60 protein-coding genes and 1 pseudogene (1 of these 61 cut by a window edge) are annotated in these 56101 nt (G+C 51.0%); 11 read left to right on the top strand and 50 right to left on the bottom strand.

Annotation, left to right across the window (positions count from 1 at the left end; translation table 11 throughout):
* The 3 genes in view from ACO4XG_RS05480 to ACO4XG_RS05470 are tightly spaced (at most 30 nt apart) and all read right to left on the bottom strand, a layout consistent with a single transcriptional unit that may run on beyond the window.
* Window positions 1-435: the 5' portion of an amino acid ABC transporter ATP-binding protein gene (locus tag ACO4XG_RS05480; RefSeq protein ID WP_308509485.1), read on the bottom strand. It extends 351 nt beyond the left edge of the window; 435 of the gene's 786 nt are visible here — the first part of the coding sequence; its start codon is at window positions 433-435; the stop codon falls past the left edge of the window.
* A 30-nt stretch (window positions 436-465) separates the two neighbouring features.
* Complete coding sequence (locus tag ACO4XG_RS05475; RefSeq protein ID WP_308509484.1) at window positions 466-1167, bottom strand: amino acid ABC transporter permease; 702 nt, start codon at window positions 1165-1167, stop codon at window positions 466-468.
* Window positions 1148-1807 carry an amino acid ABC transporter permease gene (locus ACO4XG_RS05470; protein ID WP_308509483.1) on the bottom strand — a complete coding sequence of 220 codons (660 nt, stop codon included), beginning with the start codon at window positions 1805-1807 and terminating at the stop codon, window positions 1148-1150. The genes ACO4XG_RS05475 and ACO4XG_RS05470 overlap by 20 nt, the downstream gene beginning before the upstream one ends.
* Window positions 1808-1994: 187 nt before the next feature.
* On the opposite strand from ACO4XG_RS05470, the gene ACO4XG_RS05465 reads away from it, so the two are divergent.
* Genes ACO4XG_RS05465 through ACO4XG_RS05455 form a run of 3 tightly spaced genes read left to right on the top strand, consistent with a single transcriptional unit; the run spans window position 1995 to window position 3856 of the window.
* On the top strand, window positions 1995-2333 hold the full coding sequence (locus ACO4XG_RS05465) for a GntR family transcriptional regulator (RefSeq protein WP_308509482.1): 339 nt from the start codon (window positions 1995-1997) through the stop codon (window positions 2331-2333).
* Between the two features lie 17 nt (window positions 2334-2350).
* The gene (locus tag ACO4XG_RS05460) at window positions 2351-3037 is read left to right on the top strand and encodes an ABC transporter ATP-binding protein (RefSeq protein ID WP_009532292.1); all 687 of its coding nucleotides are present in this window, start codon (window positions 2351-2353) and stop codon (window positions 3035-3037) included.
* Window positions 3038-3082: 45 nt separating this feature from the next.
* Window positions 3083-3856 (top strand): hypothetical protein, encoded by a 774-nt coding sequence (locus ACO4XG_RS05455; protein WP_308509481.1) that lies wholly within the window; start codon window positions 3083-3085, stop codon window positions 3854-3856.
* Between the two features lie 177 nt (window positions 3857-4033).
* On the opposite strand, the gene ACO4XG_RS05450 is transcribed toward ACO4XG_RS05455, so the two are convergent.
* The 4 genes from ACO4XG_RS05450 to ACO4XG_RS05435 all read right to left on the bottom strand — a co-directional run bounded on the left by ACO4XG_RS05450 (window position 4034) and on the right by ACO4XG_RS05435 (window position 7110).
* Window positions 4034-4627: a carbonic anhydrase gene (locus ACO4XG_RS05450; RefSeq protein WP_308509480.1), complete on the bottom strand. Its 594-nt coding sequence runs from the start codon at window positions 4625-4627 to the stop codon at window positions 4034-4036.
* A gap of 22 nt (window positions 4628-4649) precedes the next feature.
* On the bottom strand, window positions 4650-5579 hold the full coding sequence (locus tag ACO4XG_RS05445) for a M15 family metallopeptidase (protein ID WP_308509479.1): 930 nt from the start codon (window positions 5577-5579) through the stop codon (window positions 4650-4652).
* A gap of 3 nt (window positions 5580-5582) precedes the next feature.
* Entirely contained in the window at window positions 5583-6503 is a 921-nt protein-coding gene (locus ACO4XG_RS05440; protein WP_308509478.1) for a ketopantoate reductase family protein, read from the bottom strand.
* Window positions 6504-6654: 151 nt separating this feature from the next.
* A complete protein-coding gene (locus tag ACO4XG_RS05435; protein ID WP_308509477.1) occupies window positions 6655-7110 on the bottom strand; it encodes an Rrf2 family transcriptional regulator in 456 nt (151 codons plus the stop codon).
* A gap of 252 nt (window positions 7111-7362) precedes the next feature.
* Between ACO4XG_RS05435 and ACO4XG_RS05430 the strand changes: the two genes are divergently transcribed.
* Window positions 7363-7731 carry a hypothetical protein gene (locus tag ACO4XG_RS05430; RefSeq protein ID WP_308509476.1) on the top strand — a complete coding sequence of 123 codons (369 nt, stop codon included), beginning with the start codon at window positions 7363-7365 and terminating at the stop codon, window positions 7729-7731.
* A gap of 83 nt (window positions 7732-7814) precedes the next feature.
* Here ACO4XG_RS05430 and ACO4XG_RS05425 read toward each other — a convergent pair whose 3' ends face one another.
* The 25 genes and pseudogenes from ACO4XG_RS05425 to ACO4XG_RS05305 all read right to left on the bottom strand — a co-directional run bounded on the left by ACO4XG_RS05425 (window position 7815) and on the right by ACO4XG_RS05305 (window position 34676).
* On the bottom strand, window positions 7815-8060 hold the full coding sequence (locus ACO4XG_RS05425; RefSeq protein ID WP_308509475.1) for an NUDIX hydrolase: 246 nt from the start codon (window positions 8058-8060) through the stop codon (window positions 7815-7817).
* A gap of 32 nt (window positions 8061-8092) precedes the next feature.
* Window positions 8093-9205 (bottom strand): annotated as a pseudogene (locus ACO4XG_RS05420) (IS256 family transposase); the annotation flags it as partial.
* A gap of 250 nt (window positions 9206-9455) precedes the next feature.
* The gene (locus tag ACO4XG_RS05415) at window positions 9456-10361 is read right to left on the bottom strand and encodes a hypothetical protein (RefSeq protein WP_308507967.1); all 906 of its coding nucleotides are present in this window, start codon (window positions 10359-10361) and stop codon (window positions 9456-9458) included.
* Between the two features lie 22 nt (window positions 10362-10383).
* Window positions 10384-11052, bottom strand: a complete 669-nt coding sequence (locus ACO4XG_RS05410; protein ID WP_308507966.1) for a hypothetical protein — start codon at window positions 11050-11052, stop codon at window positions 10384-10386.
* Window positions 11006-11368 carry a hypothetical protein gene (locus ACO4XG_RS05405; protein ID WP_308507965.1) on the bottom strand — a complete coding sequence of 121 codons (363 nt, stop codon included), beginning with the start codon at window positions 11366-11368 and terminating at the stop codon, window positions 11006-11008. The genes ACO4XG_RS05410 and ACO4XG_RS05405 overlap by 47 nt, the downstream gene beginning before the upstream one ends.
* Before the next feature lie 3 nt (window positions 11369-11371).
* On the bottom strand, window positions 11372-12154 hold the full coding sequence (locus tag ACO4XG_RS05400) for a hypothetical protein (protein ID WP_308507964.1): 783 nt from the start codon (window positions 12152-12154) through the stop codon (window positions 11372-11374).
* 35 nt (window positions 12155-12189) lie between these two features.
* Complete coding sequence (locus ACO4XG_RS05395) at window positions 12190-12738, bottom strand: hypothetical protein (protein ID WP_308507963.1); 549 nt, start codon at window positions 12736-12738, stop codon at window positions 12190-12192.
* 45 nt (window positions 12739-12783) lie between these two features.
* Window positions 12784-12975, bottom strand: a complete 192-nt coding sequence (locus ACO4XG_RS05390) for a hypothetical protein (protein WP_308507962.1) — start codon at window positions 12973-12975, stop codon at window positions 12784-12786.
* Window positions 12976-13601: 626 nt separating this feature from the next.
* Window positions 13602-15251 carry a hypothetical protein gene (locus ACO4XG_RS05385; protein ID WP_308507961.1) on the bottom strand — a complete coding sequence of 550 codons (1650 nt, stop codon included), beginning with the start codon at window positions 15249-15251 and terminating at the stop codon, window positions 13602-13604.
* A gap of 30 nt (window positions 15252-15281) precedes the next feature.
* On the bottom strand, window positions 15282-15614 hold the full coding sequence (locus ACO4XG_RS05380; protein WP_308507960.1) for a GH-E family nuclease: 333 nt from the start codon (window positions 15612-15614) through the stop codon (window positions 15282-15284).
* Window positions 15615-15616: 2 nt separating this feature from the next.
* Window positions 15617-15928, bottom strand: coding sequence for a DUF2185 domain-containing protein (locus ACO4XG_RS05375; RefSeq protein WP_308507959.1), 312 nt, complete (start codon window positions 15926-15928; stop codon window positions 15617-15619).
* Window positions 15929-15941: 13 nt separating this feature from the next.
* The gene (locus ACO4XG_RS05370) at window positions 15942-17501 is read right to left on the bottom strand and encodes a TRAFAC clade GTPase domain-containing protein (RefSeq protein ID WP_308507958.1); all 1560 of its coding nucleotides are present in this window, start codon (window positions 17499-17501) and stop codon (window positions 15942-15944) included.
* Between the two features lie 15 nt (window positions 17502-17516).
* Complete coding sequence (locus ACO4XG_RS05365) at window positions 17517-20087, bottom strand: hypothetical protein (RefSeq protein ID WP_308507957.1); 2571 nt, start codon at window positions 20085-20087, stop codon at window positions 17517-17519.
* Window positions 20088-20144: 57 nt separating this feature from the next.
* Window positions 20145-21245 carry a hypothetical protein gene (locus ACO4XG_RS05360; protein ID WP_308507956.1) on the bottom strand — a complete coding sequence of 367 codons (1101 nt, stop codon included), beginning with the start codon at window positions 21243-21245 and terminating at the stop codon, window positions 20145-20147.
* 8 nt (window positions 21246-21253) lie between these two features.
* On the bottom strand, window positions 21254-24337 hold the full coding sequence (locus ACO4XG_RS05355) for a hypothetical protein (protein WP_308507955.1): 3084 nt from the start codon (window positions 24335-24337) through the stop codon (window positions 21254-21256).
* Window positions 24338-24380: 43 nt separating this feature from the next.
* Window positions 24381-26636: an Hsp70 family protein gene (locus ACO4XG_RS05350; RefSeq protein ID WP_308507954.1), complete on the bottom strand. Its 2256-nt coding sequence runs from the start codon at window positions 26634-26636 to the stop codon at window positions 24381-24383.
* A gap of 369 nt (window positions 26637-27005) precedes the next feature.
* Window positions 27006-27305 (bottom strand): hypothetical protein, encoded by a 300-nt coding sequence (locus ACO4XG_RS05345; protein WP_308507953.1) that lies wholly within the window; start codon window positions 27303-27305, stop codon window positions 27006-27008.
* Window positions 27306-27404: 99 nt separating this feature from the next.
* Entirely contained in the window at window positions 27405-29114 is a 1710-nt protein-coding gene (locus ACO4XG_RS05340; RefSeq protein ID WP_308507952.1) for an Hsp70 family protein, read from the bottom strand.
* A 14-nt stretch (window positions 29115-29128) separates the two neighbouring features.
* On the bottom strand, window positions 29129-29920 hold the full coding sequence (gene grpE, locus ACO4XG_RS05335; protein WP_308507951.1) for a nucleotide exchange factor GrpE: 792 nt from the start codon (window positions 29918-29920) through the stop codon (window positions 29129-29131).
* A gap of 20 nt (window positions 29921-29940) precedes the next feature.
* Entirely contained in the window at window positions 29941-31335 is a 1395-nt protein-coding gene (locus ACO4XG_RS05330) for a hypothetical protein (RefSeq protein ID WP_308507950.1), read from the bottom strand.
* A gap of 15 nt (window positions 31336-31350) precedes the next feature.
* Entirely contained in the window at window positions 31351-32649 is a 1299-nt protein-coding gene (locus tag ACO4XG_RS05325; RefSeq protein ID WP_308507949.1) for a type IV secretory system conjugative DNA transfer family protein, read from the bottom strand.
* 134 nt (window positions 32650-32783) lie between these two features.
* Window positions 32784-32921: a hypothetical protein gene (locus ACO4XG_RS05320; RefSeq protein WP_308507948.1), complete on the bottom strand. Its 138-nt coding sequence runs from the start codon at window positions 32919-32921 to the stop codon at window positions 32784-32786.
* Window positions 32922-33005: 84 nt separating this feature from the next.
* Window positions 33006-33575, bottom strand: a complete 570-nt coding sequence (locus tag ACO4XG_RS05315; RefSeq protein WP_308507947.1) for a histidine phosphatase family protein — start codon at window positions 33573-33575, stop codon at window positions 33006-33008.
* 202 nt (window positions 33576-33777) lie between these two features.
* Window positions 33778-34062 (bottom strand): TIGR04076 family protein, encoded by a 285-nt coding sequence (locus ACO4XG_RS05310; RefSeq protein ID WP_308507946.1) that lies wholly within the window; start codon window positions 34060-34062, stop codon window positions 33778-33780.
* A 41-nt stretch (window positions 34063-34103) separates the two neighbouring features.
* A complete protein-coding gene (locus tag ACO4XG_RS05305) occupies window positions 34104-34676 on the bottom strand; it encodes a hypothetical protein (protein WP_308507945.1) in 573 nt (190 codons plus the stop codon).
* Between the two features lie 197 nt (window positions 34677-34873).
* Between ACO4XG_RS05305 and ACO4XG_RS05300 the strand changes: the two genes are divergently transcribed.
* Together ACO4XG_RS05300 and ACO4XG_RS05295 are read left to right on the top strand one after the other, a co-directional pair.
* Window positions 34874-36172, top strand: coding sequence for an AAA family ATPase (locus ACO4XG_RS05300; protein ID WP_308507944.1), 1299 nt, complete (start codon window positions 34874-34876; stop codon window positions 36170-36172).
* On the top strand, window positions 36096-36881 hold the full coding sequence (locus ACO4XG_RS05295; protein WP_308507943.1) for an RloB family protein: 786 nt from the start codon (window positions 36096-36098) through the stop codon (window positions 36879-36881). Before ACO4XG_RS05300 ends, ACO4XG_RS05295 begins: the two co-directional genes overlap by 77 nt.
* Here the strand turns inward: ACO4XG_RS05295 and ACO4XG_RS05290 are convergent.
* The 6 genes from ACO4XG_RS05290 to ACO4XG_RS05265 all read right to left on the bottom strand — a co-directional run bounded on the left by ACO4XG_RS05290 (window position 36806) and on the right by ACO4XG_RS05265 (window position 41536).
* Entirely contained in the window at window positions 36806-37705 is a 900-nt protein-coding gene (locus ACO4XG_RS05290) for an ATP-grasp domain-containing protein (RefSeq protein WP_308507942.1), read from the bottom strand. The two genes, ACO4XG_RS05295 and ACO4XG_RS05290, sit on opposite strands and share 76 nt — an antisense overlap.
* A gap of 7 nt (window positions 37706-37712) precedes the next feature.
* Entirely contained in the window at window positions 37713-38045 is a 333-nt protein-coding gene (locus ACO4XG_RS05285; protein ID WP_308507941.1) for an HIRAN domain-containing protein, read from the bottom strand.
* 229 nt (window positions 38046-38274) lie between these two features.
* The gene (locus tag ACO4XG_RS05280) at window positions 38275-39732 is read right to left on the bottom strand and encodes an ABC transporter ATP-binding protein (protein WP_308507940.1); all 1458 of its coding nucleotides are present in this window, start codon (window positions 39730-39732) and stop codon (window positions 38275-38277) included.
* A 10-nt stretch (window positions 39733-39742) separates the two neighbouring features.
* A complete protein-coding gene (locus ACO4XG_RS05275) occupies window positions 39743-40453 on the bottom strand; it encodes an energy-coupling factor transporter transmembrane component T (RefSeq protein WP_308507939.1) in 711 nt (236 codons plus the stop codon).
* The gene (locus ACO4XG_RS05270; RefSeq protein ID WP_308507938.1) at window positions 40453-41043 is read right to left on the bottom strand and encodes an MptD family putative ECF transporter S component; all 591 of its coding nucleotides are present in this window, start codon (window positions 41041-41043) and stop codon (window positions 40453-40455) included. The genes ACO4XG_RS05275 and ACO4XG_RS05270 overlap by 1 nt, the downstream gene beginning before the upstream one ends.
* 97 nt (window positions 41044-41140) lie before the next feature.
* Entirely contained in the window at window positions 41141-41536 is a 396-nt protein-coding gene (locus tag ACO4XG_RS05265) for a hypothetical protein (protein WP_308507937.1), read from the bottom strand.
* A 397-nt stretch (window positions 41537-41933) separates the two neighbouring features.
* Here ACO4XG_RS05265 and ACO4XG_RS05260 point away from each other — a divergent pair, with 397 nt between their 5' ends.
* Window positions 41934-42947 carry a helix-turn-helix transcriptional regulator gene (locus tag ACO4XG_RS05260; protein WP_308507936.1) on the top strand — a complete coding sequence of 338 codons (1014 nt, stop codon included), beginning with the start codon at window positions 41934-41936 and terminating at the stop codon, window positions 42945-42947.
* 52 nt (window positions 42948-42999) lie between these two features.
* Here the strand turns inward: ACO4XG_RS05260 and ACO4XG_RS05255 are convergent, their stop codons facing one another.
* The 10 genes from ACO4XG_RS05255 to ACO4XG_RS05210 all read right to left on the bottom strand — a co-directional run bounded on the left by ACO4XG_RS05255 (window position 43000) and on the right by ACO4XG_RS05210 (window position 50191).
* Window positions 43000-43572, bottom strand: a complete 573-nt coding sequence (locus tag ACO4XG_RS05255) for a nitroreductase family protein (protein WP_308507935.1) — start codon at window positions 43570-43572, stop codon at window positions 43000-43002.
* A gap of 51 nt (window positions 43573-43623) precedes the next feature.
* Complete coding sequence (locus tag ACO4XG_RS05250; protein ID WP_308507934.1) at window positions 43624-43851, bottom strand: hypothetical protein; 228 nt, start codon at window positions 43849-43851, stop codon at window positions 43624-43626.
* A gap of 40 nt (window positions 43852-43891) precedes the next feature.
* Window positions 43892-44335, bottom strand: coding sequence for a DUF3990 domain-containing protein (locus ACO4XG_RS05245; RefSeq protein WP_308507933.1), 444 nt, complete (start codon window positions 44333-44335; stop codon window positions 43892-43894).
* A complete protein-coding gene (locus ACO4XG_RS05240; RefSeq protein ID WP_308507932.1) occupies window positions 44332-44547 on the bottom strand; it encodes a DUF3791 domain-containing protein in 216 nt (71 codons plus the stop codon). Before ACO4XG_RS05240 ends, ACO4XG_RS05245 begins: the two co-directional genes overlap by 4 nt.
* A 108-nt stretch (window positions 44548-44655) precedes the next feature.
* A complete protein-coding gene (gene asrC / locus ACO4XG_RS05235) occupies window positions 44656-45642 on the bottom strand; it encodes a sulfite reductase subunit C (RefSeq protein ID WP_308507931.1) in 987 nt (328 codons plus the stop codon).
* 19 nt (window positions 45643-45661) lie between these two features.
* On the bottom strand, window positions 45662-46456 hold the full coding sequence (asrB, locus tag ACO4XG_RS05230; protein WP_308507930.1) for an anaerobic sulfite reductase subunit AsrB: 795 nt from the start codon (window positions 46454-46456) through the stop codon (window positions 45662-45664).
* Window positions 46449-47483 carry an anaerobic sulfite reductase subunit AsrA gene (asrA, locus tag ACO4XG_RS05225; RefSeq protein ID WP_308507929.1) on the bottom strand — a complete coding sequence of 345 codons (1035 nt, stop codon included), beginning with the start codon at window positions 47481-47483 and terminating at the stop codon, window positions 46449-46451. Before asrA ends, asrB begins: the two co-directional genes overlap by 8 nt.
* A gap of 25 nt (window positions 47484-47508) precedes the next feature.
* Window positions 47509-48288: an ABC transporter ATP-binding protein gene (locus ACO4XG_RS05220; protein ID WP_308507928.1), complete on the bottom strand. Its 780-nt coding sequence runs from the start codon at window positions 48286-48288 to the stop codon at window positions 47509-47511.
* Window positions 48285-49238 (bottom strand): FecCD family ABC transporter permease, encoded by a 954-nt coding sequence (locus tag ACO4XG_RS05215; protein ID WP_308507927.1) that lies wholly within the window; start codon window positions 49236-49238, stop codon window positions 48285-48287. The genes ACO4XG_RS05220 and ACO4XG_RS05215 overlap by 4 nt, the downstream gene beginning before the upstream one ends.
* The gene (locus ACO4XG_RS05210) at window positions 49235-50191 is read right to left on the bottom strand and encodes an ABC transporter substrate-binding protein (protein WP_308507926.1); all 957 of its coding nucleotides are present in this window, start codon (window positions 50189-50191) and stop codon (window positions 49235-49237) included. The genes ACO4XG_RS05215 and ACO4XG_RS05210 overlap by 4 nt, the downstream gene beginning before the upstream one ends.
* A gap of 162 nt (window positions 50192-50353) precedes the next feature.
* On the opposite strand from ACO4XG_RS05210, the gene ACO4XG_RS05205 reads away from it, so the two are divergent.
* Window positions 50354-51064 carry a Crp/Fnr family transcriptional regulator gene (locus tag ACO4XG_RS05205; protein ID WP_308507925.1) on the top strand — a complete coding sequence of 237 codons (711 nt, stop codon included), beginning with the start codon at window positions 50354-50356 and terminating at the stop codon, window positions 51062-51064.
* A 375-nt stretch (window positions 51065-51439) separates the two neighbouring features.
* Here the strand turns inward: ACO4XG_RS05205 and ACO4XG_RS05200 are convergent, their stop codons facing one another.
* Both ACO4XG_RS05200 and ACO4XG_RS05195 read right to left on the bottom strand, forming a co-directional pair.
* Complete coding sequence (locus tag ACO4XG_RS05200; protein WP_308507924.1) at window positions 51440-51907, bottom strand: hypothetical protein; 468 nt, start codon at window positions 51905-51907, stop codon at window positions 51440-51442.
* Between the two features lie 201 nt (window positions 51908-52108).
* Window positions 52109-52393, bottom strand: a complete 285-nt coding sequence (locus ACO4XG_RS05195) for a transposase (RefSeq protein ID WP_485129664.1) — start codon at window positions 52391-52393, stop codon at window positions 52109-52111.
* Window positions 52394-52637: 244 nt separating this feature from the next.
* Between ACO4XG_RS05195 and ACO4XG_RS05190 the strand changes: the two genes are divergently transcribed.
* From ACO4XG_RS05190 to ACO4XG_RS05180, 3 genes are all read left to right on the top strand, one after another.
* Window positions 52638-53273 (top strand): GntR family transcriptional regulator, encoded by a 636-nt coding sequence (locus ACO4XG_RS05190; protein ID WP_308507923.1) that lies wholly within the window; start codon window positions 52638-52640, stop codon window positions 53271-53273.
* A 171-nt stretch (window positions 53274-53444) separates the two neighbouring features.
* Window positions 53445-54758, top strand: a complete 1314-nt coding sequence (locus tag ACO4XG_RS05185; RefSeq protein ID WP_308507922.1) for an L-cysteine desulfidase family protein — start codon at window positions 53445-53447, stop codon at window positions 54756-54758.
* Window positions 54759-54784: 26 nt separating this feature from the next.
* Entirely contained in the window at window positions 54785-56008 is a 1224-nt protein-coding gene (locus tag ACO4XG_RS05180; protein WP_308507921.1) for a dicarboxylate/amino acid:cation symporter, read from the top strand.
* Window positions 56009-56101: the final 93 nt, after the last annotated feature.

Raw genomic sequence — 56101 nt, 5'->3', positions numbered from 1 at the left:
CATGCGCGGATAGGCTTTTTCCTTGTCCGCGAGATTCACGCGCGAGAGGAGCTCTCTCGCTTCGGCCTCTGCCTCTTTCCGGCTTCTCTTCTGCACCTTTGTGGGCGCGAGCGTAATGTTATCGAGGATATTCATATGCGGGAACAGGTCATAGCTCTGAAACACCATGCCGAGCTTTTGCCGCACCGCCGGCAGCGCACTGTTTTTGAGTCCGCTGATGGTTTCGCCGTCCAGCCGGACTTCGCCGCCCTGAATCTCTTCGAGGCCGTTGATGCAGCGGAGAAAGGTTGATTTGCCGCTGCCGGACGGCCCGAGAATCACAACCACCTCTCCCTGCCGCACATCCAGATTCACGCCTTTCAAGATCTCCGCATCGCCGTAACTTTTCTTCAGCCCGCGTATGCTGAGCTGTACGTCCTGCTTGAATTCCTTCATTTGTCTACCTTCCCTTCTCACTCGAACCACTCAGACTGCCCAGCGTTTTTCCAGGTAGCGCGCCAGCATCGAGACGGGCCAGCACACCAGGAAATAGAGGAGAAATATGACACCGTAAATCGGCAGTGCCGCCGTCGGATACTGAAAGCGGTTCGCGTCAATAATTTGCTGTCCCGTTTTCAGGACTTCTACGACGCCGATCAGAACAACCAGCGAGGTGGTCTTAATCATGCGCGTCACAAGATTAATCGCGAGCGGCAAGAGACAGCGCAAGGTCTGCGGAATGATGACATAGCGGCTGCACTGTCCCGGCGTTAAGCCGAGTGCCGCAGCGCTCTCGTACTGATGTCTCGGGATACTCTCGAGCGCGCCGCGCACCAAATCTCCCATCTCCGCCGTGCCCCAGAGCACAAAGACAAAAATCGAACTGAACTCTCCGCTTAAGCTTAGCCCGAAGATGCGCGCACTTCCGAAAAAGACGAGAAAGAGCAGCACGAGCTGCGGCATGATGCGGATAAAGTCGAGGTAAATGCGGCTTAAGAGTTTCGTGACCGGATTTTTTCTTGTCATGAAAAGTCCGAAGAGAATGCCGAGCGGAATCGAGAGTACCACGGCAATCAGACTGATCTTGATGGTGACGCCGAGTCCACCGAGCAGACGCTGCATATTGTTGCCTGCGAGCAAAATGGAGAGCGGCGATGCACTCGCTGTATTAATTGCCAAAGCCTGCATAGCGAAGCCTCCTTTCTACCCAGCTGCCAAAGAGCGAAATCGGCAAGAGTAACACGAGGTAGGCCATGACCAGCATGAAAAGTGCCTCCGGGGTCTGATAGTAAATGCCGATCAGGTCTTTGGTGACATACATGAGATCTGCGAGGGCGATGCCGCTGAAAACCGAGGTCTCTTTGATTAAGAAGATCATATTTGCGACGAGAGACGGCACCGAGACCGCCATTGCCTGCGGCAAGATGACATAGCGCATGGTCGCTGCCTGACTCATGCCGAGCGAGAGCGCCGACTCGGACTGAATCCGCTCGACCGTCTCAAGCCCCGCGCGAAAGGTCTCCGTCATATAGGCGCCGCCGAGAAAGCTTAAGCCTATGATGCCGCAGATCTCCGGGCTCAGGCGTATGCCGATCTTCGGAAGTCCGAAGTAAAGGAAAAATAACTGCACAAGGAGCGGCGTGTTGCGCGAAAGCTCCACATAGACCGCGACCAGCTGCCTAAGCCCCGGAATCCGGTAATAGAGCGCAAGGCTCGCAGCAATACCGATTACAACGGAAATTGCAATGCCGATCACAGCGATTGTGAGGGTCAGCTGTGCCGCCGTCACATACATCGGCAAAAACCGCTCCATAAACGAAACATCCATCTGCGCTCTCCTCTCTTTTTTATCAAACCCTATTTCCTACTCATTTGGAAGGTTTTTCGTATGATAGCATTGCCCACCGACCCTGTCAAGTATCACACAAATATTTTTCCGATTTTCTTGACACTCAGGAATTTCTAGTGTACTATCTATGTAGTTCGCAAGTGCAGTCTTGCAGAAAGGAGCTTCGATGCAATTCGACGAATCGCAACCGATTTATCTGCAGGTCGTTCTGCAGATCAAAAAAGAGATTGTCACCGGCCGGAAGAAAAACGGCGAGAAACTGAAGTCGGGACGGGAACTCGCGCTCGAGTATCACATCAACCCCAACACGGCGGCGCGCGTCTACCAGACTCTCGAGGCCGAAGGTGTCGCGTTCACGAAGCGCGGACTCGGCACTTTCGTGACAGAAGATGCCGCGGTCAATGTGAGCCTGCGGAAGGAACTCGCGGCGGACTTCATTGCCCGCTTTAAAAAAGACATGTCCGAAATCGGCTTTACCGAGGAAGAAATGCGGACACTCATTTGAACCAAGGAGGTTATTCCATGCTGGAAGTAAACCATGTCAACAAGAGCTACGGCGGCAAGAAAGCGCTGCAGGATTTCAGCTGTGTGCTGGAGCCGGGTGAAATTTACGGTTTGCTCGGCGCAAACGGCAGCGGTAAGACCACGCTGATGAAACTGATTGCCAATCTGATTCTGCCGGACAGCGGCGAGATACTCCTGAACGGAACACCGGTCTCCGCCGCAAGCCGGGCGCACATCGCCTATATGTCGACCGAGCCCTATTTCTATCCCTATATGAAGATTAAAGATGTCGGCGAATACTACCGCGACTTCTTCGCGGACTTTTCGCAGGAGACCTACCGCGAGATTCTGGACGCCTTTCAGCTGAATCCGAATCTCCGCACCAAGAGTCTCTCCTCGGGCATGATGGCAAAGGTGAAGGTCGCCGTCACCATGTCCCGGAAGGCGGATGTCATCCTGCTCGACGAGCCGTTGAACGGCATTGACTTGATTGCGCGCGACCAGGTCATGGATCTCATCATCTCCCGCGCGGGACATGAGTCGGCACTGCTGCTCTCGAGCCACCTCGTCGAAGAGATGGAGCGCTTTATCTCAAAGGCTATTTTCGTAAAAGACGGCAACATGATTGCGGATCTCGATGTCGAAGAGCTCCGCGTCAAAGAAGGACTCTCGCTCGCCGAGAAGTACCGGCAGCTGCTCGCCTGAGCCCGTAATGCTTTGCCTTGTAGGCAGGAAAGGAACCGATCTACTATGATGCATCTCATCAAATACGAGTGGAAAAAAACACTCTTTCTGAAACTGTTTCTGCTTGCCGTCGTGCTGATCGGCGAGGCTATCTTTTTATACTGTGCCTTCACCAGAGACTTTGATTCGCTCGCTATGAACGTGAGCATTCTCATTCTGTCCCTCGGACTGATGCTCTCCCCCATTATCAGCATTCTGCAAAACCTCTCTCTCTTGCAGCGCGAGCTGAACTGCAAGGAAGCCTACATGCTCTACCTGACGCCGCACAACAGTTTCACCATTCTCGGCGCGAAGTGGATTCTCAGTCTGATGGAGACCGTCATCTGGACTGCGCTCGCTGTTGCTTTCGCAACGATAGACACCCTGCTCCTTATTCATGTGACATTCGGTTTCACTCCCGATGTCATGGCCAGACTCAACGAACTCGTACAGGTTGCGCTCACGCCGAAGACGCTCCAGATCGTCCTGCAGATTTGCTTCCTTTTCTTCGCCGGTCTCCTGCAGTTTGAGAGCATCGCGGTGATTGCGATTGTGCTGCAGGCCACCTTCCTCCACTGGAAGCGCGGCTCGGGCTTTGTGATTCTCGTTCTCTATCTCCTGCTCATGTATCTCAGCACGACGATTCTCATGCACCTGCCGTTTTCTTCCTACATGCTGTTCCCCTTTGCGGGTTCCTATATCAGCATGCGCGCCCTCGGCCAGGTTCTTGTGAGCCTTCTGCTCTCCGCCGCTTACTTTGTGATTTCGGCCCTGCTGCTCGAAAAGAAGCGGAACATCTGAGTCAATGCATCACGATGGCGAGTATATCGCCATCAAAAAAGAGTCGACGACCTCCCCCTTTGTCGTCGATTCTTTTTTGTTGCGTCATTGGCACGAGAAAACAGAAAAACCCCGCAGCGCCTGCTCTGACTCGCGCTGCGGGGTTTTTTATAACTTCTATTTTCTGTCCTATACCGCTCAATCTTCCAGAAAGCGCACGCTGCCGGTCTCGATGTCATAGACTGCCGGAACTACAACGAGCTTCTGCTCGGGACAGTATTCGAGAAGCCGCGCCGCAAGATCGGCCGCCTCGGCTCTCGCATTCAGCTCGACGGCGCGCAGGTAGTCGGTCTCCCGCCCGATACCGGCGCGAATCCGCTGTCCCATGTGCGCGAGTGCGCCCGAGAGCTCTTCGCCGGAGAGCGTCGCCTTCACACCGCCGCACTGACTGTGCCCGAGCACCACAAAGAGCTTCGCGCCGAGATCCTGCGCCGCGTACTGCGCCGAGGCGAGTATCGAAGTGCCAAGCACATTGCCCGCCGCGCGCGTCACAAAGAGCTCGCCGAGTCCCGCCGAGAAAATAAATTCCGGCACGACGCGCGAATCCGAACAGGTCAGCAAAAACGCGTAGGGATACTGTCCCTCGCGCGCAAGGCTCTCCCGGCGCGCGCTGTCGCACGGCAGCTCCTGTGTTTTTCCCGCCACAAAACGCGCATTGCCCGCCTTCAATTTTTCAAGTGCCGCGGCAGCCTCCGGGCAACGTTTCAAAGCTTCTGTCAAATTCTGATTCATGTATGTTCCCTCAAAGCAAAATTCAAGTTTCCCAAGTCTTTTCAAAGCGATCCGGCGAGACATAGAGCTCTTTTAACTTTGCCGTCCCGCTGCCCCAGTCGGGCAACTGAAAATGCGGTTTATCCACAATCGATTTCCAGTCGCCGCCCCACTCGAGCCCGAGCGCCTTGCCCATGGCACCGACCTTTTCAAAAAAGCGGTCGCCATCCTCGTAGGGCGGCTTGCCGTCGTCCCGGCAGAAGTCAAAGGCCGTGCCCCACTGGTGGTGTGACGAATAAGAAGAGCCGCGCGCATTCGTCACTATGCTACCGCCCGCCGTCCTTCCGAGCGCGTAGAGCGCATCCTGCTCTTCCGCAGTGCGTACTTCCTGCGTGACGCGAATCGGCAAGCCGCGCGCCGCACACTGCGCGATCAATTTTTTCTGGAGGCGCTTTAAGCGCGGATGCAAGCGGCTCACATTATGACCGCCCGGCGCGGGTCTCTCCTCGAGACACACGCCGTCCTGATCCGCCCGATAGCGCTCGCCGTTCCAGGACACGGCTTCGGAGATCGCCATACTGCCGTCTGCTTTGAAATAGTAGCTCTTCCCCTTGTAGGAGCGCATCTGATTTCGCGCCATCTCGCCGTTGCTGCGGAGAAAGTACCACTTGCCCTTGTCCTTGACCCATTCATAGACCGCCATGCTGCCGTCCTCATGGAAAAAGTACCACTTGCCCTTCAACTGCTGCCAGCCGGTCAGCATGAAGCCGTAGGCATTTTTCGCCTCACCCGCCTTACGATCGCTCTCCTGCTTCAAATAGTACCAGCGCTCTTTGATTTTTTGCCAGCCGAGCTGCATGCTGCCGTTGCTTCCGAAGTAGTACCACTTTCCGTCGATCTCTTTCCAGCCCGTGACAAGTTCGCCGTTCTCGCGATACTGCCAGATTGTATTTTTCCTTTCCCAGCTTCCCATGCCTCACTCCAAGCCGCGCGAGCGGAGCGCCTCAATTACCTCGTCGTAATACGGTGTCGGGACACCGTATGCCGCGCCGAGGCGCTGCACCTCATAGATGAGCCCGTCGACTTCGGACTTTCTCATGTCCGCGACATCCTTCTGAAACGAGGTGGTCATCTCGGACGCAAGTCCGTCCACCACCTTAAGGCTGTCCGCCTCGCTGTAGCCGTCCATGGCGATGCCCATCTTCTCCGCAATCGTCAATACCTCGCGCACCAGACCGCGGTAAAAGTTCCGGTACTCACCCTCGCGCTGCAAATGTGCCGCTGCGATATAGAAGTAAGTGCCGACCGCACCGTGCGGCGAGAGGTAGGCGAATTTCTTCATGCAGTCGCGGCGAATGTTGTCACTCAGCACGGCTTCGACACCCGCCCGCGTGAGCTCCGTTTTCACTTCATCGAGGACCGGGCGCGCCTCCTCCGGCTTCCGGACGCCGTAGACCACACGCATTAAGTTGCCGAGTTGCCGGATTCTGCCCGCTTCCTCGACATTGCCCATCACATAAATACAGCCGTCCGTGACCAGCGGCTTCTCCAACTTTTTCTGTAACTTCTCTCCCGTCCCGAAGACATTGCAGAGCGGGATGATGACCGTGTGCTCCGTGGCGACGCGCTCCAGAAACGGCAGGACGCTGTCAATCGAATAAGACTTCAGCGCGAGGAAGATGACATCCGGTGTCTCGTTGTAACTCGCCTCATCAAACGCAGCGACCGGTGAAAATGTCTCCTCGCCGCTGTCTTTTACCAGCGTGAGCCCCTTCTTTTTGAGTGCTTCCAAGGTCTTACCGTGCGCCAGAAAGCTCACCGGAATTCCCGCGCGAAGCAGATAAGCGCCGAGCGTGCCGCCGACCCCGCCCGCGCCGATTATCAAATACTTTAACATGTGTTTCCTCCCTTCTTTCCGGGATACGCCCCGGCAGCATTTAACAAGCTCGATCATCGGAAGTCCGCCCTGCAGGAAAATAAAACCTCTGCAGTCTTTGCCGAACTCGTTATCACTGTCTCTAACTAAAAGATATCAAAAAACTCATAGCTCAGACAGACTGACTTACCTCCTGCATGGCATTGAGACGCAGCAAATCCTGGTGGATGTCTTCAAGCGTATACTTCCGCATTTCTGCCTCCATGGCGCTCTGAATATCGGCGAACTTATGATCCAGTATCTTATGAATGTTCTTGCCGACCGGACAGTTCGGGTTCGGATTCTCGTGGAAGCGAAACAGCGCCCCGCGCTCCACCGGCTCAATGGCCGCATAGACATCGTAGAAGGAAATATCCTTCAGTTCTCTCTCGAGGGTGATGCCGCCTGTGCCGCGCGCAATGCGAACAAGCCCCGCGCGCCGAAGCTGCGACAGAATATTCCGAATGATGACCGGGTTTGTCTGTATGCTGCTCGCCAGAAAGTCGCTGGTCATTTTGTGGGTCGCCTGAAATGCATCCACACAGGCGAAAATGTGAAGGGCAATGCTGAAACGACTGGATATTTGCATGGCTACTCCTTTGCGTCTGAAATCATATCTCTTATTTTAACGCAGCTAAGCTGTAAACACAATCTTTACAGAGTCTCGCAAAACTGCGCAGGCGCTTCCTCAAACTTCTTACCGAAACTTACGACTTTTGTAAGAAACCCCCTCTATTTCTCCCTATTTTTTTTTGCAATAGGGGTTACAATAAATACAGATAAGTGGGCCGTTACATTCATTTTCTACCGGACAACCCGAAGTCTCAGAAAGGAGCAAAGCATGTCAAGAAACCGTATCTTATCTCGTGTTTATTTCGTGAGCCTCATGAGTATTTGCTGCATGTACTTCTGCTGGTGTATTTCACTGATCCCCCTCAAGTTCTTGGCGCGCCCGATTCACTTTATGGAACAGTGGCTCTTTGTTCCTATGCTTGCCACCGGTTTAATCACTTGGCTGTTCGACAAAGACAAGTGGTTCACCGGCAAGTTCACCAAGAATTATCATACCAGCGAACAGTGGAAAGATTTGTATCCGCGCACATATCGCCTAGAGCAATTCACCATCTATCTCGTGAGAAATTCTTGGAAATATTTTCTGCTACTCTTTTTGCTCTACTGCATACTCTACGGAAGCGGGATTCTCAAATAAATAAACAAGACAAGTCGGGAATATACGGTGTATGTATTCCCGACCTGTCTCATATTTCATGCACAGCAAAATAAACGGAACCGTCAGCCCAGAAGCGTTTTGGCCCGTTTCAATACGGGAAGCTCCCTTTTTGCGAGCAGTCTACCGAGACGGCTGTCCAGTCCTGCCTCGTACGCTGCCAAAGCCTCCTCATAGCGAAGTTTCATTTTCTTCAGATGAAACTCCTCTTCTTCATCCCGGGTGAGCTTGGTCTCGCCGAAGGACTTTACCCTGCAGAGAAAATAGTGGTTTAGGTTATGGCTATGGGTACCGTCAAGATTTATGCGCAAATTAGTTTGCATCCTCTGATTAAATGAAGTCAGCCCGCAACATAACGAAGCCGAGCAAAAAACGGCATTAACGCTGAGTTTCCATCCGGAAATGTGCCTACAACACAGGTTCTACGCCGAATCTCGCGATTCAGACGCTCAATCGTATTATTCGTCCAAATCTTCATCCAATGTTCGCTTGGAAAATCGTAGTAAGTCAGAGTTTCTTCGATACTCTCAGAGACTTTCTTAGCGACTTCTTTCAGCTTCATCCCCTGAAGCTCGGCGACTATAGCCGCAACTTTTTCTCGCGCAGCCTTTTTACTCTCTTGTGCATGAATTGCTTTCAGCATTTTTGCCACAAGCCTTACCTTAGATCTCGGGATAACCGAGAAAATGTTGCGATAAAAATGGACTGTACAACGCTGATACTTGGCCTCAGAAAGCACTTCACCTACAGCTTCCAGCATTCCAAGGCACTTGTCTCCGACAATGAGTTTTATGTCATTTAAGCCTCTTTCGCGCAGCCACTGAAAAAAGTTGACCCAGCTGGATTTATCTTCCTTCATTCCCTCAGCAGCGCCAATAACTTCACGAAAACCATCTCGATTGACTGCAATCGCAACCAGAATCGCCACATTTTCGTATTCACCGCCCCAGTTGCGACGAAGATAGATTCCATCGACATAGACGTATGGGTATTCTTTCCCTGTCAAAGGGCGGCTTCTCCATACTTCGATGCGAGCATAGGCCTTCTTATTCAGCTCGCTGATTGTTCCCGGAGAGACTTTAGTTCCCCAGAGTGCTTCTGTGATATCCTCAACGCGACGGACAGACACACCTGCCAGATACATCTCGATAAGAGCCTCCTCAACACTACTTTCACGACGGCAATAGCGTTCAATGGTAGCAGTCTCAAAAGGAATTCCCTTTAAACGTGGCATATGTAGCGTAACATCGACGGAAGTCGTTGTAAGGTTTCGGTCATAGTGTCCGCTTCGATAACCCTGGCGCGCTTCATTACGCTCATAACGAGCCGCTTGTGTAAGCATTTCGGCTTCTTTTTCCAGGAGTTCATTCAAAGTCTCCTCGACACTACCACGAACCAGTTCTTTCAGCTGCCCCTTGATAACTTCCTCGTTGAACTGTACAATCTTATCAGACATGGTTTGTAGTCACCTTTCTGAGTGTTGTCTCGCAACTTCATTCTACCAGAGGACTGCAAACCATGTCTTCTTTATATGATTTTCAATTTGCGCAACTTATCATACTTTATCAAATCCAGGGAGCAGCTTGAAACCGAAATCAGGGAGTATCTCACCAGTACGTTAAATTGACAGATGAACCTATCATCCTTTGGATAATGAGAGTCAAGGCTACAGTGTACAGATTTGGTTACACTATAGCCTTGTACGCTTAATGGGCATCCGACGATGGCCTGTATGCATTAAAGTCTGGTGCTTCAAAATTCATTGTAACATTGTCCATGATGAAATTATAAAAATTGTCCATTTCGCTCGGTGTCCAGCATTTTTCTGCATTCTCCGCCAAATATTTTCTCCCCGTTTTTAATATTTCAAATCTGGATTCATAAATTTCAATATAAATTGGCGACAGAATCTCATCGTGTAAAAACTCTGAAAACAGCATGGGTTCTATTCCCATATCATAATCCTTCAGCAAAAACCTATATAGGAAACGCTCTGTTAGTCTGTGTCTCATTTCTTTGATGTTTTCACCATTTGCCAGATTTAGCCATTCGTTTTGAGCGAACTCGCCGCAGTATAGTATTTTTAACAATCGATCCGCATCCTCATAGTCAATATGAAGGTGTTGCTTTAGGTGATTAACAATAATTGAGCAAATTGTGTAGGAAAAGCATGCAATCTCCTTGTCAGTGAATTGATCATTAAGCTTATATGGGTTTTCCTCATCATTGACAAATTCATGCAACAGTGATTTTACTATAGAGCATTTATACCAATCCTCTATGTTTTCATCTGATGCATCAGTATAGATTTCTTCCCAATAGTACCCGTTCTTCTCTAAATCATCGAACATCGCTGGATATACTTTTTCCTGTTCAAAGTATTTGGCACTGCACTCTGAGAAGAATTTGCTGTTCCACCACTCTTCGATGTTAATTCCTGCTCTGATTTTTTGTTCTATCTCTCGACTTTCGGCGGGTGGTATCATTTCATTAACAAATTGAACGCAATATTCTATGTATAAAGCATCCACCTTTTCAAAGAAACATTTTCGTTGATTTTCAGTATACCACATCCTGCTCATATTCAGTAATCCGGTCATCCAAATAAACATGGGCTACCTCCAGAATCCGGTGTTAGTTGTTAAGCAATTTGTTGGTCAGCAGGCCTCTTCCCGGAATAATCTGTTGCAGATGCGTTTCATTTAGCTGTAGAAATGCCATTACATCATCTACATCATCTTGCGTTTTAAATCTATATGTGCGTTGGATAAAAGTATCATACGAAAATGTGCTTATATCATCCGGCAAGAACTGGATAATCTGTATGTCAAAATAGTTGTCCTCACTCGAAAAAAGATTTTTATAAACGGCGGCAAGATCAGCGACATTGCAGCACTCAGTTATGTAATTCAAATATCGCTCCTGATCTTCGGACATCATCTCTGCAAAGCAGAAATTCGTCTGCAGCAGGTGATTAAAGATAATATGCACCAGACAGAGCAAATCACTGTTCACATAGGGGATTATTTTACCCTTTCCGTCGAACTTGTACTTAGGTGAACAGGAAGCCAGCCTTTCACTTTCAAAAACAATATAGCAAGATCGCCGCCCCTTACCGTCTCCACAACGCCCTCCGTCCAAATCAATATGATAGATTTTCCCATCGTATCCTAAAATGATAATATCCTCATGTAAATCAGCAATGGAAAATCCGAACTTATTATTGGCGAAGATGATATCATCATAGACTTGTCGCTCAATTCTTTTGAAGTCGACCATCGAGAGAGGCTTTGCTTGGCTCAATGTCCTGCCACAGATAAATGGCCTGGAATAACAAATTATCCGAGATTGCCGTTGGTAAATCATTTTTTGGCAACACAAACCAATCATCAAAGCAATGCGAAACGCTTGATAACGCAATCAGGGTTGAAGTGTCATTTTTTATATCTTCGTCAAAAAACCCTCTGGTTGTGTCTTCTTCTGCGAACAGCTTAATGATTCTTTTCCCGTCCGGCGTAAGCCAAAGTTCGGTGTAAGACTCCGCTCCCACTTCCTGTGCTATGCGTTCACACTTGAGCGCAGATAACTCTGCATTTGAGACCTCATATATCGGAACCATAGGTTATCTGTAATTCTTTGCTTTTCCACATTCACGACAAACCTTGGAAAACAGTCCTTTGAACTCACCGCCACAAAAGGCACACCGACCTTGTCGGATCCACTGGAGCTTTTCCTCTTGAGCGGGAGGCTGTTCGGGCTTGGCTTCCTGTTGCGGATTGGCCGTTTGTGTATTGGATGTTCCTTGGTTGCCGCCAGAGGAATCGTTTCCGTACTTCCCAAAGCCAGAGGCTAATTTGGACTCAACACTGGAAAGTCCGGCTTCCTTTGCGGCCCGCTCATCCTTAACAGCTTTGACCACAGCATCGAATTTAGACTTCCATTCGGATGCACTGGAACGCAAAGTATTCAGTTGGGCAACAATCTCCTTTATCTGTTTGTCTGAATATTTAGAGATACCCTCTGCAAATTCAGTTGCATTGCATTCCCATGGTCTTGAAACAGATAAAATATCACAGTAATTCGGCATGTTGTCAACATTAAGAACAGCCTCTGGAAAAGAGTAGGAAGGTGGGACCAAATGTACCGTCATACCAGAAAAGTATTCTTTCCATGTTCCAGTGTCACTATCAAAGACAACATAAATTGGACTATAGTTTGTTGCATCAAGCTGAAGTCCATGTAAAACATCAGGTGTCCATTCCAATGTTTGTGCTGACTCAGTGGTAATTTCGGATTCCGCGACAATTCTTCTGTTCGTTAAAAATACGCTATGTTTTTCATATGAGTCACAACTAAAGAAACCGTACCCGCAGCATTCAGAAATCCCGTATTTTGTGATATTCATTTCCTGTCCCTCGCTTATTATTGGTATAGTGATAGTCAGCAATAAGTACGGTTAAGCACCAAGCTGTAATCCCGATAGAGGGTATAAGCTTCCTCGCACAGATTTTGCTCAATCAGTCTCAGCGTCCCAAGTACCAGTTCTTCATAGATTTTCTGGTAGATGCTCTGGCTATCCTCCCTCTGACTGATTGCGGCTACGATTTTCGGAGCGACCCGATAATACTCTTCGACCGCTTCCGGATGACGCTCCTTCACATAGGCATCTCGAAACGCTCTTAATGTGCCGAGCTCGTCGCAATCGTCGTTGAAGGATTGACTAAGAACCCGCATACATGCTGTTGTCAGATAACAGCCGGAATCATCTTTCTTCTCCGGCTCAACATAGGGATTACCCAACCAGTCTGTCTCAACCTTCTGCCTCCCCAGCCAATCAGTCTCGATCTTCGGATTGCCGATCCAGTCAGTTTCTACCTTATCGTTGCCAAGCCAATCTTTTTCTGCTTCCCACTCGCCCCAGAAGTTGCGGTAGTACCGTTTGCCGTCCTGTTCGATATACTCTCTTCCGTCTTTATCAATCTTCGGCATCGTGTGATTCCTCCTCCGTAAATCGTGGGGTTTTAACCGCCACCGTTACATTGACATTTCCTCTTCTTCCATTTGTTCCATATGCTCCTCATAGGATGGAACGTCTTTCATCGCTTCTTCCCACTTGTTCTGGGACGAGTCGTCGTCGTTGGACTGTTTGGAGTAGCCTTCGTGCTCCCGCAAAACCTCCCCAGACTCCTCCAGATTTCTCCGCTGAACATTTTCTTTGGATTCCATGAATCGACCTCCTCTCTAATAAGCTGATGACAGTATTGGTATATCAGGTAAAGGGAAAAATCTCCCTGTACTGAACGCAAAAAGCAATGATCATAATGATTTGTAGGAACCACAAGACCAGCAGAACCGCCTTAGCGGAAAACAGAACGTACCGATCTACGATACTTACCTCTGCATCGCATTTTGATGGTGGGGTCTTAAAAAAATCATTGATTTTCGTTGGTCCGCCGCCCTTGGCCTTGGATATCTTGTTAAAGGACAGCTTCGTGCAAATAAGCATGACAACATAGTAAAACAGCCAGAACCAGCGCAAGTCGACATAGGAGGATATTACGACCAATCCCCATATTGCTATGCAACTGGAAAAGATGATGGGGATTCCAAAAGCGCTGAGTATGTCCAACCCTTTCTTTTCGCGAAAAACTGCATCGAAAGTGGAGGCAATCAGCAGCAGCCAAAACGAGACACCTAAAACAATAGAGTGAAACGCCCCTATGCGAGGTCTCGAGCTCAGAATCAGATTCATCTGAGAGATAAAATCGCTGTCCCACCTGTTGGACAATCTGGTCAGAACTACGATGGTGACAATAAAAATGCACAGAGTTACAGTAGTTCCCGATGTTTTTCTAACCGATGTCATTTTGCTCCCCCACGATCTGCTTCGTTACATTCTGTATGCTGTTCTGACTTGCTCTGGCGATCCAGTCGACCGGCTCAATAACGCCCCACGGATCAAAGGGTGCCTGTTCCTTTTCGGCATGTCCTATGGCGCTGACCGGGAAATATGAAACATGCGAAAAAACGCTCTCCAAATTATTTAAGGAGTTTGCCAACCCGATATCAGAGAGATAGCGCCTGCACATGGTATCCCGTGCCTCATCAAAATTTCTGAACTGGGATTCATTGGATTTGTAATTGGCCTTGATTTTTACCATTCCGATTTTCTGTTTAATGGTAGATATATCCGCCTTGGCAATCACAACCGCTACCGGCATATCGCTCATTTTTCTGGCTCTGCGTCCGGCGACCTCCGAATATTTATTGATGAAGTGGATAATGATGTCCTCTGTGGAGTCATCAGAATAACCGTCCGCATATCCTGCTCCCAACGCGGATTCACACTCTTTCCTCACCGAGCGAACACTCAGCGGATCGACAATGATGATTACTCCATCGCTATATCCGAAGTTCAAGGGGTTCCGCTCATATTGTTCGCTCAAAATGATTTCATCGGGGACATCATAGAGGACGATTCCTTGGTCAGAATGGCCGCTCCCTTCATGGAGGACATAATACGCATGCACAGCATCTGTCGAGGATTTTTCGGTTCTGCCAGTTCTGTAATGCGTCTCCAGCAGATCAAAATCATCCGATGGAGAAACCTTGATTTTGCCTGCCGATTGCGCACTATTCGCATTCCTGTAAAGGTGCTGGAAAGCCGCAATATAAGCTGTTTTCCCGGATGAGTTTCCCCCGACAATTTGGACAGTCAGTGATTTGATATTCGCGCCCGCAAGCATCTGGTTACAGTTGGGGCAGTAGGAAGCCAGCTTCTTCCGTTTCGACATGGATGCGCATGGAATAAAATGACCGCATGAACATTTAGCCCAAATCACCCCGCACCGTCCCGGATACAGTTTATTATGAATCTTTCCGCAGTGAGGGCACTCAAAAGCCGGAAGTCGGAAAGTTGAGTAACACGTCGGACAGTGCTGCGTTTCATATGTTGACTTGTCTATCAAGTTAAATATAGGCATCAACGCCAGATTGATAATCCCCAGTAACAGGAGGAACAGCAAATATATCAGATTGACGATGAAATAAAATACTACGCCAAACACAGCCCGAAACAACATTTCTGTCATGCCAAGGATCGCCAGCGGGATGTAAGCCAGGGAAATCAGAAACGTTATGGTCTTTGATGTGTTTTCTATGTTCCCCAACCGAAACGCCAGTCCTGCGAAGCTGATGTAGGACCACGTCTTATCAAATAGGAGCTTATGCGCATCGGAGTAGATATGGCTGCGCTGATATTGACCAGAACCGCCTGAGAAGCTGAACATCAATTCGCAATCAGGTTTTGGCTTCCATGTGGATTTGTTCGCGATGATGGCTTTTATCAAACTAAAAATGATGTTTATGCAGGCCACGATCATCGCTATTTTAAGGGCAGTTTGGATAAACGGCGGGATCGCACCCCACCATTCTCCGATTTTGGATGTGGCCGCAGTAATGTAATAGGATAACTCCTCTAATTTGATTTTCAGGTCTTCCATAAATACTCCTCGCTCCTGCCTTCTTGCTGGTCACATCTCCTGACCGTTTTCTTCGCCCTGTTCCTCACTCTGCTCTTCGGCGGGCATCTCGTGGGCATGAGATCGGTTTTCGTGCGGGTCTTCGATCTGATAGAAATCGGGATTATTCATCCGATCATTAAACTCCTCTTGCGTGAGTCCCTCTTGCTCCGCCTGCTCCGCTTCGCGCCAGTGTTCATGTCCCGCCTTATGTCCCAGATCATACTGACCCTCGATAGGCTTATGGGTATGGGCGTCCAAAAACTGACCCTTTTCGTTTTTCTCGGCCCTGCGCTCTACTTCTTTCCGCACCTCTTGCCGGATATATGGACGATGGAGTGCCATAATCAATCACACTCTTCATCCGCGCCGAAGCCGCTCGACACCACAAAGGTGGCGTTCTCATCCTCCCGCTCTAAAGCGGTTCCGACTGCGCAGCTGAGGTAAGGCAGGACGCTCTTATCCAGCTCGAGGATCGTGTTGATATCGTAAACACCGATATTTTCGGGGTTGTTTACATACTCCTCATCCTCGTCCCCACAAAAGAAACGCCAACCGCTGTCTTGCGGATTCGAGGCGATTTCATGGTACATATACCGAACCTTGCGCTTACCATCGACCAACATCTTTGTCGCTAAGACAAAGCCGAACTTTTCCATTGTGGGTACCTCCTCACGATTGTGTTACGATTTCACGCAAAGGGCAGTTTTCATGCCCCATCAGCCAGAAGACCGGGTCGAGGACGCCCCAAGGCTCGTATTGCCCGTCTTCCATGCTGTGACCCATTGCGCTGACCGGGAAATATCTGATATTCGAGAACTCCGCCTCGATTAGATTCACTGCGTTATCAAAGCCATGCTCCAAAAGGAATGTGCGACAAACGTTATTGAGATGGTCGGCATATGCATATGGCTCTGATGCAGATGCTTCCGCACTCTTATATGTCGCACGGATACGTGGAAGCCCGATTTCTCGCTTGTACAAATCCGACTTTGTAATGATGGCCGCTACCGGTACTGCCGCCGATTTTGTAGCGTGTTTGCCCATAATCTCATCCAGAGAGTTGATAAAGTTCCCAATCGTTTCGGAAACATAGTTTGCCGAGGCGGTAGGATCAATCACCAGCAGAAATCCCTCGCAGTAGCGGAATTGCTGTTGCTGCAAATCAGCTTCGGAAAAATTGAACACTTCTCCGGCAATATCATACATTGTCATCTGGATCGACGTATTCTTCCCAGTAGAGTGGAGGATACTGTACATGCTTGCGTTGGTTTCCGTCGTCGCTTCGGCGGCTCCACTCTCAAACCATTCATCTAAAATTTTGAAGGCTTCAGACGGAGTTGCTTCATAGGAGATTCCCTGCAGCCGATTCAGCCAAGCTCTATATTCGTTCCAAAAAGCTGCGAGGAATGTGGTTTTCCCCGCGCCAATCCCTCCAACCAGCTGAATCCCGTACTGCTGGGAGCCGCTTGAAAATAGCTCCGTGTCGCAAAAGGGACAATGCGCCTTGTACTTGGATCGACCGCCAATAAACGTAGTTGCCAGAATGGTGTCGCATGAGCATTTACGCTTCATGACGCCATATGGCCCAGGAACCAAATTCTTGTGCTCCAGCCCACAGGTGGGGCATTCAAAGGTCGGAACTACAAATTTGCGCTTGCAGTTTGGACAACGGGTATGTATCGAATTTTTGATTAGTACAGCACGGTCGGATAGCCAGAGGATTGAGAAGAACAGGAAAAATCCGATCATCCCAATAATGATCCCTGTGGCGAGGATAAACGAAAAGACGCCTACCCAGATGCAGCCTAAAACCTGTGCGCAGAAGATCGCCAGACCGTACCCGATATATATCCACATATCAATGATCCAGCTATGCCGAATTGCTTTATCTTTCCATGCCTTTAGCTTGATTCGGTAATCTGCCAGATTTTTGAATGCACCGCTGACGATCTGAGATATTTGGTGAAATCCTGGGCCAAAACAGTAATTTCGCTTTATCCCCTGTGTTGCGTCAGCGTGGTTATCCACATATGTCTTATATGGATTCAGATTTTCTCTGAAAGCGGAGATGAAGCTGTGCAGGGAAACAAACAGCGCATAGCCCGTGCTTACAACTACGCTAACGGTTAGCAAGACGGATGCTATGGGCATGATTACATATTCGACCAACAGATATAGCAGCCATACTACAACACAGACCGCGACAATAATGCCAAGCAGTTCTTCCATACGTCACCGCACCCTTTACTTTTTTCCCCAGCGACTAGACTTGGAATCACCAGATGAGCCATGCGAGAAGAACCTCCCAAATATCGACCCGCTTTTGTTTTTATCTCGCAACGCTGCCGCATCTCTTTCAACTAAGGCAAAGTATTGCTGCTCTCCTTTGGTTCTCAGCGTTGATCTGATTGCGGACATTCCTTTATCGAACTTTTTCACAGCCGCACAGTTTTCAACCAAAGCGTTGAAAAGATTCCCGCCGTTCATTCTGGAGGCGGCGGCAATTACCTCGCCAATAATACCTTCCTGACGACTGCCCAGATATTGGAATGCTTCTCCAACAATCCGGTCCGCATAAAATCGTGATCTCTCAGAGGCTTCAACAATAACAGCAAATACCTCCTCCGAGACTTTGCTGGCGAACAGCTTTTTCATCAGCATATCGGCATAGGCTGCATCCTCGGCCGAGGGGAAGCCTTGTGCAATCAAGCTGTTCACAAGAGAAAGAACCGACTCCGCCAACCGCTTGTCATCTATGACGCTCAAAGCGCAGATGTGCGCTGAGTTAACGCAGTTCGCCCGTCCGGTGTTATTGTTTTGAATCTTCGCAGCCACTTTAGCGGCCGCTTTGTCAGAGACGACAAGATTTTTATCCAAGGAACTCAAAATGGGCGACATGTCCATTCCCGCGAATTCTCTGTCGGAAAGCACATCATCCAGAAACCTTTCCATCTCCTGCGGTCGGGTAAGCTGTCTTGCTTTGAACGCCAGTACATTGAAGAAGTAGCCGTCCAAGCGGTAGCCTTGAAGCTGATGCCGGAAATTCGAGAGGGCGCGATCAGAGGAAACCGTTTCCGGCGAAATTCTGCAAATCAGCTGCAGAATAAATCCGATGTAGTTTGCATCGCTCGAGCTTCCCGCATCCGACAAGAGGGTATCGACAGTGTCTGTCGGATTGATTTTGTAATAGGAGTCGGCGACCTTCAGCGCACCTTGTCCGTCTCTCTCGCCGTAAAGAGCCTTAATGCTGTTTGTAAACACCTCTCGCGCTGAGTTGGACAGCATCTCTCTGACGCCGCGCATATTTCGTAAGTTGCTTACGAAAATCTCGGAGAATCTGACCCAGTCATCAGATTTGTATGCCAGCATATAGTTTTGGAACTCTTGAACCGTTGCCTCCGATGTAAGGTGAGCAGCCGCTTCCTGCACAAAGGAGCTGGCTCCAACGATCTCCACAAGCTCCGCTGTCTTTTCACTCCGAGGCGATTTAAAGACATTTGATGCAAAGGACTGGCAGACGATCCGCTGAAAGCTCTCTGCAGCGGCGGTATCTCCGACGACCGCAGCTGCCTTGTTCAGCCAATTCAGCACAGAGAACGCCAGCGCAGCATCTTCCTTTAGATACTCGGAAAGGTTTGCCTTGATCTTTTCATAGAGATTTTCAAGATAGAGTGTTTTGATGAGGCGGTGGTGGCTGAGGGTGTTTAGCCCGCTGACCACGTCCTTAAGCACGGGGAACGACCCATAGCTCTCCAGTTTCGAGTACGCGACAAACAGCTTTATCACATCGCTTGATGGCGACGAAAGATCCACCGTCTGCATGAACTCCCTGCAGAAATAACTGTGCCCGTCATCGAACCCCGTTACAAAGTGATAGAATGGATTAGATGCTTCCACCTGTGCTGACAGCGTCTTGGTCTTTCCGTCTAAAATCACATAAGGCGAATTTGGCAGCACTCTCACAGCCGCATTATTCGTTCTATCTCGTCCGTCAACGCCCACGATCATCGCACGGTAGCGCAGCTTTTGATCTGGATTCTGCAAATCGATCATCGGCTGATAGCGGCCATTCAGATTTACGGTGTACTTATTGTTATTCGTAAATTTATCAAGGCGCGTAGCAAAGGACAGCCCCGATGCCATTCGCGGAGAGAACGCGCTCTCAATGGCGGCAATCCACAATTCAAGATGCCTAGAATCCTCATCTCGAATCACGAGGAACTTTCTCTCCTCGGGCGGCAGATCATATTGGCCGACGAGGAACGCGATGGCACTCTTCAACACGTCGCGACGCCCGTCCGCCACGAAGCTCGCAATATCGTCAAGGCCGATATTCCCAATTTCATCCGAAAGGTTGTCTCGCTGGGGAAGTGGCGTTGGAGCATTTTCGTAGTAGAAGGCTTCACCTCGCTCCTGCGCATCCCAGACGGAATGATTGCCAAAGGTTTCATATGGATAAAGGTCGTCAAACCCTCCCATGAACCCTTGGTTAATGAAATTGCCGGGGCGACGCGGATAACTGCCACCTTTTACAGTTCTGTCAAAATGAATCGGATGAAAATTGACGAGTATCCGATTCCCGATATCAGGAACATAGTACAGATACGCATCGTCCATAAAAGCCGGATCTGCATAGGACTGCTTTTCACTCAGAACCTTGTCCAAAAACTGCAGATCGACAAAATCATCGTCCGTTACATTGCACGTGCAGGAATACACCTTAAATCCGCCAATCCCTCCGCCAGGCACGGAAGCTTGGTTTTTCTTGATATCAATGCCGTCTCCACATCGAGTATGAATGATTTCCGAATACATACGCTTCCTCCTCGTCTGCGCTGTTATTGATAACCGGTAGACCGGTGAACAACCGAATTAGTCAATAAATTTATAGCGTTTAAACAACCAGAGAATCGGATCGAGAACCCTGTGCGGCTTGATTTCCTCGGGCAAGGTATCCGCATCCACCGGAGGCGCACCATAGCTCGATACGCCGAATAAATAGTATTCCTTGAAGTGGGAGTCCAAAGCGTTGATAAATGCGCTCTCGCCAATCTTCTCCAGCCAGTCACGCATCTCTGAGTCAATCTGCTTAATTTCCGAAATATCGACCATGCCGTTTCTCACGGTCAGGCTGCTTTTCTTGATCAAAGCCTGCGGCCCGAAAGCCCGATGGTTCAGTATGGTGTCGAACTTTGTCAGAACGACTGCCACAGGAATATCCAACTTCTTCGTAGTCTTGATCCCGCGCGCGGCTTTGATGTAGGCCGCCACGCTGTTGATAACATCTTCGGAATTCTTGCTGACGCTCTCTGCTCCACCGAGGGAATTCCTCATGACGTCCGCGTCAACCAAACCGCCGCGACGAATGTTGGGAAGAACCAGCGGATCAATCGCCAGAAGGATCGCCTTAGAAGCGTTGATGTAGCGGCAAACTGTGGAGGTGGGGTCAAGGTTGTTCTCGTGATCTTCGCCTGCTCCGTCAAAAATCGTGAACGTATAGGTGGGAACATCGTTGCCACGCTTTTTCTCAAGATTCCTTATGTACCAGATCTGCGGCATATTTTCCCCCGGACTGGTAGCCTCCGGGATGGTATGCTGCTCATAAATCAGATCTTGGTTCATATTCTGATGATCCAGAGTGTACTTGGTCTGATGCCCCAACGCAAGGCGCAGCCCCGAAGACCGCGCCAGCTCATGCAGCATCACCGTGATATAATTGGTCTTGCCAGAGTTGGAAACGCCCACAATGCTGAACGGAAGATTCGGCGTTTCCAGTGCCATTTTCGGAATAACCTGCCCACAGGACGGGCATTTCCGCAGGGTAGCAAACCCTCCACAACCCGATGTTTTGCACTTGATCGGCTCACGAGCAAACCAACCGGGGTCTGTGGACTTGCCGCAATCCGGGCAGACATATAGCACCTTGCTCTTGTCATATTCGCGAATGCAGAAGGGGCATGTAAACTTCGCCATGATAACACCTATACCTTTCCTGAAAATCCTTGTTTCCACCGAAGTGAAATGCTGTCGTTGCCGCTATTTGAGGGTTCAAACAAAAAATATTTGTACTTTTTCAAGTACTTACTCGTTACGTCCGTTTTGACTGCGTAAGTCCTGCTGTATTTTTTCTGCGGTGAATCCAGATCGTCCGCAGGAACTTTCATCATGATCTGAGCATTCTTGTCGTCATACGCCGCAATAAACTGACCGGAATCGCAGACGCACAAGTAGAGTTCTGGAACATATTCAATCGGCCTGTTTCCTTCCACTTCAATATGAAGCTTCAGACCGTCAAACATCCCATAGCTGACAGACCAAAACAGATTCGCCAGTAAAGGCCGCTCCACCTTCAGCTTGGCAGACTCGGAAACCAACTCTTTTCCGTTGAGTTCATGGATCGTGAACACGGAAATAAAGAAAGCGGTTTCATTGACCACGAAGTCCTGAAAAGGAATGTATCCGCGTTTCTCATAGGCATCCACAGTGATTCTCTGAATATCGGATGCTTTGCCAATATCGTCTGCTTTTGCCCATCTGTCCGATGCTGACGAGGTTCGCACGGTATAATAGAACCCAACCACGCTAGATGGTATATTGCCGACCATGCGAATTTTCAGATCAATGCGATAGTTGATTCCATTTCTGCCGGAAATCAGATTCTCCTCGATCTCGGTCGCCTTTTTATCGATCCCACAAGCAGAGTATGTGTTGACACCAACTCTGTTTTCACTGTTCAACCACTTGCCGCCGGAATAAGCCGCCGCGCTAACTGTGCAGTATGTATCCTTGGGTAGGCTCACCTGCGCCGATCCATCATCGGACTTGGCCTCCGCAACCAGCTTGTTATTGACCTGAATCCTAAGATCAATCCCTTTTTGCTTGATACTCCAGGTGACTTTGTATATGTTGTTCTTAACCTGATCGACACGGATCGAGAAAGAGTCAATGATAACCAGAGGGGTGATAACCGCCTCGATGCCGGGACTTTTATCCTGTCGTCCGTAGTTTGCACAAACCCTGTATTTATAGGTCGTTCCAAACTGAGCGGTAGTATCTTCGAAGCTTCCGTGTGCCGATTCGGACAGTATAGATGTCTGCCCGCCTTGCATCCGATATACTGTTGCGCCGCTGCTGTTTTCGGGAGAATCCCAAGTGATGCGGATACTGGAGCCGTGTTGCACCACATGGCAGTTCCTCACGTCGGCGTACAGCATCCCCGATGTGGAGAGCGGGGCTGAAAACACATCAGCTCTCGCAGCAAACACAGAATACGAATATGTCCTTCCTGCTTTAACGATCTTGTCTACATACGATGTCGCTGTGGTATCGTCCAAGAGGATTTCTCCATCTATTTCCGACGTGGAGCCTTTTCCGTCGTTCTTTCTAAGCAGCCGATATGTAACACCTTGCTCTGTAGTACGGTTCCAACTGATATTGATTACCCCGGAGTCGGAAACCGGCGTGACATTCAAGAGACGGCAGGGTGCCGGCGCGTTGGCGCGAAGGAACGTAAGCGACGGCGCGTGGTCAGCGCACTGCATCAAAATCGATACGCAGGTATCCGCTTTCTGCGATGCTGACATTCTGCCTGTCGAGGCGAACAGCGCGTCAGCCTTGGAGAGTTCTCCCGTGATAATCCTTTCGAACTCCGAGTCATTCAGACTCGGATATCTCTTTATAATCCCGCCGAGTTCGGCGCGGGCGGTCTGATACTTGCGCTCGGCGATGAGCTGGTGGAGTCGGTTTATCGGCTCTTTTAGCGTGGCCTCTGCCTTGTCAATCTGGACCGAGAGCTGATCGATGCGCCCTTTTTCACCCGGAGCCGCCGACTGCGCTTGAAACAGATATTTTCGGGCGTTTTCAAAATCATTTTTCCTAAATGCACTCTCGGCCTGTTGGTAGAACTTTGAAAAAAGCGCGGCGCTGGCAAAGATGTACCCACAATGCGGGCAGGAGTCCTTGAATACAGGGATTAACTTTCCACATTTGTCACACTTTTTGAAAAGCTGCTTGTGGCAGTTTCTACAGGCATTCGCTTTCAGTGCGTCGGCCTCAGACTCGAATTCGCTCACAGAGCCGCAATAGCTGCACTTGATCGTATACACCCACGCTATCGGCCAATAGTAATTGTCCGTGAATCCGGCTTCCGTATTGTAGATTGCCAGAGCAACATCATAATCCGGGAAGTAATTGCAAATGATCTTAATGCAAGGGTCCGCGAATTTTGAATTGAGCAGAGTTGCTTGCGGAGCTTTCTTCATCGTGGCAAACAGCTTAGTCAGTTCCTCTGAATGGTAAACCAGATGCCGATCATACGCCGCACGGTTTTCATCCGAGTTGAATACATAAGTTTTTGCAGCCGCCGAGAGGGAGCCGCACAGCTTTCCCAGATCATCATTCCGCTGTGAGTATTTGCGAGAAGCGGGGGCGAATATCTCCCAAAGCTCTTTCGTTTCCATCGCTCTGTACAAAGCAATGTTTTCAGTATCTTTGGAGATATAAGCCGCGAATGAATACAGATCGACAACGACGGAAGTATCCTCACCGTTCGGATTCGGATCTTTGGTTTTCCTCAACGCATCCAGCTCGGAATAAATGCGATCTACATTTGTAGGGAACTTGGGAAACGCCGCCAACGGGTCTTTATCGATAATCTCAAACCCTGCGTCGGAAAACACCTTTTTGACATGCTCGATAGACAGCCGACTTTCTTTTTTGTAATGACGAATCGAAGCCTCGGTAACGGTATGGCCGCCAGTCATTGCAAGCAATTCGACTGTAGCCGTAAGAGAACTCAGCTCCACTGCGGTTTTCTGATCCGCAAGGGGCTTAAAGGCAGAATCAACCAGCTTCTTTCCATCAGGCGTCAAGATTTGTGCAACGACACCGTCCAGATAGTCAATCTGCGCTTGAATGGCATCTCGGTTTGTCTGCTGCGTTTCTCTCCCAAGCGCAGAGCCAAGCTCTGCTTTTTTCTGTTCAATTTTCTTTTTTACCTGCTCAGCATTGGTCTCAGGCGGATCAAATGCCAGCCCCACCAAACCAAATAAATCAAACTCTGCCACGTCAAATCTCCCCACAACAATTCAGTGCGCTTGTATCCGTCTATCAGTCATTCCAAGTGTCCGTATCAGGATTGTCATCTCCGTCGCCTCCGGCTGCTTGCATCATGGAGATGTCAGAGACATATGCATGAGAAAGCAACTGGCAACAATGAGAATCATGGATAAAGCCAAATCGTATATCAATCTCATTTTCGGAAGCTTGAAACTTTCTTCCAATGACTTTTCCGTCAATTTCGACCTCATACTGTCCGCCGTCTGTCAACGACATTCTTAGGTGAAATTGTGGACCGACCGTTGCCACGCTTGCCCCATCCAACAGTATAGAACCGCCGTTCTCGTTCAGATACGCAGAAATCAGTCCCAGTGAGATTTCCAGATATCCGCCCGGATGTGGGCTGATAGTAGACGTGTTGATGTCGCATTCGATTTCAAAATCATCGGACGGATCAATCGTGTACCGCACTCCCTCATTCATCGCGCTGACGTTATATCCGTGGAATTCGATATTCTCCTCGTTGGCAATCACATGAATCGCCGGTTCGTTAAACTGCGCCCCACTCGGATGCATCAGAATATTGTCGTACTGTCTCCATTCAACATTGCTGAAGGTAACGGCTTTGTACTTATGAACCACGCTCTGACCGCTCCTCGTGCCAAGCTGAAGGCCGACGTTGAAGCCCTGATCCTTGTTTTCAGTGGTAACAGGCTGCCCAAACTTGGCGACATCTGCAGGAACATTTTCCCGTCGGATGGGAAGATCAACATTGGAATCTTCCTGCCGGGCTTGAATATGTATAACACCGTTTACGTCATAGCTATACTGGATGCGAATAACCGTGCCAATCTTCTCGCCGCGCTTGACATGCTGAATTCCGGTAACTACATACTTATATGTGATCTGGCAATCCAGCGGATTCTCACGATCTCCCTGCAGAACATAGATGGCAAGTTCGTTATTTGACCGAGGAGAGGTATAGAAGCGGAACCGCTTGGCCGCTCGGACGGGGCGCGGGTGGTTGGCCGGGATAATAATCTCGTTGTAGTAACGATTGCCCTCATCGTTAATAGCAATTACGCCCATTGCATGAGCAGTGGTTTCCCGCAGCGAAAGCATACTGAGACTGTTGAGTCTCTTTTCCGCACGAACAGCGACGCGCGTACTGAGACCAGCACTGGATCTGTCGGTGGTTTTCTTTCCGTCCACAATCTGAACCGCAAGTGCTGCATAGGACTCATTCTCCTTGGAGGACTGAATTGCGGCTCCGAGCGCCACTGCTTCATCTGGATTGACGTGGGAGAGGGGACGCTTCTTAAACAGCTTTTGAAGATAGTTTGGTACCTGCGGCATCCTTGTTGAACCGCCAACCAGAAGCACATCGGTAACATCTCGCTGCGAGAGTCCAGCCTCCTCCAAGACAGCAAGGCACAAAGCACCAGTGCGGTCAAGGAGATCCGCCGTATTCTCTTCAAACTCCGTTCTTGTAATGTTTACTGCGACCCTCCCATATCCGGGGAATGATGCGGCCACTTTCGCCGTTTGCATATTTTGCGCCGAGAGTTGCTTTTTAACTCCCTCGGACATTCCTCCGACAATAGACAGTAATTCCTGGTCGTCTCGGATCGAGAGGCCAGTTTCACTCTCAAAACGGGAAACAAGGATATCTTGGATTCTGGCGTCCCAATCGCGCCCGCCGAGCTTATGGTTGCCTCTGGTCGTGATCGTGGAAAGGACGCCGTTCTTTCCCATATGGACAAGTGTCACATCAAAAGTTCCGCCGCCCAGATCATAAACGAGAATGTTGGCGTTCTCTCTCCAGTGGTTCAATCCATATGCCATAGCTGCGGCATTCGGTTCGTCAATGATTTTCTTGACTTTGAGTCCTGCAGTCTCTGCCGCACGGATGGTCGCCTCGCGTTCCTTGGAATAAAAATAGGCGGGAACCGTTATAACGGCATCTTTAATGGTGTCGCTGATAGCAGCCTCTGCTTCCTCTTTCAAGTGCCGCAACAAAAGCGCCGACAAGTCCTCGGATGTATAGGGTTTGCCGTCAATGTAGCAATATGGTTTTTTCTCGCCCATCTCCCGCTTGAAGGTCGCAACACAGTCTTCCTCGCCGGCGTTATAGGCATCTTCCGCCTCACTGCCGAAAATGATCTCGCCATCGAGGAATTGAATGACCGAGGGGGTTAGTTTGCTACCCTCGCTATTAGGAATGATCTGAGGAAGTTTAGACTTGGGGTCAATATAGGCCACGGCAGAGAATGTGGTTCCTAAATCTATTCCGACTGATGTGCTCATATCGTTGCACTCCTATACATGGTTATTGTTTGATACTTCTTGTTTCTCCCAAACACATTTTTAATTTCCCGCGACAAAAGCACCTCAATGAAAGATGATCTTGTTTCGGTCGACAATCAGTCGACCATCATCAGGCGGGTAACATTTCACTTCTTCTTAAGCGGTAACACTACCTTATGGTGATATGTGTTACCCGGTCGAGACGTTCCGCAGCGGTTGCAATGCGTCTGCGACATCAGATTGGGTTTGCCACACTTAGGGCAAGTCCAAGTCATAACAGCACCTCCTTTTCATGCAAATTCATATCCAGGTTTGCATTTCACGTTTCGTCATTTTGTTTCGGACGTCACCAACAGATCACGTGTATTCTCACATGGACATCCCATTTTCTTCTTCTGCTTCCTGCTGCTTCATTTCAGAAGCAATGCCCTCCCAATCGGTAGATGTATGGTAGATGTTTGCCGAACAATCGCCATTGTTCAGGCTCTCATATTCTTGCTGTATCTTATCACGTTCCTCGGATACGAATCGCTCGATGGCCGCTTCATCAGTAACACCGTGATCCCTTGAGTTTTCACGATAGTTATCAAGAACTGCTTCCATGTCTCGTTCCCGACTAGCGCGAATATCTGGTGTAATTGTCCGTTTTAATACCTTGGGAGTCTCCATATACAACTGCTCCCCTTAAATATTTATCCTTCCACAGAGATTGGCATCACATCGCAAATACAGTGATGCGATGCCAACCTTTAATCATCGGATAGCTTCTTAAATCTGACCGCTGGTATTGATCCCCTCGAAACGCTTCTTTGCCTCGGTGACCTGTTCGGCTGTATAACCGTTGTCGGGATTGATCTCGACCGTAGTAGCTTCGCCGGTCTTCATGTTCTCGGCGGTCACTTCCAGACCGACGGTACTGGAGCGGAACACAACACGGATCGGAGAACCCTTGGGTGTATTCGGAGGAAGCTGCAGCCGGACTTTGCCGATGCGCTTTACCTTAAGCTCCGGATCCGGATACTGTTCATTACCTTCCTGGTCAAAGCAGGGCAGCACGTGTTTGTTGACACGGTCTGTCGCAACGTTTTCATACACGTTGACAACGATTTCGGGCGCGTTATCGACTCTGGTGCGGTAGACCGCCTCAGCTTCTACGGGAATCTCGTCATCGACGAACAGCAGATTGTCAATCATATAGCTGTCCTCAGAAACGAATACGGCGGGGCCAAGAGAACGGGTGAGCTTATCGCTGACCGTGCTCACCTGCTGCGGAACATTGATCAGCAGATCTGATGCGTCCCCAGAGGAAATGACCTCATCGGGGATGTCCGCGATGACCTCCTGCTCTTCCTGAGAGATATCCTTGCCCTGCTGCAGCTTTTCTTTGATATCGACAATCCGCTCATTCCACTCGATGGCAGCGGACAGGGCGGCGCCTTTTGCGACGGCAAGGTTGGGCTGCTCTACGCGCACTTTGCCGGGAAAGAGACCCTCGACAGCATTTCTGATCATCGGCATAAAGGTCGAACCGCCGACCAGAAGCACAACATCCACATCGTCTGCGCCCAGTCCAACGCCGGAAAGAAGCTGATGCACGAAGTCCATCGTCTGCTCGACCAAATCCCGCGTCAGTTCCTCAAACTCCTGCCGATTGAGTTCAATGCGAGTACGATCCCTATCGTATTTGATGGTATAGCTCTTCTTTTCAAGCGTTGACAGATCCTTTTTGGCCTGCTCCACCTGCGCTCCGATCGTGGCCTTAAGCTCCTCATCCATGTCGGCAATCTCAGTGCCGTTTTCACGTGTGTACTGTTTGCACATGTAGTCAAACATGCGGGCATCCCAGTCGATACCACCGAGCCTGTCATTGCCGCCGCTCTTGATGATATCAATCAGAGCCTTTCCGTCATCGTCTACGCTGAAGTCAAAGAGAGTGATATCAAAGGTGCCGCCGCCAAGATCGTAGACCATGACCTTGCGGTTCTCTTTAAACTCGCGGACGCAGTAATTCAGCGCGGCCGCCGTCGGCTCGTTGACGATGTTCAGCACATTAAGACCGGCGATGATACCGGCCTGCTTCGTCGCGGTGCGCTCCTCGTTACCAAAATACGCAGGGCAGGTAATGACCACATTCTTAACGTCATGCCCCTGAGCGTCTGCGTAAGCCTTCATACGCTTTAAGAACAGCGCGGAGATCGTGATGGGGTCGTATTTGACTCCGTCAAATTCGTATGTAGGCGCATCCGACTTCCCGATGTACCTCTTCACGAACTCTACTACTCGGTCGCCCTCGAAATCTTTCTGATTCTTGGCGATCTCGCCAACCACGGGATCGGAGCCGTCTTGGAAGTAAACAGCGGACGCCAGAAGATCGCTGCCCTCGTCCAGATTTGCAATAACTTCCGGCATCCCGTTATCATCCAGTGTGGTAATGACGGAATAAGTAGTTCCTAAGTCGATTCCATAAACTTTTGCCATTTTGTGTTTCCCCCTTATTCTGAGTCTGAACCGTCAGCGGTTTCAGTAATTTCGGTGTCGATATTTGCGGCAGGACTCTCGAAGAAATAGATGTCTACAAGTTCCTTTATCACCGTCCGATTCCCAATGTAGAAGCCGGAGTTATAGGATTTTGCCACCGTATCATGTTTCTCAGGATCATCTGTCGGAATGCGGTTGAGGATTTGGCAATGCCTCGGATTCCTCTTTTCGCCGGGTGCGCTACGCAGCTTGCCCATCCCGTAAACTTCAAGCAAGTCCTCCAGATCCAAGAGCATATATTTGATACTCTTTTTGGCCTTAGGCTCGGCAACCTCATCTGCCAGCGTCTCATTGTTGCCGTAAATCCTTGCAATGGCGGCGAGAATATCATCGTAAACTCTGCCTTTGTCGATCTTTCGATACTGTTCCAGCTCATCCTGCATGGACTTCAGCCGTCCGGAGAACTCCGTATGATACAATTTGTGCATTTCTCGGACTTCCGAGAAAATGCGCTGTTCGGTGTTAGCTATGACTTCTAGCTTTTGACCGATCTGTTCCAGACCAACGGCATCTGTTTCCGAAGCTTCCTTTGGGGTGTCCGCAGGGGGCTTTGCATTTGGGTCAGCTTCACTGGCCACCGCATCCTCTGTGGGCGCTTCTGTTACCTCTGAGGTCTGGTCACTTTCTGGCACTGCCTCCTCGTCAGACACGGGGCTGTATTCAGGATCGGGAACGGGTTGCATCTCTGCACGAAACGCCTCGCCGTCCGGGGATAGGGACTCATCGAACATTCTTTCTTCCTCCAACGTGCTGTCCTCCAATCTTGTTAATCTTTTACTTCCGCAATCAGTACGCCGTCGATGCTGTGGATACAAGCCACACCATCTGCCAGTTTTCCGAGTGTTTCCGCTCTGATCCGAGGTTCATCCGTCTCGTCAACAGACAGACCCCGCGAATTGCTTGTGTTCATAAAGGCGTTATTTTGGGAAATGTTATAGCGTATGCGTATTTTTCTGTACTTTCCCAAATGCTCCGACCACTTTTGGCAGGTGGTTCCCGAGGCATGTCGAAACAATACCGTCGTGTTCACATTGCCCGTAATCTCTGAGAATAGATCATCGCCGCGCTGCTCACCTCCGAAAAGGGACGATACAAAGTCCTGGCAACTGACCGCATATGGATGCCCACGGAGCACATCGGTTATCTTGTCGTGCTTAGAGATTGGGATGTTGTCCATGAGTACGGCAAATTCCTTGCCTTGGCTTTGCAGGAGCAACAAGTGGTTGAGTACCAGAGATACCAGCAGCTCATTGCCTGAACTGCCCACATCAATGGTTATCACACCCTTTTGGTTCAGCATCCGCTTGATGTTTGAAAACTTTGATAACGGCTTACCGTAGACTGCCTCGGACTGCCGATTGAGCCGATTAAGAAAAATCCTAACCGCGTCAGTATCCGAGGAGCCGGCCATGCAGTAGTGGTTTATTTCATCGTAATCATCACCCGTAAGCTGCCCGCAGTTTTTCATGGCGTCGATCTTGACTTTCAGCGAAATCAGCGGGAACGCAGAAAGGTTTTGCAGTGTAATTTTGCCGTCCGTCAGGAGCAAAACCTCAATCAAAGCACGAAGCAACGATTCAGCGGCCGGAGTTGCTGTGTCTTTCGGCATGGTTTCGTAAAGCAGAAACGCGATATCATCGACAGGCAGCCCTCGGAAAACGTCGTAAAAACAGTCTTTACGGGAAATGAATTCATAGTCACGGCTATGGTTTTTTATCATTTGCTGCAGCTCGTTATTGCCTGTGTGCAGTACGATAACGGACGTGTTCTCTGCTTGTGCCTTATGTACAAACGGTATCAGTGCCAAAACTCGCTCTTTATTTTGCCCACCAGAAACGATAACGCTTGTAGGGTTATCACTTTCTCCCCAGATGTAATCAAGCGCAGGCGTTGGCGTCTGAGACTGATAATCATAGACATCGTTGTCGTCTGGCTCCCCAGCGGTTAAAAGGAGCTGCTGCTTGTTGATGCCGGGAAGCACGGCGACCGCACGGTTCTGAAAGTTAGCGTCTGCTGCATGCTGGTATAAAGCGCGGATCTCCTTTTTTGTGCGGGCATTCTGCAGACCGGTATAAATCATATTGCCGGTCCACATCGAAGCAGCGGTTGCCCCGCGTGCGACTCCGCCCATTATTCCCATAGTAGTGCCGAACCATCCCACTAGCCGCGACCTCCTTTACTGAAAAATATCGAACTTATATTTAAATGGTGAATGCGAGGGAAGACTGACTACCGCCTCGCCAACCGTGAGGGCCGTCAAATCCCAATCTTCTACGACATATCCCTCGCGCTTCTCATAATGATTGCTGCCATTTGCCTCTGGAAACGACTCCAAGATCATATTTCGTCCCATGAGCTGGCACACATATTCTCTGGTTGTATAGTCGTTCTGGTGGAATGCAAATACAGACGAGAAACCGGATACGGCGTTTTTCGCTTTGGTTTCGTTGCTGTAATTCGCGTTCAGCTGATCTATGCTCTGAAGCCCTGCAAGAATCTTAACGCCTAAGCTGCGGCCGAAGTTGATACCATCCTCCAAATGGCGAAGGTTCGGGAGAAGCTTCAGTTCGTCAACAATCAGATAGACATTACCTTGGGACGCAGTCCTGCCTAATGCTTCTTTGAGCGCAAGATCAAAAAGCAAGGTGTATATTGGAGACAGCACATCGCCGATAGAGAGGTCATATTCAATGAACGCGATTTTCCCACCCTTTTGCCGGATAAACTTGCGCATCGAGAAATCTCCAGCATCCGCAAATACCCCTGTCAGGACATCTCGTGTGACTGAATACATCTCAGACAGCACCCCCTGAGCCTGCGTACCGGTTTTTCCGCCGATATAGGAAGCGACGGAAACAAGATCGGCGTGCTGCTCAAGCAGCTTGCGCAATGTCTCCACCGAGGCCGAATCAATATATTCTTTCAAGTCCTCATTGTTCGGTACGACACCGTTCTTAATCAAGGCGATTATGATTGAGGCCAGCAAGTCTCTGGCGGCAATGGGGAAAAACGGATTGCTGCTATTCCTCTCTACCAGATTAGCAAACAGCGACTTGCAGATTTCCTGCGTATTTTGGAGCACAGATATCGGGTCTTTGCCGTCGGCTATGATTTCCTCATAGATACTCCATCGCTCGGACATCTTGCGATACTGGACAGAGTTACCTATCACGATGTCCCCCTTAGAGTAGAATTTGCTATAAAAGTCTCCCTTGCTGTCGAAAATAAGGACGATATCGTTAGATGTCAGCTTTGCCTTGATCTGCTGAACCATATGGTAGAAAAGATTCGTTTTGCCACAGCCTGTCCCGCCAACAAGCAGGATGTGCTTACTCAGCATCTCCTCCGTCAGGCCGAAGGAAGACTTTTTTCCCTTAAACTCTCCAGGGACATGAATGATTGCCTTGGGGACATCGGTCGGCGGCACATTATTTTCCAGCAGCCCACCATATACCACCTCGTGACTAATCAGCATACACTCACCTTCCTCTACATATCCATTTCCTGTTCGTGATCTTTCTCAAATTTTCCGCGCAGTTCCTTTAGCATTTCCTTGGTGATTCGTGCTCTGTTCATTGTTCTCCCGCGCCTTTCGTATCACTGCAATCATCATATTTTGGTCGGTTCGTACTCCTCATTAAATTGCATGACAAGGTCAATGGGGTAAATCCGCAGTTCTCTCATCATCTCGGATGTTTCCTTCATGGAGTCAAAAATAAATACTATTACGAGTTTCGCTCTCTTCATTTCTATATCCTCCGGAATCGATTTTCTTACGCTTTTATGAAGATATTATGGTGTTATTCTGAAATTGTCAAGCATATTCCCCGCTCAGACTTCTGTCTTCTCTTCCGGAAAGGTATAGCTTCGGAGCGAGGCATTCCGAATTCCGAAAGAAGCGAATTCCTCGTTTCCCATGTCACGGAAATAGGACTCCACAATGCGGGCGATGCCGTTGTGCGCAACCAGAAGATAGCTTGTCTCCTTGTCTTCTCTAAGCTCATCCAAAAGATTGTAAATGCGCTGCGCAACCCGCATCATGGATTCTCCGCCGCCGAAGCTGTCTATAAAGTTCTCCTTGGCACGCTGAAAACCCACACCGTCCCGGGCTGTTCCCTCCCACTTGCCGAAGTTCTGCTCCCTGAGTCTCGTATCCACCGCAAGCGGCAGTTCGAGTATAGTCGCGATCTCCTCTGCTGTATCCCGCGCGCGGCTCAAGGGCGAACACAGTATTCGGTCAAGCGTTAACTCGCCTGCGTCCATGCGCGCCCTCAATTCACGCCCGATGGCGCGCGCCTGCTCCCTGCCGCGCTCGGTCAGGGGACTCTCGGTCGCCCCGCAAATTTTATTTTCAATGTTCCATACCGTCTCGCCGTGCCGCACAAAATATACGTTCCGCATCTCCCTGGCTCCTCTCCGCTCTTAAACGGCAATTTCTCTTCTTTTCGTCAACAAATCCTGCATCCGGTCGATGCAGATTTTCTTGCATTTTAGCAGAATTTTGCCTGCCTTGTCTGCCCTTTCCGCCGCATAAAAAGAAAAGCGCCGGCTTATCGCCGACACTTTTCCGTATTCGCTCACTTCCGTGCCTCACCGTTTCCTGTCACGGTCGCTTTTCTTCCTCTTTCACGATTTCCGCCCGGAATACCATAATCGTGTCCGCATCGGAGCAGCAGAACTCCGCGACTCCTTCCGGCTGTCCCGGCAATTTGCCGCCGTAACGAAGAATGTCAATATAGGGAAAGGCACAGTGCATCGCCATCGGACAGAGTTCGCCTCGCTCTGTATCATAGTCAAATGTCTGTCCGATCCGGTGCCCGCGGTGACAGCCCATCTTGCCGCGCCGGTCAATGACTGTCAGTTTAATTTTAGGTCTCTTCTGTCCCATGCTGTCCACCCTGTCTGTTTTGTCCTAAAAAAGGCTCTGATTCAGGCCTGATTTCCGGTGAGTTGCAATTCCTCGGCGTGTTCCTTCATACCCGCAATCGCGATTTCCGCGACCTCTTTGATGTCCATGCCGAGCATCTCACAGCCTTTCAGGATAATCTCTCGATTACACTTTGCGGCAAAGCCCTTGCTCTTAAACTTTTTCATGAAGCTCTTGATGTCCATATCAGCAATGCCGTTCGGGCGCATGCGCGCCGCCGCCTGAATGATGCCGCTCAGCTCATCCACCGTGTAGAGACTCTTCTCCATCTTGCTCTTCGGCTCGACCTCGTTCCGGTGTCCGTAGCCGTGACTTAAAATGGCGCGCACATCTTCCGCGGGGACGCCCTCGGCGAGCAGCTCTTGCTCGGTATGCAGAAGGTGTTCTTCCGGGAACTTCTCATAGTCGTAATCGTGGAGATAGCCGACCGCCTCCCAGTGCTCCCTGTCCTCACCGAAATACGCTGCCATCGCGCCCATGCAAGCCGCCACATTCGCCGCGTGCAGTTTTAAATGCGCCTCGGAGACCATTGTGTCATTGATTCGTTTTGCCTCCGCAATCGTCAACTTTTCCATGCTGTCGTATCTCCTCTCTTCCGCTTTTACGCGGCCTCTCGGCTTATGAATCTCTTTTAGTTTAACACAAGGGGCATACCATGTCAGTTTTTAATTTAATGCGGTTTCTATGAAATCAATCAAATTATATCATTATTTGTGCTTTTTTTAGTCCAATATATCATTTTTGTGGTATACTTGAACCGGAGGTGAGCACTATGTTACTTGAATTTCGTTTTCAGAATTACAGATCATTCCGTGATGAGACAGTTCTCTCGATGGAGGCAAGCGGCCTCTCAGCACTTAAGTCCTGCCTGATTCCGGTGAACAGTAAAGTTCAACTGCTCCCCAGTGTTGCTATTTTCGGCAAGAACGGCGGTGGTAAGACGAATGTCATACGTGCTTTCTGGCTTGCTGTACAATTTATACGCAATGCACAGCGCACACAACATGCCGGCGCTGAAGTTCCCGTACACCCTTTTCTCCTGAATGACTACTCGAATCAGAAGCCAAGCGTCTTTTCTTTTATTTTCATCATAAACGAGCAGAAATACTGGTATTCCTTCTCTGCCACGCGCAATGCGATTGTTCACGAGAGCCTGTACCATTCCCCGCGCGGTCAAAAGGCTCTTGTCTTCTCGCGCGAAGGACAACAATTTAAATTTACAGAGGAAAAGGCAACTCGCAAACTGATTGCTGAACTAGTTTCAGAGAATCAGCTATACTTTTCGGTCGCTTCTACGATGAAGGATCGAGACTGTATCCGAGCAATGCAATGGTTTCGAGAGCAGGTTATCTTTTCCAGAGATTATCCCGATATCCCTCGGCAGCTGCTCGCATATGCGGAAAACCCCGACATGCTTCGCGCTATTAACAGCTATGCGAAAGCAGCTGACCTTGGCATCTCTGATATGAAATTTGAAATCAATCGCAAAGAACTACCGGAAGATCGCTTACCCGACACTCTTCCAGATGATGTTAAAACAACGCTTGCACAGTTTCTGCAAGCCCTTCGAAAAAACATTGACACGATTGATACACAAATGCTTCTGCGCGAATTGAAAGCAACCGCCTATCATCCCGGCATCAAGCAAAATGGTGAGCACTCCGATTTCCCACTTACACTAGACGACGAGTCCGATGGTACCCGACAGCTCATGGCGCTTGCACCTGACATTGAGCATGCCTTGCAAACCGGAGCTGTCCTTTTTATCGATGAAATTGACACTACGCTACATCCGCTGCTCGTGCAGTACATCCTGGCAAAATTCCAGAGTAAACACAGCAATCCGAGAAAAGCACAGCTCATCTTTACCACACACGACACGGAGCTGCTCTCCATGGAATTGCTGCGAAAAGACCAACTCTACTTTGTCGACAAGGATCCTTTCAGTGGGATTTCTGAACTCTATAGCATCAGTGATTTGGGCACACGGACCAATGAAAACATTCGAAAATCTTATTTACTCGGCAAGTATGGAGCCATTCCGTCGCTTACTCCGGAAGAGGTGGAATAATGCCGCGCAAACAAAAAAAACCAAGCCGTTCATCTATGTCTTCTGCGAAGGTGAGAGTGAAGTCGCCTATGCCAATTTTCTTCAGCATGAATTTCAAAACAGTTTTGTCATAAAGACCAGGAAAATGACATCAACGAGACTCTTTGAAGAGACCAAACTTCTCTTTCAAAAGAATGCGATATATCGAAACAGTGTTGATTCCGTCGATGAAATCTGGTTCTTCTTCGATGTGGAAGACTATAATCTTCTGACACAAAGCAAACAAGACGAGAACGTCCTGCGGTGGAATCAGCGCATTAAAATTATCCGGGAATTGCGAAAGCTCCGCAAAAGACCTGGTGTCACCGTTCGTCTGCTCATGACCAGTGGCTGTATTGAGTACTGGTTCCTGTTACATTTTGAGTCGTCTGCACCTTCCTGTATAACTTCGCCTGATAAAGATAACATTGTCTCTAATCTTAAAAAGTATATCCCCAGCTATGAAAAAGCACATGTACCTTCCATAGAACAGATTGCAAAGAACTACAGTACTGAAGAAAGCAACAGCCGCAAAGTGCTGGATAATCTATCGCACTCTCAGGGTCTTCTTAAACTAAGCTCCGCTTCCACCCTTCGCGATGAAGATGAACGCAATCAGTGGCTTTGCACACACTGCAAAACTTTCTCTACCGTCCACGAAGCGATCTCTTTCCTACGAGAACAAGCATGAAAACACGAACTCTGCCGGAATGTTTCCGGCAGAGTTCGTGTTTTTGCTCTGTTACGGTACAGCCTGAATGTGTTTGAACAAACAGCGATAAAAGTTCGCTGCATCCTCCCCCTCGGCAAGCCCCGAAACCGAGCCGTCTCCGGATTCCAGTATCGTAAAGCGTCCGTCGGACAGTTCGGCGTAATCCAGGGTATAAAAAACACTGCCACCGTCCCCTCCTGCCCGGAATTGCGGCTTATGCGAATCGGCTCACCGTTCACATAAAACACACGGTACTCGTTGGTTCTGCCTTCATAGCGCTTTAGTTCCAGAAATTCCTTGATACAGATTCCGCCTGTCAGCAAGTCGCCGCGGTAACGGTAAAAAAGCTCCATCCATACATTGAATGCTTCCTGCGAGCAGTTCTCGTCAAAATAGGCGGGGAACTCGCTGCCTTTCACGGACTTCACATAATCTTTCACAAGAAAGCGACCAAACTCTCTAAGGCATGCCCGCACATCGATTTCGGCGTGCAGCGGAAACGTGAGCATGCGCGCGGTATTCGGCAAAAGCTCTGGGTATACGCGCGGGAATAAATGCAATTTCTCGTACATTTCGGGCGTTGTGATTAGTCGTATCTTCTGTGAGAGCAGCTCCCGATAAAAGACAGCATATTGTTCCGGTTTCATCATCCAGCCGCGATAGACGGCCGTGATTTCCCGCTCAGGCACGTAACTGAGCCTTAGCCGCTGTTCCCTGAACCAAGCTTGGTAGTCGAAGACTGCTGTCTCAAATCCGCCCTCCCAACGCGCTGCGCGATATTCTTCCGCAAGGTCTTCATCCACCTCTCAGTCACACCTTTTCCCCCTGCTCTTGTTTCTCTTTGTTCTCTTCCTGCACAAGCGAGCAGAGCACTCCCTGCGGCAGGACATAGAGCACTTTTCCCTCCGCTGAGTCCCCGATTTTATCGTAAAGTCGCCCTGCGCTGTAACTGTTTCCGATGACAGAGTGCGGGCTGTTCGCGACATAGCCCACTTTCCCGAGTCCCTCGAGCTCCACGCGGATTGCCTCCTTGTCCGCCTTGTTATCCGGCTCCTTGATGAGTTGAACCTTCATCTCCGGCTTAAAATACTCGTTCCCGTAGTAGTAATTGGTTCCGGCAATGGTGAAATAGATTGGATTCATTTTTCTGCCTCCTCTGCTTTTCTTATGTTTCCAGTCTACCACCCCGCTTGTCCCGAAAAACGGACACCATTACAGAAAAATACGGACTGCCTCCGGGAGAGGCGCGTTGCATTACGTCACGCCCGTTGGAAGCTGTATTTCGTAAGCAGACAACAGGGCGTCGGAATGAAAATTTGCTCTATCTTCACCATTGGAAATGCAAGTTCTGTGCTTCGGTGGCCACGCCTGCTTAATTCCGCGCTTCCCCTGTTCGCTTCCGGAAGAGTTCCAGGTCAAGGCATTCGGTCGCGACCTCCTGCAAAAAGGCAGTGTCGTGAGAGACTACAAAGAGGATGCGATCCTCTCGCTGCTGCTGTTTTAAGAGCGCCGCGATGCGCAGCATATTTTTCCGGTCCATGCCGCTGGTCGGTTCGTCAAAGTAGAAAAAGTCGGCGTCCTGCAGGAGGCAGGTCGCAAGTGCCAGTCTCTGCTTTTGTCCGCCCGAAAGGCTCATGGGATGCCGCTCTCTGAACGCAGAGAGTCCGAGTGCATGCAGTAAGTTCTCGATTGCACGCTGTATCTCCTCTTCCGTTGCCTTTTCTCGCATCCCCCCCGCTGTCTTCTCTCTCAGTCCTCGCCCCTTCCATGCGAGCCGCAACTCTTCCTCGACCGAATCCGCAAACAGCTGACTGTTCACATCCTGCATGACCAGGGCAGAGCGTGCAATGCGCTCACGCCCGGACAGCGGCTTTCCCCGAAGCGTGATGCGGCTCTTCTTCGGTGTCGCCAATCCCGTCATTGCGCGGAGCAGCGTAGATTTTCCGCAGCCGTTTTCACCGATGATGCCAAAGATTTTTCCGAAGGAAAAGGAGACCTGACTGAGCTTTAGTTCTTCGCCCCGCCGGAAGGGGCAGCAGAGCGTTTCCACGGTCAGCTCTCCCTCGTTTTTCCACGCGGGGAGCCGAAGCACGGGCTTTTCCCTGCTCCTAAGTCCCATAGCTGCAAGCGCCTCTTCGGAAAGAGTGAGAAATGCTTCCCGCGAAAAATCTCCGTCTATCCTCCCCTCTTCTAAGATAATCAGGCGATCCATGAGCACCGTTAGATAGTGGAGCCTGTGCTCCGCAATGAGAAGGGCTATGCCCTTTTCCTTTAACAAGGGCAGCATTTTCTGAAGAACCGCGATCGAGGCCTCATCCAGATTGGAGGAGGGTTCATCCATGACAATGAGCTTACAGCCCGCGAGATAACAGGCGGCGACTGATAAAATCTGCTTTTCCCCGCCGGAGAGCGCAAAGATATTTCGTCCGAGGAGATGTTCTATGGGGAATATCTTCAGTAAGTCCTCCATGCGCCTATCCATCTCCGCGCGATTAAGCCCCATGTTCTCCATGTAAAAGAGCAGCTCCAGCGTCGTATTCACATTGAAAAAGTGCGTCTTCGGATTCTGAAACACACTCGCAATTCGAAGTGCGATTTGATAGATGGGCAGCGTTTCGATACTCTCCCCTTCGAAGCGGATATGTCCCCTGCCCTCGCCTTGGTTATAGTGAAAAGCAAGGCCGTTGATTGCGTGAATCAGTGAAGATTTGCCGCTGCCGCTCTCCCCCGTGACCACTAAGCATTCCCCGGCTTTGAGCGTAAGACTAATATCTTTTAAGACCGGCTCCCCTTCTCCGTAAGAGAGCCAAAAATTCTCGATTTCAAGCATGGCTTCCCTCCTAGCGCAACACAGTCCAGCCGAGCAGCATGAGCCCGCCCATGGAGAGCGCGTATACGGCATCCACCGGCTGCAAGCGCGCCGGCGTGTATCTTGTCTTCGGCACCGGATTCTCGATGCACTTACACTCCGCCGCCTTTGCGATATCCTCCGCGATGTTGGAAGAGATGATGAGAAGCGGCACGGTGACATACTCGAGATAGCGCAGCGGGTTCCGCGTCCGAATCCCGCGTATCTTCATGGCCATCGCAATGTTACGCTTCTCTTCGGCAAAAGAGGGGAAAAAGCGGAACATGACCGCAACCGGGATGGAAATACTCTCAGGAATGTGCAGAAAATCCATGGATGCCAGTATGCTCCCCACATCCGAAGTCTTCATCAGGAAACGACCGCTTGCCACGGGAAAGTAGAGTAGGCGTAGCATGTAGGGCACGGTCAAAAACATCTTTAAAAGAATCGGGAGCGCGTACAGCTTCGGAAAACTCGGAAAGGCGCAGAGCAGCGCAAAGATGACTGTGTTTTGCACCGCGCTTTTCCGGTCGCCGTTTAAGAGATAGAAGAGCGAGAGTAAGAGAACGATACTCCACTCCGCATAAAGACAGAGCGGATGCACGATGGTTAAGCCGAAAAACCCCATAACGAGTAATTTCGTTATGGGATTCGGATTGAAGGGACTTTGCAGACTTTCCCAGGGTTTTAACTGCCGCTCCATCAGACAATGCCCGCCTTTTCAAAGTGCTTTCTTAAGAGCTTGCGCCCGAGAAATGCACCCACTATGCCGCCGAGCACAGCACCGAGGTACACGAGGCCAATGTTTCGGACACTGATCAGCCTTTCAAGGGCGTCTGCATACTCTCTCCCCATCTCCGCCTCGGTGAGCTGTAAATAACGCGCCTTCATCACGAGCATTTGCAGGAGAGAACTGCAGAGAAGGGTTGCCATGACCACATAGGCAAGCATGTTATAGCGCAGAGAGCGGTACTTTCCGATACGCCGTATTCCCTCTGCGACCAGCATCGTGACAAGCGCTATGCCGGGCACCAACAGCGTATGTCCGAAGAGAAACATGATAATCGGTGTGATCATGCCAAAAATCACGAGTGCCCAGGGCTTTTGTACTTTTGCCATAAAGAGCAGGACTATGGGGCCTCCCACCACGCCGAACACCATCGGATAAAAGAGGTAGAGGATGGGCACCACGCCCATCATTCCGACCGCAAACATGCAGACAAAATAAATCACGCCGAACACACCGATTGTCACCAGATCTCTGATTTCGAGACTCGTCTTCTTCTGACTCATGTGTACCCTCCTTTTGTTTTGCACACCCGCCGTGTGTGAACTGTTTTGGTCGATTTTTTGAGAACTTGCGTCAGCTGTCGGCGGCAGTTTGTGACATTTAACTATATGTTAGGATTATATAACTCCGTTTTTCCCCTGTCAACCGGCGCGGTATTTTTCTCTCTGTGCCTTTTCCCCCTGCTTTTCCACTTATGCTTTTCTTGTCCCTCTGATTTTCTTCTGCTGCTTTTCTCCTTTGCGCCTCGCTTTCTGCTCGTATCCTTCTGTTCTTCACGCTCTGCCTTCTTACGCCTGCTCTTCCGCCCCCCGGTCTCATTCTTGCTTCCTCTCCTCGATACCCAGCATTTCCCTTCGTCGCCTTTTTATTTTGCTCGCGCCTCTTGCCTTTGTGCCCCGGTCCTTCCGCGCCAAACTCTCCTGTTCCCCTCTTTTCTCGTTTTCCCCTTTTTCTTGTTTTCCCCCTTCTTTTTCTGTCCCGGAAAACGGACTTCATCCTTCCTCTCCTAGGCACCCGACTTTTCTCTTCCTCTCCTTTTTGTTTTGCTCGCGTCTCTTGCCTTTGTGCCCCGCTCCTTCCGTGCCAAACGCTCCGCTTTCCCCTCTTTTCTTGTTTTTCCCCCTCCTTTTCTGTCCCGAAAAACGGACTTCATCCTTCCTCTCCTAGGCACCCGACTTTTCCCTTCCTCTCCTTTTTGTTTTGCTCGTGTCTCTTGCCTTTGTGCCCCGCTCCTTCCGTGCCAAACGCTCCGCTTTCCCCTCTTTTCTTGTTTTCCCCCCTCTGTTTTCTGTCCCGAAAAGCGGACTTTATCCTTCCCTTGCACCCTTGCTTCTGCTATATTGAAAACAGAAAAAGCCGCAGCTATGTGCGGCGCGCGGAGGAGAGAAAATCTATGGCAGGAAATGAGCGGCGCGGGGATCATCAGAAGCAAAAGCTCCTGTATCTCGCCAAACTTTTTACGGAAGAAACCGATGCCGAGCACGCGCTCGGCATGGCGGAAATCATTGATAAGCTCGCTGCCTGCGGCGTCAATGCCGATCGAAAGACCCTGTATCTCGACTTGCAGGAACTCCGGGACTTCGGCATGGACATTGATACCGTGAAAGCCGGGCGAAATACGCTCTACCGCCTTGTGTCTCGGCGTTTTGAACTCCCGGAGCTAAAACTCCTCGTGGATTCCGTGCAGTCAGCGAAATTTATCACCGAAAAAAAATCCAAGGAGTTGATTGCAAAACTCGAGTCCCTCGTGAGCAGGCATGAGGCAAAGCAACTGCAGCGCCAGGTCATTATTTCGGATCGCATCAAAAGCATGAACACGAGCGTCTACTACAATGTGGATGCCATCCACGAAGCCATCAATGTAGGCTGTCAAATTCGCTTTCAGTACTTTCAGTGGAACCTGAAAAAGGAAATGGAGCTTCGCAGAAACGGCACCTGGTATCAGATCAGTCCCTGGGCGCTCGTCTGGGACAGCGAATACTATTATCTCGTCGCCTATGAGGCCGCGAGCGATAAAATCAAGCACTACCGCGTCGACAAGATGAAACGGATTTCTGTGGTTGAAGAGAGGAGACAGGGCCTCGAGCGTTTTCGTCAGTTTAACACCGCGCGCTATTCCAAGAGTCTCTTCGGCATGAACGGCGGAGAAGAGATCATTGTGACGCTCGAGGCGACCAATGAGAAAGTCGGTATCCTGATAGACCGCTTCGGAAAAGAGATTCCGATTATGCCGATTGACGATGCGCACTTCCGCTGCCATGTCACCGTCGCGGTGAGTCGCCTCTTCCTCGGCTGGATTATGGGACTTGGCGGCGATGTGAGAATCGTCGCGCCGCAGGCTGTCGTAGACCGTATGACTTCCGAGGTGCAGCGCCTCGCCGCACAGTATCCGCAAAAGAAGCCCTGAGACTAGGTCTCAGGGCTTCTTAACGGTTTACGGTTTCTTCAAACTTCCGCCTTCAACGATAGAACTTCACTCTCTCTTCAATCTTCTCTTTCGCCTTGGGCTCCCGCTCTTCAACAATGCCGCCGAAGGGCATCTGCGCGAGCAGCTTCCAGCTGTCCGGGAGGCCGAAGAGCTCCCGCACCGTCTCATCGATTACGGGATTATAGTGCTGGAGGTTGGCGCCGATTCCGAGTTCACGGAGACCGCTCCAAATGTTAATCTGCAGCATACCGTTCGCCTGATTTGCCCAGACCGGGAAATTGTCCGCATAGAGCGGGAACTTCTCCTGCAAAGCCTTTACGGTATTCTCTTCGCAGAAATAGAGCACTGTCCCTGCCGCTGCCTTGAAGCCGTCAATCTTTTTTCTTGCGACCTTACCCTGAAAAGCCTCGTAAATCCGATCCCAGAGTTCATCCTGCTTCTCTCCGAGCGCCACCACGACGCGTGCGCTCTTCATGTTGAAGGCATCCGGAATGAGCTCTGTCGTCTCTTCGATGAGCGCCCGCACCGCCTCCTCCGAGACCGGAAGCTCTTTATTCAACTGATAATAACTTCTTCTCTTTCTGAGTCCCTCATGTATTGCCATTTGAAACCCCTCTTTCTACGGCTATCCCAGCCCTTGCCGCGCTGTACTACGTCATGCCGCAAACAGTTCCGGTTCCGTATTCAAAAGAATACGAACCAATACCCTATAATCCAGATATTGCACGTCATCAAGTCCTTGGTGAATCTTTTTCGCCAGCCGACTACGGTAATAACAATCCATTGCCTTTTCCAGTGTGATGCCCTTTACTGCGGCAAGATGTGAAATCAGGCGCTCTTCGAGTACTTCCCGGTAATATTTTTCCAATACATCTCCGCTCATACCTTCACCTCCTCGGAAGAGCAAAACTTCAAAAGACAATCTACAGCAGTCTGCGTGATAAAAGCAATCTGATCATACCCCGGATACACACGTATCTCTCGCAAAGCCCTCTCCTTATCCCAGATACCGCTTTGATACATGTCCCAACTCGAAAGACCTTATCGTTTGCTACTTTTCCCAGGATTACATCAAAATCGCAATATTCCTGCGCTCCGTCCCGGCAACTGCACACAAAATCAATCCAAGCTTCTAAATCATCACCGAAATCTTTGAATACAAGCCCCATCTGTCCATTTTTCATTTCATAGACATTCAGGATAGCTCTTTCGCTGCCTTTCGAAAATCCGGCCTTACGTCTCGCCCATTTCTCCGCTTGCTTCTTTACGGTAGTGACATAGAAGCCGCGGCCGAAATCCAAGTTGCGATCGGAATAGCTCACATCCGGATGCTCCACAATTTGATTAGATCCGTGATATACAATCATATGCTCACCTCACGCGCATTCAGATATTCCTCAATGTCCCGAATGATATACGCAGAGCTCTGGGTATGCAGGATGTCATAATTCGGAAGCAAATATCGTTCCAAACAAGCACTCTTTTTCAGCGCCTGATATACCTCTGCGGGCTCTACCTTCCAGCGATCCGCACAAGCATGAATCATATATATGACAAATGAAAATTGGTCTCGATCCATCTTGCGGCTCCTCTCTCACTTCTTTACCTGTTTTGATTGTAGCAAAAACACTCAAGCAAAAACAGTCCCGCGTTTTCACGCGGGACTGCTCTTCTTCCCGGAATCGAATCAGCCGCCGTAGCGGTCGTAGTGCTTGCCGCCCCAGTAGACCTGCTGCGCGACTTCCGCCTTCTCACTGAGTGTCACATCCTTAAAGATGTACTCCTTGAACTTCTCAAAGCCGGTGCGGTCCACAATGTAGCCGATGTGCTCCTTGTGCTCAACCGCATCCGGATCGATGTACTCCTCGATGTAGGCGTAGGTATTTGCCGCAATGCGGAGAATGCTCTCCTCGTCACACCATTTGATGAAGTCCTCGGCGAGACGCGGGTTCCGCTTGCCGGTGCGACCGAGCAGCACCAGACGGAAGTAGTGCTCCTTGCTTCTGGTCCACGCTCTGGTCGGGCAGTAGGTGATGCAGACCCCGCAACCGATGCACTTCTTCGTGTCGCGGACAATCTTGCCGTTCACGAGCGAGAGCGCGTTGACCGAGCGCTTTTTGCAGTACTTGATGCACTGCTCACAGGCGACGCAGCGGTTCGGGTCGTACTGCGGCTCGGTCATACCGATGATGCCGAAGTCCGCCAGACGCACCTTTGCGCAGTCATTCGAGCAGCCGGTGAAGGCCACCTTCACATGACGGTCGTTCGGGAAAATCTCATTTTCCATCTTCTGCGCAAACGCCGTCGTGTCATAGCAGCCGAAGGGACAGAGTCTCGCGCCCGGGCAGGCGATCACGTTGCGCGTGCCTGATGCCGGATAGCCCTTGCCTTTTTCCGGCTGGTTGATGCGGAGCGAGTCGATGATCAGCTGCACTTCCTGATTGACCTTGTCCATATCCTGCAGGCGAATGCCCGGAATCTCAATACCCTGACGGTTCGTGATGTCGATCTGACCGTTTCCGTACTTCTCCGCAATCTCAACGACACGTCCCAGGGACTTCGCGTCAATGACACCACCCGGAATACGGATTCTGGAAGCCGTCTCCCCGCGCACCTTTGAGTAACGGAATGCATTTTTCTTCAGTTTTCCTAAATTGATATCTAAAGCTCCCATTTCTTCTCTCCGTTCTGACTCAGTCAATCATCTCTTTGGCTTCCACATAGTTGAACACCGGTCCGTCGAGGCAGATGTAGGTGTCGCTGACACGGCAGTGTCCGCACTTGCCGAGACCGCAGCACATCTTTCTCTCGTAGGAGACCGTGATATTCTCCTCTTTAAAGCCCTTCTTCAGAAGTTCAATGATCGTAAATTTCATCATCGGCGGCGGGCCGACCACAACGGCCTTTGCCTTGGCCGGATCCGCGAGCGGCAGATCTGCGATGTACTTTGTGACGAGGCCGATGTTGCCCTCGTACCCTTCCGGCGCACCGTCCACGGTCAGAATCAGATTCAGCTTGTCCTTCCAATCCGCAAGGTCATCGCGAAACAGCATGTCCGCGGGGCTGCGGAAGCCTGCAATCACATATTTCTGCTTGGCATTCTCCATCTCGCTGAGCGCCTCAATCACGCCGCGCACCGGAGACACACCCGTGCCTCCCGCCACGACCACGGTCTCGCCGTCTTGATAGAGCTCGGTGTCAAAGCCGTTTCCGTAGGGACCGCGGAGCAGGAGGGTATCGCCTTCATAGTTCTCAAAGACTTCGTTGGTCACGCGGCCCACTTTGCGGATGGTGAGATCCACAAAGCCCTCGCCGATGCCCGAGACCGAAATCGGCGCCTCGCCGTACTTCGGCATCGAAACCTCGAAAAACTGTCCGGGCTTTACCGGCTCCTCACCCTTGTATTCCATCCGAAAAGTGAACTCTTTCTCCGTGTGCCGGATAACTTCCAAAATCTTGGAAGGATAGGGAATATACGGATTACGCATTCTTGCTGCCCTCCTTTTCCATCTCTTCGACCGCAGCTGCCACCTTGTTTATGATGTTGGAGAAGCTGATGTACTCGCCGCAGATATCGTCGCAGCGGCCGCAGCCCACACACATGTCATAGCCGAAGCGCTTCCGGAAGTCGCGAATCTTATGAAGCGTCTTGAAGCGCATGCGCTCGCCCTGTGTCTTCCGGTACTGACCGCCGCCCGCCACATTCGTGTAGCCGTCCACCATGCAGGAGCTGCCGACCCGGCGGCGCTCACCGACCTTGCCGTTGTCCGTATAGTAGACGTCCTGCATCGTATAGCAGGAACAGGTAGGACAGGCGTAATTGCACCGTCCGCAGCCGATGCAGCGGGTATTGTACTCATCCCAGAGCGGATGCTTCACGATTTCAATCGGGATATTCTCCGGCACAGTGACGCGGACTTCGTTCTCGGTCACATGGCGCGGCACCACTTCCTCCTGTCGCTCGCTGCTCGATGCAAACGCGCCGCGCACCGCTTCTTCGAGCACATTGATGCGGTAACTCTCGTCAATCTTATCGACCGAGAAAGCGTAGCCGTCCTTTGTGATGTTTGCTCCCATGTCGACACAGAAGCAGTTCTCATAGCTGTGTCCGCAGCCGATCAGCACATAGTGAAGCTTCTCGCGGCGTCTCTGATAGAACCAGTCCTGCTCGCGCCCGTTGTGTAAGTACATGTCGTCGAGGCGCTTCATCGCCTGTAAATCGCAACTCCGAAGGAAAAGGAGCACCGGTCTCGTGTCGATATCCGCCTCCTTACACTGCTCCTCCGTGAAGAAGAACAGCGTCTCCGAGAGCGGCGTCAACGCCTCTTTGGCGGAGTAATCGGACTTCGCCTCGAGTTCAATCGGGGTTCCCTCTTCCACTTCATCATAAATCACGGCGTCAATGTCCGTGAAGCGCCCCGCCCCCTTTTTGCGGACCGGTGCAAAAATGCGGTACTCTTTCCGAAGTTCTTTCAGAGCGTCCTGAAATCCTTCTTCTGTCAGTATGTAACCCATTGAAATTCCTCCTTGTGGAAAAATGTTAGTTCTGCAATTCATATGCGTAGAGGGCGTTCCCGGAGTTTGTCTTCCCGAGGCAAATGCCGAAACAGCGCCGCAGGGTATCCCGCTCTTCGAGCAGTTCCTCCGGTGTCCCGGAGAGTATCATGCGTCCCTCGTTCATGACGAGAATCCGGTCACTCACCGTAAAGCTGAGCGCGAGATCATGCGAGGTCATCAGCACGCCCTTGCCCGCCGCCGCGAGATAGCGCACCAGCTCGACCGTCGCCTTCTGGTGGGCAATATCCATATAGGATGTCACCTCATCGAGCAGAAAAAAAGCCGGGTCCTGGGCAATCAACATCGCGAGAAACGCGCGCTGCCTTTCGCCGCCGGACAAAGCGGGCACCTGCTTGTCGCCGTACGCCGCGAGGTCCGCAATCCGGAGTGCCGCCGCAATCTGCTCTCTGTCGCTCTCTCCGAGCGACCGGAACATCTTTTTCCGGCGGAAACAACCGTGTGCCACCAGCGTCCGCACATCCATGTGCGGGGCTGTGAGTGTCTGCGGAAGGTAGCCGATACAGGCCGCGCGTTCCTTCGGCGAGAGTGTCTTTAGCTCCCGCTTGTCGCAGCGTATGCTGCCCTGATACGGCAAAAGACCCACGAGTGTCTTTAAAAACGTGGACTTACCGCAACCGTTTTTCCCGATCACAGTCGTTATTTTGCCTGCGGAAAAAGTCTCCGCCGCGATCGAAATGACGGGCGGCTCGCCCCTCGCTCCCGCTGCGGCATAACCCGCCGTCAGCTCTCTGACTTCAATCATATGCCACGCTTTCTGTGCATCAGCATCCAGATAAAAAACGGCGCACCGAGAAGGCTTAAGAGCAGCCCGACCGGCAGCTCGTAGGGGTAAAAGAGACGCCGCGCCAGAAAATCGGCCGCGATAAGCAGGGCGCTGCCGTAGAGCCCTGAGAGCGTGAACATCTGCCGCGCCGACATCTGCCCCGCAAAAAAGCGCCGCAGCACATTCGGCACAATCAGGCCGAGAAATCCGATCAGTCCGCCGATACAGACCGCCGCGGCCGCGAGCACGGTCGCGGTCACCATCGTGAGCAAGCGATGCTTTGTCACGGATAATCCGAGCCCCTGTGCGACCTCGTCGCCGAGCGAAAAGAGATCTATGCCGCCGCCGAGCAGGGCGCCCGCGAGAAGCCCCGGCAGGATAAAGACCGCCGAAAATAAGAGTCCGTCATACTGTAAGCCCGCAAAGCCGCCGAGCGTAAAGGCCTGCTTGTCCGCAACCGCATGCGGGAAGAACGTCACGATGCCGTTCACCGCCGCGCCCATGAGCGCCGAGACCGCAACGCCGGAGAGCACAATTACGCTCCGGCTGTAGCCCGCCTTTCTCGCAATCAGCAGTACCAGCGAAATCGAGAGCAATGCCCCGAGAAAGGCCAGCACAAAGCGGGCCGCCGTCACTGCCGGAAACAAGAGCGCGGCGAGCAGCGCAAACAGTCCCGCGCCCGCGTTGACGCCCATGACACTCGGGGAAGCAAGCGCATTGTGCAGCGCTTCCTGCATGAGATAGCCCGACGCGCCGAGCGCCGCCCCGGAGAGCAGCGCACCGAGGGTGCGTGGCACCCGCACATAGCAGAGAATTCTCCGCACATCTCCCGCAGCGCCGCGCAGGCCGAAGAACACCGAAAACCAGGTGAAAAGCAGGGTCAGCGCAAGCCCGAAAAGGAGCGCGGACACAAAGGATCCTTTTTTCACTGCTTTTCCGCCGCACCCCCGAGGAGCTCTGAGAGCTTTGCGTAAGCCTCGCCCCAGCGCGCATTCGGCTTATACTGAAACAAGTCCTTCGGCAATACGGCCGTGTGGCCGTCCTTGACAGCTTTCAGCTGATCGTAGGCAGGCTGTCCGCCGATCAACTCCTGGTAGACTGCCTCTGCCTCCTTCGGCTCTCCCTGAAAAATCACGAATAAGTAGTCCGGGTTTGCCTCCGTGATGCCCTCCATGCTGAGCTGATCCAAAAGGCTCTCGGGTGCCGCATTCGTGAGACCGAGATCCTCGAGCATCGCAACCGCGAAGTGATCGGACTTTAACACTTTGGTCTTTGCCGCGGAAGCCCGGATGACGAGGAAGGTTTTCCCCTTGACTTCGCCCGGCAGCGCTGCCTTGACGCTGTCAATCTTCTGCTGCACCGCCGTGACATTCTTCTCGTAGAGATCCGCGCGACCGGTCTCAGCGGTAAAGTTCTGCATCACCGACGCGTAATCGGCAAAGTTGTTAATATCGACCGCCTGACAGCGGATACCGGCCGCCTCAAGCGTCTTCTGCACTTCGCGCTGCGCCGGAATGTCCGGCGCCGTCAGCACGAGTGCCGGGTGCAGCGCGAGAATCGCCTCCGCGCTCGGCGCCGACAGTTTGCCGACCGAAGCGCACTCCTTCGAGAGTCCCTCGAGATCCATCGCATCGTCGGTCACGCCGACCAGATTTCCGCCGGCAAGGAGCCACATCTCGCCGACCGAGCGGGACAGTGCCACCACGCGCGAATCCGCCGAAAGATCTGACGCTTCGGTGCTCTCCGCGGCCTGAGCGCTGCTCTCCGCTTTCGCGGCTGTCGTCGTCTCCGTCTGCTGCTGTCCGCCGCAGGCGACGCAGAACAGAATTCCGAACAATAGACATAGTGCCAGGTACAGCCGATTTTTTTTCTTCTCCATCATCTTCCTTTCTCCGAAACACAAGCCGAGGGACGGCGACATTGTTAATTCTATAACAATCTTCTCCGCCCTCTACCATCTTTTTACAATTCAGTTTATACTAAAACAAAAAGCAAACTGTTTCCTATGCAACAGTTTTTTGTTTGTCTTGTATGAGGTATCACAATGGAATCTACTGAATTCAGCTTAGAGGCCTTAACCCGTTTTCCGCTCTTTGAGGGACTTTCCGCCGGTGAGCTCGAAGCACTGCTTCCCTGTCTGGACGGCTACATCCGCTCCTACCCGCGGAACAGTTTCCTGATTCTCGATGAAGACAGTGTCCCCTATGTCGGGATGCTGCTCTCCGGCATGATTTTCATGCTGAAGGAAGATGAGAACGGCCACCAGTCTTTCTTAAACTACATGCTGCCCGGCGATCTCTTCGGCGAATCTTTTTCGCTCCGCAAGAAAAAGACGCCGGCCCATGTCTCCTTTCTCGCCGCCAGAAATGCGACCGCTCTCTTTTTGCCGCTCGGAAAAATTATGCGAAGCTGTGAGCATCACTGTCGCTTTCACCGCATCATGACCGAGAATATGTATGAGCTCCTCGCGAAGAAAAACGGGCAGCTCATGCAGACACTTGACATTCTCTCAAAAGACACGCTCCGGGAGAAAATACTCTCCTATCTGCAACTCCGTCCGGAAGGACTTCAGGCACTACCCGGGCTGCCGCCGACAGCCACTGTCACGCTGACCGTAGATCTCCCCCTCAACAAGTCGGAACTCGCGCACTACCTGAATGTGAACCGGAGCTCGCTCTGCCGTGAGCTCACCGCGATGGAGAAGGACGGTCTGCTTTCGGTCACCGGAAACCGCTACACGCTCTTCGCCTCCTGACGAAAGTGGCGCAAACACACAACATGCATCACAATGTCTTTTCCGGATTTTCTCTTCGCAAAACTGCCTCGCCCAGAATTGTCACCGCTCTGCCGTCGCCTGCACCGATTCATCGTGCTACGGACAACTTGTCCGTAGTCGCTTCGCACGCACAAGCGGATTGACCGTAAGGCGCAAAAAAAGCTCCGGACGAAAGTCCCGGGGCTTTTTCGATACCTGTTCGATACCTGTCATTGATTCCGTTTTTCGGTCCCGTGTGTCCGAATCAAAACCGAACCCGGCTGCTATCCGCCTCGATTCTATTCCATCCGAATGTCACGCGACCTTATCTCGGCGCACACTGTCGCCTCGTACTGCGATACCCTGTACTCTGCCTCAGAGACCTGCCTTAAAGAACTTGCGGAATGCGGTGACTTCCTCCATGGACTGGGTAATTGCAACGGAGTACTTGGCCGAAGCTTTGATTCCCGGCTCGTAGGTGACAGGCTCGAACTGATAGTGAACGCCTTCCTTGGATGCCGAGCAATAGCCGGTCCAGCCGGACGCAATTTTGCCGCCGTTCTCCTTGTTGAAGACCTCGGCCTCGCCCCACTCGGTGAGTTGCGCGTTCACCGGCACAATCACAACCTCGCCCGGCTTGTAGCCCACAATGTAATTGCTGTGCACATTGACCTCCACGACCACAGCATTGTGCGGAACCTCCATATGGCAGTAAATCAAAGTGTAGGCATCTCCGTCCGCAACCAGCGAGTTGAAAATCTCCCGCATTTTTGCCTTGTTCTTCCGGTTGTCCTCATCGGACGCCCCCGTCAGCGCCTTCTTCAGCAAATCCTTTAAACCCATCTCTGTTTTCCCCCTTCATCTTTTCTCTTTTTCGCGCAAGACTTGCCGCGACAACACTATGTTTCAGTATACAGCAGAGTCCCGCAAAAACAAGCGAAACTCGGTTCCTCTCTTCTCATTCCTCCAAAATAGTGCCGCTTAAAACTTCTCTGTTGCCTGCCGCACCGATATCCCCGCTGTGCCAAGCACTTACGCCTCGCCTTATCTCCGCCTACTGCCTAACCAAGAAGTCTGCGCATCAAAACGCTTGCTCTCACTTCCCCTTTGCCTTCCGCGCAACGCGAGCTTTTCCCTTTCATATCCCATGAAAAACGATACACGAATCTTCGGGGGTATGCTCATTCCTATGTACACATGGTCCGGCATCAAAGGTCCTACTATAAGCTCTACACCTTTGTATGCGCAAAGATCATGTGGGATTTGAGCCAAATCCTTCTTGCATTGATTGTAGCTTATTTTTCGTCTATACTTTGGCGTAACGACGATACGGTACTTGCACAGCTATTTGGTATGTGCGGCACGATTCGCCTTTGGCATGAAATCACCTTTCCTTTCTCTGTAGCGGCTTGGACACCTCTATTGTGCGGAAAGGTGATTTCTTTGTGAAACGATTTGTCTCCACCCGCATAGCGGGTATTTTTTTGAAGTTGCATTCCGCAAAAGATTTCCCCTTTCATACTCTCCGCTGTTTTCGGTATAATAAAGTTCATGAGGGAGGTAAGCGAAAACCATGGAGAAATATACAAACCTCAAGGAAATGGTCTACAATGCGGTTCTTCAAGAGATTATCTCCGGCAAATATCAGCCCGGCGATATTCTGAACGAGAAGAAACTCATTGAGAAATACGAAGTCAGCAAGTCTCCCGTCCGGGATGCCCTGATTGCGCTCTGCGCGGACGGCGTTGTCCAGAGCATTCCGCGCTACGGCTACGAAGTCATACGCCTGACGCATATCGATATCTATGAAATGCTTCAGTACCGGGAATTTCTGGAGAGCGGCGCGCTGCGCGAGAACTATAAGCGCTTCGGCGAAGCCGAAATCGAACTGCTGACGCAGCTGAACCGGAATTGTCAGCGGGACGATGTGGACCCCATTCAGCACTGGCGCTTCAACATGGACTTCCACGAAAAACTGATGGAGTTCTGCGGCAATACCTTTATCACGATGAATGTGAAGCGCTGCATGTCACGCCTGCTCCGCGCCTACTCCCAGCTCTACTGGAACCGGCGCGCCGACCGACTCCTCTCCTATGACACAAAACACCACGAGTTAATCATTGCCGATCTCGCCCGGAAGGATCCGGCGGCACTCGTGCGTGACATCCGCGATGACCTCCGCGACTTCGGCGGGTATATGGGACTCTGAACCGAAGCCTGTCCCTGCCTGCTCTCTTGACTGCCCTCTTTCCCGTTCCCGCGGGAAAGAGGGCTTCTTTATGTTTTCGCCATTTTTCTTGTAAATTTTACAGGTTTTTTCGTCAAAATCACTTGATTCTGATAATATCAGTGGTATTATCATTGTGAGAGGAGGCCTGTTATGTTCGTTGAAAATCCAGAATCGTTCAGCAATTACACAGCAATCCTGCGAGAAGAGCTGGTGCCCGCAATGGGCTGCACCGAGCCGATTGCGATTGCCTATGCCGCGGCAAAGGCGAAGGAACTGTTGGGGGAGGAGCCGCTCCACATCACAGTGGACTGCTCCGGCAACATCATCAAAAACGTAAAAGGCGTCACCGTGCCGAACTCGGGCGGGCAAAAGGGCATCAAGGTCGCCGCGACCCTCGGCATCACCGGCGGGCAGGCGGACAAGAAGCTCGAAGTCATTTCCGCCGCGGATGACAGCGCGCGGGAACGCTGTCGGGAGCTCGTAAACGCCGGTTTCTGTGAGGTCAATTTCGCGGAAGATGTTCCGAATCTCTACATCGCCGCGAAAGTCCGCGGCAGCACGCACACGGCGGAAGTCGTGATTGCGGAGCACCACACCAACATTGTCCGCATGGCGCGCGACGGCGTCACGGTCTTTGAGCAGGCAAATGCCGCCGCTTACCCGGAAAATGCCTCGCTTTCAAGCGCCGACCGCCGCAAAATGACACTGCGGGGGCTGCTCGACTACGCCGCCCGGGTGGATCTCTCGGAAGTCAGCGACCTTCTTGAACGGCAAATTCGCTATAACCGGGCCATTTCCCAGGAGGGACTCGACAACGGCTGGGGCGCCCGCATCGGCAAAACCATGCTCGAGAGCTGGGGCAGCGATGTAAAGACCCGGGCGATTGCACGGGCCGCCGCCGGTTCCGACGCCCGCATGAGCGGCTGCGCCCTGCCGGTCGTCATTAATTCCGGCTCCGGCAACCAGGGTATCACCGTGACCCTTCCGGTTCTGGTTTACGCAGAGGAGTTTCAAGTCTCCAAACAGAAATTGTACCGCGCGCTGCTCGTCAGCAACCTGGTGTCTATCTACATCAAACACTTTATCGGCCCGCTCTCCGCTTTCTGCGGTGCCGTCAGTGCAGCCTGCGGCGCAGGCGCGGCAATTACTTACATGGCAGGAGGTGATGAAAGACGCATTGCCTGTACGATTACCAATACCCTCGGCAATGTCGGCGGCATTGTCTGCGACGGCGCAAAACCGAGCTGTGCGGCGAAGATTGCTTCTTCGGTGCACGCGGCGATTCTGGCCTACCAGATGAGCATGCGCGACCAGCAGTTCCAGCCCGGCGAGGGCATCGTAGAGGAAGATGTCGAAGAGACCATACGGAATATAGGCTACATCGGAAAAGTCGGCATGAAACCCACCGACCACGAGATTCTGAATGTCATGATTGACAAAGTTGATGTCAATGCTTGCGTCTGAGCTTCAAACATAAGGAGGGAATTGTTATGGAAAAGAAGGGCTTTCTACACAGTCTGCCGTTCCGGCTGGTTCTTGCACTCGTCATAGGTCTTGTCGCCGGACTCGCTATGAACTCGATGGAGGATTCCGCACTGCTCACCGGCATCCTCAATGTTGTTGTCACCGTCAAATACATTGCCGGCCAGTTCATCAGTTTCTGTGTCCCGCTGATTGTCATCGGTTTCATCGCACCTTCGATTACGCGCATGGGCAACAACGCGTCCCGCATGCTCGGTGTCGCGCTGCTGATTGCCTATGTCTCTTCGATCGGTGCTGCCTTCAGCTCGACGATTGCCGGCTTTTCGATTTTGCCGCATCTCTCGATTAACCCGAACGTGGACGGACTCCGCGAACTCCCGGATGTCATCTTCCAGCTGCAAATTCCGCCTGTCATGACCGTCATGACCGCTCTCTTCTTTTCGGTCACAGTGGGTCTCGCGGCGGTCTGGAACCATTCGGAGTACACGACCAACCTGCTCGAAGAGTTCCAGAAGATTGTGCTCTCGATCGTGACGAAGTTCCTGATTCCGGTGCTCCCGCTCTTAATCGGCACCACCTTCTGCACCCTCGCCTATGAGGGCAGCATCACAAAGCAGCTTCCGATTTTCCTGATTATCATTGTGATTGTGATGATCGGCCACTACCTCTGGCTGACCCTGCTCTACGGCATCGCGAGTGTCTACTCCGGCCGGAACGGCCTGAACATTCTGAAGCACTACGGTCCCGCCTATATGACCGCAGTCGGCACCATGTCTTCGGCCGCGACACTCTCCGTCGCACTGCAGTGCGCAAGAAAATCGGAACCCACCCTCCGCGATGACCTCGTGAATTTCGGCATTCCGCTCTTTGCGAATATCCATCTCTGCGGCTCCGTAATGACAGAGACCTTCTTCGTGATGGCAGTCTCGAAGATGCTCTACGGCGAATTCCCGTCCGTCGGCAAGATGGTGCTCTTCTGTCTGCTGCTCGGCGTCTTCGCAATCGGCGCACCCGGCGTGCCCGGCGGCACCGTCATGGCGTCTCTCGGTCTGATTACCGGCGTGCTCGGCTTTGACGAGACCGGCACGGCGCTCATGCTGACCATCTTCGCACTGCAGGATTCCTTCGGCACCGCCTGCAATGTGACCGGCGACGGCGCCCTGACCCTGATTCTCACGGGCTACGCGGAAAAGCACGGCATCAAAGAGGCAAAACTCGGCGACGTACTGTGAAAACACGCTTCCCTGTCACAACAAAGCTCCCGTCCTATAATGATATGTACCCAGAATTCTGGACACATTGACTATCGTTAGGCACCACAACTG

It is taken from the genome of Stomatobaculum sp. (genome assembly GCF_057248925.1).
Note: the sequence above shows the minus strand (reverse complement) of the source record. Positions and strands in the feature narration are given on the sequence as shown.

Bases quoted from the DNA above. Each gene is read 5' to 3' on its own strand.
- ACO4XG_RS05360 (WP_308507956.1), bottom strand. From the start codon at position 21,245: ATGGCGAAGTTTACATGCCCCTTCTGCATTCGCGAATATGACAAGAGC.
- ACO4XG_RS05185 (WP_308507922.1), top strand. From the start codon at position 53,445: ATGTTCGTTGAAAATCCAGAATCGTTCAGCAATTACACAGCAATCCTG.
- ACO4XG_RS05260 (WP_308507936.1), top strand. From the start codon at position 41,934: ATGGCAGGAAATGAGCGGCGCGGGGATCATCAGAAGCAAAAGCTCCTG.
- ACO4XG_RS05200 (WP_308507924.1), bottom strand. From the start codon at position 51,907: ATGGGTTTAAAGGATTTGCTGAAGAAGGCGCTGACGGGGGCGTCCGAT.
- ACO4XG_RS05305 (WP_308507945.1), bottom strand. From the start codon at position 34,676: ATGGAAAAGTTGACGATTGCGGAGGCAAAACGAATCAATGACACAATG.
- ACO4XG_RS05475 (WP_308509484.1), bottom strand. From the start codon at position 1,167: ATGCAGGCTTTGGCAATTAATACAGCGAGTGCATCGCCGCTCTCCATT.
- ACO4XG_RS05405 (WP_308507965.1), bottom strand. From the start codon at position 11,368: ATGGTTCCGATATATGAGGTCTCAAATGCAGAGTTATCTGCGCTCAAG.
- ACO4XG_RS05270 (WP_308507938.1), bottom strand. From the start codon at position 41,043: ATGAGTCAGAAGAAGACGAGTCTCGAAATCAGAGATCTGGTGACAATC.
- ACO4XG_RS05300 (WP_308507944.1), top strand. From the start codon at position 34,874: ATGTTACTTGAATTTCGTTTTCAGAATTACAGATCATTCCGTGATGAG.
- asrC (WP_308507931.1), bottom strand. From the start codon at position 45,642: ATGGGAGCTTTAGATATCAATTTAGGAAAACTGAAGAAAAATGCATTC.
- ACO4XG_RS05365 (WP_308507957.1), bottom strand. From the start codon at position 20,087: ATGTATTCGGAAATCATTCATACTCGATGTGGAGACGGCATTGATATC.
- ACO4XG_RS05465 (WP_308509482.1), top strand. From the start codon at position 1,995: ATGCAATTCGACGAATCGCAACCGATTTATCTGCAGGTCGTTCTGCAG.
- ACO4XG_RS05265 (WP_308507937.1), bottom strand. From the start codon at position 41,536: ATGAAGTCCGTTTTCCGGGACAGAAAAAGAAGGGGGAAAACAAGAAAA.
- ACO4XG_RS05295 (WP_308507943.1), top strand. From the start codon at position 36,096: ATGAAAACATTCGAAAATCTTATTTACTCGGCAAGTATGGAGCCATTC.
- ACO4XG_RS05285 (WP_308507941.1), bottom strand. From the start codon at position 38,045: ATGAATCCAATCTATTTCACCATTGCCGGAACCAATTACTACTACGGG.
- ACO4XG_RS05445 (WP_308509479.1), bottom strand. From the start codon at position 5,579: ATGGGAAGCTGGGAAAGGAAAAATACAATCTGGCAGTATCGCGAGAAC.
- ACO4XG_RS05460 (WP_009532292.1), top strand. From the start codon at position 2,351: ATGCTGGAAGTAAACCATGTCAACAAGAGCTACGGCGGCAAGAAAGCG.
- ACO4XG_RS05370 (WP_308507958.1), bottom strand. From the start codon at position 17,501: ATGGAAGAACTGCTTGGCATTATTGTCGCGGTCTGTGTTGTAGTATGG.
- ACO4XG_RS05450 (WP_308509480.1), bottom strand. From the start codon at position 4,627: ATGAATCAGAATTTGACAGAAGCTTTGAAACGTTGCCCGGAGGCTGCC.
- ACO4XG_RS05395 (WP_308507963.1), bottom strand. From the start codon at position 12,738: ATGCCGAAGATTGATAAAGACGGAAGAGAGTATATCGAACAGGACGGC.
- ACO4XG_RS05470 (WP_308509483.1), bottom strand. From the start codon at position 1,807: ATGGATGTTTCGTTTATGGAGCGGTTTTTGCCGATGTATGTGACGGCG.
- ACO4XG_RS05210 (WP_308507926.1), bottom strand. From the start codon at position 50,191: ATGATGGAGAAGAAAAAAAATCGGCTGTACCTGGCACTATGTCTATTG.
- ACO4XG_RS05250 (WP_308507934.1), bottom strand. From the start codon at position 43,851: ATGAGCGGAGATGTATTGGAAAAATATTACCGGGAAGTACTCGAAGAG.
- ACO4XG_RS05205 (WP_308507925.1), top strand. From the start codon at position 50,354: ATGGAATCTACTGAATTCAGCTTAGAGGCCTTAACCCGTTTTCCGCTC.
- ACO4XG_RS05400 (WP_308507964.1), bottom strand. From the start codon at position 12,154: ATGAATATCACAAAATACGGGATTTCTGAATGCTGCGGGTACGGTTTC.
- asrA (WP_308507929.1), bottom strand. From the start codon at position 47,483: ATGGGTTACATACTGACAGAAGAAGGATTTCAGGACGCTCTGAAAGAA.
- asrB (WP_308507930.1), bottom strand. From the start codon at position 46,456: ATGCGTAATCCGTATATTCCCTATCCTTCCAAGATTTTGGAAGTTATC.
- ACO4XG_RS05440 (WP_308509478.1), bottom strand. From the start codon at position 6,503: ATGTTAAAGTATTTGATAATCGGCGCGGGCGGGGTCGGCGGCACGCTC.
- ACO4XG_RS05220 (WP_308507928.1), bottom strand. From the start codon at position 48,288: ATGATTGAAGTCAGAGAGCTGACGGCGGGTTATGCCGCAGCGGGAGCG.
- ACO4XG_RS05310 (WP_308507946.1), bottom strand. From the start codon at position 34,062: ATGGGACAGAAGAGACCTAAAATTAAACTGACAGTCATTGACCGGCGC.
- ACO4XG_RS05255 (WP_308507935.1), bottom strand. From the start codon at position 43,572: ATGGCAATACATGAGGGACTCAGAAAGAGAAGAAGTTATTATCAGTTG.
- ACO4XG_RS05315 (WP_308507947.1), bottom strand. From the start codon at position 33,575: ATGCGGAACGTATATTTTGTGCGGCACGGCGAGACGGTATGGAACATT.
- ACO4XG_RS05180 (WP_308507921.1), top strand. From the start codon at position 54,785: ATGGAAAAGAAGGGCTTTCTACACAGTCTGCCGTTCCGGCTGGTTCTT.
- ACO4XG_RS05245 (WP_308507933.1), bottom strand. From the start codon at position 44,335: ATGATTGTATATCACGGATCTAATCAAATTGTGGAGCATCCGGATGTG.
- ACO4XG_RS05240 (WP_308507932.1), bottom strand. From the start codon at position 44,547: ATGGATCGAGACCAATTTTCATTTGTCATATATATGATTCATGCTTGT.
- ACO4XG_RS05275 (WP_308507939.1), bottom strand. From the start codon at position 40,453: ATGGAGCGGCAGTTAAAACCCTGGGAAAGTCTGCAAAGTCCCTTCAAT.
- ACO4XG_RS05320 (WP_308507948.1), bottom strand. From the start codon at position 32,921: ATGAAGAGAGCGAAACTCGTAATAGTATTTATTTTTGACTCCATGAAG.
- ACO4XG_RS05380 (WP_308507960.1), bottom strand. From the start codon at position 15,614: ATGGCACTCCATCGTCCATATATCCGGCAAGAGGTGCGGAAAGAAGTA.
- ACO4XG_RS05430 (WP_308509476.1), top strand. From the start codon at position 7,363: ATGTCAAGAAACCGTATCTTATCTCGTGTTTATTTCGTGAGCCTCATG.
- ACO4XG_RS05340 (WP_308507952.1), bottom strand. From the start codon at position 29,114: ATGGCAAAAGTTTATGGAATCGACTTAGGAACTACTTATTCCGTCATT.
- ACO4XG_RS05190 (WP_308507923.1), top strand. From the start codon at position 52,638: ATGGAGAAATATACAAACCTCAAGGAAATGGTCTACAATGCGGTTCTT.
- ACO4XG_RS05390 (WP_308507962.1), bottom strand. From the start codon at position 12,975: ATGGAATCCAAAGAAAATGTTCAGCGGAGAAATCTGGAGGAGTCTGGG.
- ACO4XG_RS05415 (WP_308507967.1), bottom strand. From the start codon at position 10,361: ATGTTTATTTGGATGACCGGATTACTGAATATGAGCAGGATGTGGTAT.
- ACO4XG_RS05435 (WP_308509477.1), bottom strand. From the start codon at position 7,110: ATGCAAATATCCAGTCGTTTCAGCATTGCCCTTCACATTTTCGCCTGT.
- ACO4XG_RS05350 (WP_308507954.1), bottom strand. From the start codon at position 26,636: ATGAGCACATCAGTCGGAATAGATTTAGGAACCACATTCTCTGCCGTG.
- ACO4XG_RS05325 (WP_308507949.1), bottom strand. From the start codon at position 32,649: ATGCTGATTAGTCACGAGGTGGTATATGGTGGGCTGCTGGAAAATAAT.
- ACO4XG_RS05385 (WP_308507961.1), bottom strand. From the start codon at position 15,251: ATGGAAGACCTGAAAATCAAATTAGAGGAGTTATCCTATTACATTACT.
- ACO4XG_RS05280 (WP_308507940.1), bottom strand. From the start codon at position 39,732: ATGCTTGAAATCGAGAATTTTTGGCTCTCTTACGGAGAAGGGGAGCCG.
- ACO4XG_RS05375 (WP_308507959.1), bottom strand. From the start codon at position 15,928: ATGGAAAAGTTCGGCTTTGTCTTAGCGACAAAGATGTTGGTCGATGGT.
- ACO4XG_RS05345 (WP_308507953.1), bottom strand. From the start codon at position 27,305: ATGGAGACTCCCAAGGTATTAAAACGGACAATTACACCAGATATTCGC.
- ACO4XG_RS05455 (WP_308509481.1), top strand. From the start codon at position 3,083: ATGATGCATCTCATCAAATACGAGTGGAAAAAAACACTCTTTCTGAAA.